54 protein-coding genes (2 of these 54 cut by a window edge) are annotated in these 57,671 nt (G+C 56.2%); 35 read left to right on the plus strand and 19 right to left on the minus strand.

Going from position 1 to position 57,671, the window contains the following annotated elements; all coding sequences use genetic code 11:
• The 4 genes in view from HNR64_RS11140 to HNR64_RS11155 are tightly spaced (at most 53 nt apart) and all read left to right on the plus strand, a layout consistent with a single transcriptional unit that may run on beyond the window.
• Nucleotides 1–742 carry the 3' portion of an NAD(P)H-dependent flavin oxidoreductase gene (locus HNR64_RS11140; protein WP_204996541.1) on the plus strand. Its footprint begins 224 nt before the window's first position, so only the last 742 of its 966 coding nucleotides appear in the window; its start codon lies beyond the left edge, outside the window; it ends in the stop codon at nt 740–742.
• Between the two features lie 53 nt (nt 743–795).
• Nucleotides 796–2,463 carry a class I adenylate-forming enzyme family protein gene (locus HNR64_RS11145; RefSeq protein WP_204996542.1) on the plus strand — a complete coding sequence of 556 codons (1,668 nt, stop codon included), beginning with the start codon at nt 796–798 and terminating at the stop codon, nt 2,461–2,463.
• Between the two features lie 33 nt (nt 2,464–2,496).
• A complete protein-coding gene (locus HNR64_RS11150; protein ID WP_239547784.1) occupies nt 2,497–3,726 on the plus strand; it encodes an acetyl-CoA acetyltransferase in 1,230 nt (409 codons plus the stop codon).
• Complete coding sequence (locus tag HNR64_RS11155; protein ID WP_204996544.1) at nt 3,723–4,925, plus strand: acetyl-CoA C-acyltransferase; 1,203 nt, start codon at nt 3,723–3,725, stop codon at nt 4,923–4,925. Before HNR64_RS11150 ends, HNR64_RS11155 begins: the two co-directional genes overlap by 4 nt.
• A 334-nt stretch (nt 4,926–5,259) precedes the next feature.
• Here the strand turns inward: HNR64_RS11155 and HNR64_RS11160 are convergent, their stop codons facing one another.
• Nucleotides 5,260–5,574, minus strand: a complete 315-nt coding sequence (locus tag HNR64_RS11160) for a hypothetical protein (protein ID WP_272993671.1) — start codon at nt 5,572–5,574, stop codon at nt 5,260–5,262.
• 571 nt (nt 5,575–6,145) lie between these two features.
• Between HNR64_RS11160 and HNR64_RS11165 the strand changes: the two genes are divergently transcribed.
• From HNR64_RS11165 to HNR64_RS11180, 4 genes are all read left to right on the plus strand, one after another.
• Complete coding sequence (locus tag HNR64_RS11165) at nt 6,146–6,484, plus strand: hypothetical protein (RefSeq protein WP_204996545.1); 339 nt, start codon at nt 6,146–6,148, stop codon at nt 6,482–6,484.
• 64 nt (nt 6,485–6,548) lie between these two features.
• Complete coding sequence (locus HNR64_RS11170) at nt 6,549–7,841, plus strand: TolC family protein (RefSeq protein WP_239547785.1); 1,293 nt, start codon at nt 6,549–6,551, stop codon at nt 7,839–7,841.
• Between the two features lie 15 nt (nt 7,842–7,856).
• The gene (locus HNR64_RS11175; RefSeq protein ID WP_204996546.1) at nt 7,857–8,810 is read left to right on the plus strand and encodes an efflux RND transporter periplasmic adaptor subunit; all 954 of its coding nucleotides are present in this window, start codon (nt 7,857–7,859) and stop codon (nt 8,808–8,810) included.
• Nucleotides 8,811–8,822: 12 nt separating this feature from the next.
• Nucleotides 8,823–11,936 carry an efflux RND transporter permease subunit gene (locus HNR64_RS11180; protein ID WP_204996547.1) on the plus strand — a complete coding sequence of 1,038 codons (3,114 nt, stop codon included), beginning with the start codon at nt 8,823–8,825 and terminating at the stop codon, nt 11,934–11,936.
• 159 nt (nt 11,937–12,095) lie between these two features.
• On the opposite strand, the gene lspA is transcribed toward HNR64_RS11180, so the two are convergent.
• Both lspA and HNR64_RS11190 read right to left on the minus strand, forming a co-directional pair.
• On the minus strand, nt 12,096–12,605 hold the full coding sequence (gene lspA / locus HNR64_RS11185) for a signal peptidase II (protein ID WP_204996548.1): 510 nt from the start codon (nt 12,603–12,605) through the stop codon (nt 12,096–12,098).
• A 3-nt stretch (nt 12,606–12,608) separates the two neighbouring features.
• The gene (locus HNR64_RS11190) at nt 12,609–13,505 is read right to left on the minus strand and encodes a cation efflux transmembrane domain-containing protein (protein WP_204996549.1); all 897 of its coding nucleotides are present in this window, start codon (nt 13,503–13,505) and stop codon (nt 12,609–12,611) included.
• A 95-nt stretch (nt 13,506–13,600) separates the two neighbouring features.
• On the opposite strand from HNR64_RS11190, the gene cadR reads away from it, so the two are divergent.
• Nucleotides 13,601–14,026: a Cd(II)/Pb(II)-responsive transcriptional regulator gene (gene cadR, locus HNR64_RS11195; protein ID WP_047012800.1), complete on the plus strand. Its 426-nt coding sequence runs from the start codon at nt 13,601–13,603 to the stop codon at nt 14,024–14,026.
• A 40-nt stretch (nt 14,027–14,066) separates the two neighbouring features.
• Here the strand turns inward: cadR and HNR64_RS11200 are convergent, their stop codons facing one another.
• The gene (locus HNR64_RS11200; RefSeq protein WP_052763559.1) at nt 14,067–14,921 is read right to left on the minus strand and encodes a sterol desaturase family protein; all 855 of its coding nucleotides are present in this window, start codon (nt 14,919–14,921) and stop codon (nt 14,067–14,069) included.
• 76 nt (nt 14,922–14,997) lie between these two features.
• Between HNR64_RS11200 and HNR64_RS11205 the strand changes: the two genes are divergently transcribed.
• On the plus strand, nt 14,998–15,786 hold the full coding sequence (locus HNR64_RS11205) for a helix-turn-helix transcriptional regulator (protein ID WP_204996550.1): 789 nt from the start codon (nt 14,998–15,000) through the stop codon (nt 15,784–15,786).
• Nucleotides 15,787–15,931: 145 nt separating this feature from the next.
• Here HNR64_RS11205 and HNR64_RS11210 read toward each other — a convergent pair whose 3' ends face one another.
• The 8 genes from HNR64_RS11210 to HNR64_RS11240 all read right to left on the minus strand — a co-directional run bounded on the left by HNR64_RS11210 (nt 15,932) and on the right by HNR64_RS11240 (nt 23,692).
• Complete coding sequence (locus HNR64_RS11210) at nt 15,932–16,579, minus strand: cation efflux transmembrane domain-containing protein (RefSeq protein ID WP_204996551.1); 648 nt, start codon at nt 16,577–16,579, stop codon at nt 15,932–15,934.
• A 200-nt stretch (nt 16,580–16,779) separates the two neighbouring features.
• Nucleotides 16,780–17,226, minus strand: coding sequence for a hypothetical protein (locus HNR64_RS17170; RefSeq protein ID WP_239547786.1), 447 nt, complete (start codon nt 17,224–17,226; stop codon nt 16,780–16,782).
• Between the two features lie 5 nt (nt 17,227–17,231).
• Nucleotides 17,232–17,633: an arsenic resistance protein gene (locus tag HNR64_RS17175; protein ID WP_338061847.1), complete on the minus strand. Its 402-nt coding sequence runs from the start codon at nt 17,631–17,633 to the stop codon at nt 17,232–17,234.
• A gap of 406 nt (nt 17,634–18,039) precedes the next feature.
• Nucleotides 18,040–18,573: a protein-disulfide reductase DsbD domain-containing protein gene (locus HNR64_RS11220; RefSeq protein ID WP_052763560.1), complete on the minus strand. Its 534-nt coding sequence runs from the start codon at nt 18,571–18,573 to the stop codon at nt 18,040–18,042.
• 5 nt (nt 18,574–18,578) lie between these two features.
• Nucleotides 18,579–19,751: a protein-disulfide reductase DsbD family protein gene (locus HNR64_RS11225; protein ID WP_204996552.1), complete on the minus strand. Its 1,173-nt coding sequence runs from the start codon at nt 19,749–19,751 to the stop codon at nt 18,579–18,581.
• A 178-nt stretch (nt 19,752–19,929) separates the two neighbouring features.
• On the minus strand, nt 19,930–20,565 hold the full coding sequence (locus HNR64_RS11230; RefSeq protein WP_204996553.1) for a peroxiredoxin: 636 nt from the start codon (nt 20,563–20,565) through the stop codon (nt 19,930–19,932).
• A 996-nt stretch (nt 20,566–21,561) separates the two neighbouring features.
• Nucleotides 21,562–22,539, minus strand: coding sequence for a hypothetical protein (locus tag HNR64_RS11235; protein ID WP_204996554.1), 978 nt, complete (start codon nt 22,537–22,539; stop codon nt 21,562–21,564).
• Nucleotides 22,540–22,855: 316 nt separating this feature from the next.
• On the minus strand, nt 22,856–23,692 hold the full coding sequence (locus HNR64_RS11240; RefSeq protein WP_204996555.1) for a SprT-like domain-containing protein: 837 nt from the start codon (nt 23,690–23,692) through the stop codon (nt 22,856–22,858).
• A 238-nt stretch (nt 23,693–23,930) separates the two neighbouring features.
• On the opposite strand from HNR64_RS11240, the gene HNR64_RS11245 reads away from it, so the two are divergent.
• Nucleotides 23,931–27,044 (plus strand): Tn3 family transposase, encoded by a 3,114-nt coding sequence (locus HNR64_RS11245; RefSeq protein ID WP_204996556.1) that lies wholly within the window; start codon nt 23,931–23,933, stop codon nt 27,042–27,044.
• Here HNR64_RS11245 and HNR64_RS11250 read toward each other — a convergent pair.
• Both HNR64_RS11250 and HNR64_RS11255 read right to left on the minus strand, forming a co-directional pair.
• On the minus strand, nt 27,023–28,414 hold the full coding sequence (locus tag HNR64_RS11250) for a DEAD/DEAH box helicase (protein ID WP_204996557.1): 1,392 nt from the start codon (nt 28,412–28,414) through the stop codon (nt 27,023–27,025). The two genes, HNR64_RS11245 and HNR64_RS11250, sit on opposite strands and share 22 nt — an antisense overlap.
• Nucleotides 28,411–28,899 carry a hypothetical protein gene (locus HNR64_RS11255; protein WP_204996558.1) on the minus strand — a complete coding sequence of 163 codons (489 nt, stop codon included), beginning with the start codon at nt 28,897–28,899 and terminating at the stop codon, nt 28,411–28,413. Before HNR64_RS11255 ends, HNR64_RS11250 begins: the two co-directional genes overlap by 4 nt.
• A gap of 58 nt (nt 28,900–28,957) precedes the next feature.
• Between HNR64_RS11255 and HNR64_RS11260 the strand changes: the two genes are divergently transcribed.
• The 7 genes from HNR64_RS11260 to HNR64_RS17380 all read left to right on the plus strand — a co-directional run bounded on the left by HNR64_RS11260 (nt 28,958) and on the right by HNR64_RS17380 (nt 32,568).
• Nucleotides 28,958–29,209, plus strand: coding sequence for a helix-turn-helix domain-containing protein (locus HNR64_RS11260; RefSeq protein ID WP_204996559.1), 252 nt, complete (start codon nt 28,958–28,960; stop codon nt 29,207–29,209).
• 204 nt (nt 29,210–29,413) lie between these two features.
• Nucleotides 29,414–30,148, plus strand: a complete 735-nt coding sequence (locus HNR64_RS11265; protein WP_204996560.1) for a tyrosine-type recombinase/integrase — start codon at nt 29,414–29,416, stop codon at nt 30,146–30,148.
• Entirely contained in the window at nt 30,111–31,178 is a 1,068-nt protein-coding gene (locus HNR64_RS11270; RefSeq protein ID WP_204996561.1) for an ATP-binding protein, read from the plus strand. Before HNR64_RS11265 ends, HNR64_RS11270 begins: the two co-directional genes overlap by 38 nt.
• A complete protein-coding gene (gene merR / locus HNR64_RS11275; RefSeq protein WP_204996562.1) occupies nt 31,175–31,573 on the plus strand; it encodes a mercury resistance transcriptional regulator MerR in 399 nt (132 codons plus the stop codon). Before HNR64_RS11270 ends, merR begins: the two co-directional genes overlap by 4 nt.
• 76 nt (nt 31,574–31,649) lie before the next feature.
• Nucleotides 31,650–32,021 carry a mercuric transporter MerT family protein gene (locus tag HNR64_RS11280; RefSeq protein ID WP_204996563.1) on the plus strand — a complete coding sequence of 124 codons (372 nt, stop codon included), beginning with the start codon at nt 31,650–31,652 and terminating at the stop codon, nt 32,019–32,021.
• Between the two features lie 14 nt (nt 32,022–32,035).
• Nucleotides 32,036–32,323 (plus strand): mercury resistance system periplasmic binding protein MerP, encoded by a 288-nt coding sequence (gene merP / locus HNR64_RS11285; protein ID WP_204996564.1) that lies wholly within the window; start codon nt 32,036–32,038, stop codon nt 32,321–32,323.
• The gene (locus HNR64_RS17380; protein WP_275587343.1) at nt 32,320–32,568 is read left to right on the plus strand and encodes a GDCCVxC domain-containing (seleno)protein; all 249 of its coding nucleotides are present in this window, start codon (nt 32,320–32,322) and stop codon (nt 32,566–32,568) included. The genes merP and HNR64_RS17380 overlap by 4 nt, the downstream gene beginning before the upstream one ends.
• Nucleotides 32,569–32,596: 28 nt before the next feature.
• Here the strand turns inward: HNR64_RS17380 and HNR64_RS11290 are convergent, their stop codons facing one another.
• The 4 genes from HNR64_RS11290 to HNR64_RS11305 form a co-directional block, all read right to left on the minus strand.
• The gene (locus HNR64_RS11290; RefSeq protein WP_204996565.1) at nt 32,597–33,442 is read right to left on the minus strand and encodes a sterol desaturase family protein; all 846 of its coding nucleotides are present in this window, start codon (nt 33,440–33,442) and stop codon (nt 32,597–32,599) included.
• A gap of 72 nt (nt 33,443–33,514) precedes the next feature.
• Entirely contained in the window at nt 33,515–34,267 is a 753-nt protein-coding gene (locus tag HNR64_RS11295; RefSeq protein ID WP_204996566.1) for a helix-turn-helix domain-containing protein, read from the minus strand.
• A gap of 2 nt (nt 34,268–34,269) precedes the next feature.
• Entirely contained in the window at nt 34,270–35,712 is a 1,443-nt protein-coding gene (locus tag HNR64_RS11300) for a heavy metal sensor histidine kinase (protein ID WP_476749631.1), read from the minus strand.
• On the minus strand, nt 35,663–36,355 hold the full coding sequence (locus HNR64_RS11305) for a heavy metal response regulator transcription factor (protein WP_062383565.1): 693 nt from the start codon (nt 36,353–36,355) through the stop codon (nt 35,663–35,665). The genes HNR64_RS11300 and HNR64_RS11305 overlap by 50 nt, the downstream gene beginning before the upstream one ends.
• A 293-nt stretch (nt 36,356–36,648) precedes the next feature.
• Here HNR64_RS11305 and HNR64_RS11310 point away from each other — a divergent pair, with 293 nt between their 5' ends.
• The 12 genes from HNR64_RS11310 (at nt 36,649) to HNR64_RS11365 (ending at nt 51,714) form a co-directional block, all read left to right on the plus strand.
• Complete coding sequence (locus HNR64_RS11310) at nt 36,649–38,469, plus strand: copper resistance system multicopper oxidase (RefSeq protein ID WP_204996567.1); 1,821 nt, start codon at nt 36,649–36,651, stop codon at nt 38,467–38,469.
• Nucleotides 38,466–39,311, plus strand: coding sequence for a copper resistance protein B (locus tag HNR64_RS11315; protein WP_476749632.1), 846 nt, complete (start codon nt 38,466–38,468; stop codon nt 39,309–39,311). Before HNR64_RS11310 ends, HNR64_RS11315 begins: the two co-directional genes overlap by 4 nt.
• A 41-nt stretch (nt 39,312–39,352) precedes the next feature.
• Complete coding sequence (locus HNR64_RS11320; protein ID WP_204996568.1) at nt 39,353–39,664, plus strand: hypothetical protein; 312 nt, start codon at nt 39,353–39,355, stop codon at nt 39,662–39,664.
• A gap of 32 nt (nt 39,665–39,696) precedes the next feature.
• Nucleotides 39,697–40,281: a c-type cytochrome gene (locus tag HNR64_RS11325; protein WP_062383556.1), complete on the plus strand. Its 585-nt coding sequence runs from the start codon at nt 39,697–39,699 to the stop codon at nt 40,279–40,281.
• A 22-nt stretch (nt 40,282–40,303) separates the two neighbouring features.
• On the plus strand, nt 40,304–42,640 hold the full coding sequence (locus HNR64_RS11330; RefSeq protein WP_204996569.1) for a heavy metal translocating P-type ATPase: 2,337 nt from the start codon (nt 40,304–40,306) through the stop codon (nt 42,638–42,640).
• Entirely contained in the window at nt 42,637–42,876 is a 240-nt protein-coding gene (locus tag HNR64_RS11335) for a DUF2933 domain-containing protein (RefSeq protein WP_062383549.1), read from the plus strand. The genes HNR64_RS11330 and HNR64_RS11335 overlap by 4 nt, the downstream gene beginning before the upstream one ends.
• Nucleotides 42,877–42,939: 63 nt before the next feature.
• Nucleotides 42,940–43,482 (plus strand): DUF411 domain-containing protein, encoded by a 543-nt coding sequence (locus HNR64_RS11340; RefSeq protein WP_062383546.1) that lies wholly within the window; start codon nt 42,940–42,942, stop codon nt 43,480–43,482.
• A complete protein-coding gene (locus HNR64_RS11345) occupies nt 43,479–44,807 on the plus strand; it encodes a TolC family protein (RefSeq protein WP_231856197.1) in 1,329 nt (442 codons plus the stop codon). Before HNR64_RS11340 ends, HNR64_RS11345 begins: the two co-directional genes overlap by 4 nt.
• Before the next feature lie 11 nt (nt 44,808–44,818).
• Nucleotides 44,819–46,444 carry an efflux RND transporter periplasmic adaptor subunit gene (locus HNR64_RS11350; RefSeq protein WP_204996570.1) on the plus strand — a complete coding sequence of 542 codons (1,626 nt, stop codon included), beginning with the start codon at nt 44,819–44,821 and terminating at the stop codon, nt 46,442–46,444.
• Nucleotides 46,437–49,559 carry an efflux RND transporter permease subunit gene (locus tag HNR64_RS11355; protein WP_062383541.1) on the plus strand — a complete coding sequence of 1,041 codons (3,123 nt, stop codon included), beginning with the start codon at nt 46,437–46,439 and terminating at the stop codon, nt 49,557–49,559. Before HNR64_RS11350 ends, HNR64_RS11355 begins: the two co-directional genes overlap by 8 nt.
• Nucleotides 49,560–49,836: 277 nt before the next feature.
• Entirely contained in the window at nt 49,837–51,099 is a 1,263-nt protein-coding gene (locus HNR64_RS11360; protein WP_204996571.1) for a hypothetical protein, read from the plus strand.
• Nucleotides 51,100–51,111: 12 nt separating this feature from the next.
• Nucleotides 51,112–51,714 carry a cytochrome c5 family protein gene (locus HNR64_RS11365; RefSeq protein ID WP_204996572.1) on the plus strand — a complete coding sequence of 201 codons (603 nt, stop codon included), beginning with the start codon at nt 51,112–51,114 and terminating at the stop codon, nt 51,712–51,714.
• 95 nt (nt 51,715–51,809) lie between these two features.
• Here the strand turns inward: HNR64_RS11365 and HNR64_RS11370 are convergent, their stop codons facing one another.
• Nucleotides 51,810–52,817: a tyrosine-type recombinase/integrase gene (locus HNR64_RS11370; RefSeq protein WP_050660064.1), complete on the minus strand. Its 1,008-nt coding sequence runs from the start codon at nt 52,815–52,817 to the stop codon at nt 51,810–51,812.
• A gap of 204 nt (nt 52,818–53,021) precedes the next feature.
• Between HNR64_RS11370 and HNR64_RS11375 the strand changes: the two genes are divergently transcribed.
• From HNR64_RS11375 to HNR64_RS11395, 5 genes are all read left to right on the plus strand, one after another.
• A complete protein-coding gene (locus HNR64_RS11375; protein WP_204996573.1) occupies nt 53,022–54,071 on the plus strand; it encodes a DNA-binding protein in 1,050 nt (349 codons plus the stop codon).
• Between the two features lie 316 nt (nt 54,072–54,387).
• Entirely contained in the window at nt 54,388–54,774 is a 387-nt protein-coding gene (locus HNR64_RS11380; RefSeq protein ID WP_204996574.1) for a BlaI/MecI/CopY family transcriptional regulator, read from the plus strand.
• Nucleotides 54,775–54,797: 23 nt separating this feature from the next.
• On the plus strand, nt 54,798–55,718 hold the full coding sequence (locus tag HNR64_RS11385; protein ID WP_204996575.1) for a M56 family metallopeptidase: 921 nt from the start codon (nt 54,798–54,800) through the stop codon (nt 55,716–55,718).
• Nucleotides 55,719–55,733: 15 nt separating this feature from the next.
• A complete protein-coding gene (locus HNR64_RS11390; protein ID WP_204996576.1) occupies nt 55,734–57,023 on the plus strand; it encodes a TolC family protein in 1,290 nt (429 codons plus the stop codon).
• A protein-coding gene (locus tag HNR64_RS11395; protein WP_204996577.1) for an efflux RND transporter periplasmic adaptor subunit crosses the window boundary here: on the plus strand, nt 57,020–57,671 show its 5' portion. 581 nt of this gene lie beyond the right edge of the window; only the first 652 of its 1,233 coding nucleotides appear in the window; the start codon lies at nt 57,020–57,022; its stop codon lies beyond the right edge, outside the window. Before HNR64_RS11390 ends, HNR64_RS11395 begins: the two co-directional genes overlap by 4 nt.

Here is a 57,671-nt window from a genome sequence, read left to right on the forward strand (position 1 = left end):
GCTGGCCGACAGCCCTGATGCCGCTCCCTGGGCAATGAACCTGGTGATGCATCGCACCAATCCGCGCTGTTACGAGGACTTAGCATTAGCCGTTAAATACCGCGCACCGATTGTGATTACCGCCTTGGGTAGCCCGAAGGATGCCGTGGAGCAGGTACACAGCTACGGCGGAAAAATTTACGCAGATGTCGTTTCGCTGGAGTTTGCCCGCAAGGCAGCGGCATCGGGTGTGGATGGTTTGGCGCTGGTTTGTGCCGGGGCGGGCGGCCACACCGGTCAATTATCGCCTTTTGCCTTTGTTGAAGAGGTGCGTAGCTTTTTTGACGGCGAGATCATTCTCTCTGGCGCGATTAGCAGTGGCCGAGCCCTGCGGGCGGCCGAAGTAATGGGGGCCGATTACGTGTACATGGGCACTCGCTTCATTCCCACCCACGAAAGCCGGGCGCAAGACGCCTATAAACAAATGGTGGTTGAGTCCTCCGGGGCCGACATCATCACCAGTGATGCGATCACCGGGGTGAAAGCCAATTGGCTACGCAAGAGCCTGGAGCAGGGCGGCTACGATCCCGCCAATATGCCCGCCGCTGCAGATATTGATTTTATGAAAGCCGCTGGCGATGCCAAACGCTGGCGCGATATATGGGCAGCGGGGCAGGGCGTTGGCGCGATTCGCGCCCAGCAGTCGATCAGCGAGGTGGTCGACCAGCTGGAAGAAGAATATCGCCAGGCGTCGAGCCAATAGCGCCTGAGGGCGGCTCGTCTTTTCCAATTCAATAATAAAACGAACGGTAAGCCATGATTACATCACCACAACATACCATCGATACGTATCAAGCCAGCGGGCTTTGGGAAGGCCGCGTATTGCATCAATTACTCGACGAGCACAGTGCCAACGTGCCGCAACAAATGGCCGTGGCCGATGCACCGAACCGGCAGGACCTGGTCGGTTCTGAGCCGCTGCGTTTAAGCTATGAATCCCTGCAACATGCCAGCTACAACCTCGCGCTAGCCTTGGTGGAACGCGGTATCGGCGAAGACGATACGGTGATCGTACAACTGCCGAATATTGTCGAACTGGTGGTGTGTTATCTGGCGCTGAGTCGTATTGGTGCGATCATTTCACCGGTGCCGGTGCAATACGGCGACTACGAACTCAAGCACTTTGCCGAATCGCTAAACGCTCGCGCACTAATCAGTATCGCGCAGTTTAAAGGCGAGCCGCTGGGCAGCGAGCGGGGCGCCAATTTACCCACAAACCTCAGCGTATTGTTGTTTGGTAAAGACCTGCATTTGCAGACGCGAGCGGATGAGCGTGCCGCGGCAAAGCTTCGCGCGCTTGAGGCCGTTTCCAGCGATGCCAACCGCATTACCACTGTCTGCTGGACCTCTGGTACCACTGGCATGCCTAAAGGGGTGCCTCGCTCGCACAATATGTGGGTAACCGTTGGCCGCAACTGTATTGAAGCCGGGGATTACCAAAGCGGCGATGTGCTGTTAAATGCCTTTCCAATGGTCAATATGGCCTCTATCAGTGCGTTCCTGTATGCATGGCTGCTGAAGCGTTGCAGTTTGGTACTGCACCATCCCTTTGATCCCGGCGTCTTTCTTCAGCAGATGCAGGACGAGAAGGTGAACTTCACCATTATCCCGCCTGCGGTGCTCAATCAGCTCGCGAAAAACGAGGCCATGTGGCAGCAGTTCGACTTCTCGGCATTGCGCTCTATCGGCTCGGGTTCGGCGCCGTTGGCACCGTGGATGATGGAGAAGTTTGAGCGCGACTACGGGAAATGCATTGTCAATTACTACGGCTCTAATGAGGGTATTAACCTCCTTTCTAAGCCGAAAGATGTTGCCGACCCGGCGGTGCGCGCCTTTATGTTTCCTCGCTTTGGCAGTGCCGGGCTGGAGTGGCCGTCGTCCGCGAGCAAAACCATCTGGACTAAAGTGCTCAACCCGGATACTGGCGAAGAAATTACGGCGTCAGGTGTGGCCGGCGAGCTTGCGGTGAAAGGCCCGACGGTTTTCGACGGTTACTGGCAAACGGATAACAGCGATGTTTTCACCGACGACGGCTACTTTCTAACCGGTGATTTGGTGGAAATTTGCGGCGACCAGCAGCAGTTCTATCGCATTGCCGGGCGCTGTAAAGACATTATTAATCGCGGCGGTATGAAGCTGTCTCCCTCGGAGATCGACGTGTTGCTCGAGGGGTTGCCCGGCGCACAGGAGGCCGCCGTGTGCGCCTATCCAGACAGCATCTTAGGCGAACGTATCTGCGCCTGTGTCGTGCCCAATGCCGCCGAGGCGCCGCCTAGCCTGCAGGATGTTGTCGCCTTTCTTCAGGCCAAGGGCGTTGCCAAAATCAAATTGCCCGAGCGCCTGGAGTTATTAGAAACGCTGCCGCGAAACGCCCTCGGAAAAGTGCAGCGTTTTGCCCTGCAAGAACAGATATCCGCCGAATAACGGCATCGGCCATTCAGCAAAAAGGAGTCCATGATGACGGTATACATACTGGGCGGCAGCCAAACAGATTTCGCGCGTAACTGGGCGCGAGAAGACCTGGACAGCTTTGATATGTTCAAGGCGGTTCTCGACGATGCGCTGGCGGCCACGGGCTTGTCGCCGGAGCAAATCGAGGTAGGGCACGTAGGAAATTTCGTCGGCGATTTATTCACCGGCCAGGGCCTGCTGGGCGGCTTTTTCGCGCAAGCGTACCCCGAGTTAAACGGCATACCCACCAGTCGCCACGAAGCCGCGTGTGCCTCGGGGTCGATGGCAATACTGGGGGCAATGAAAGACATAGAATGCGGCCACTACGATGTAGCCTGTGTATTGGGCATGGAGATCATGCGCAATGTGCCGGGGCAAACCGGCGCTGAATATTTGGGCGCCGCCACATGGAAGGGCTACGAGGCGCAAGAGGCTAACTACCCCTGGCCTTACATGTTTAGCGATATTATCGATGAATATGACCGCCGCCACGGCATTAACACTGATCACCTGCATACGATATCGCGCATCAACTACGGCAACGCTAAGCACAACCCCTTGGCGCAAAGTCGCCACTGGAACTTCGAGCCAGCGTTTTTCAGCTCAAGCGATGCACACAATCCACCGATAGAAGGGCGCGTTCGTAAATCAGACTGCGGCCAAATCACCGATGGCGCCGCCTGCGTCTTCCTGGCAAGTGAATCGGCCGCCAAACGCTATGCCGCGCAGCAGGGCATTTCGCTGAGTGACATTCCCCGCATCAAAGGCTGGGGGCATCGCTCGTCTGCCATCGACCTCCGTAGCAAGCTGCGCCTTAGCGACGGTCAGCCACTGCTTTTCCCTCATGTAAATCAGCTGATTCGCGACGCCCTAAAACGCGCAGACATGACTGACTTGCTGCAACTCGACGGCCTTGAAGTGCACGACTGTTTTTCCATTACCGAGTACATGGTGATCGATCACTGCGGTTTAACGGCGCCCGGCGAAAGCTGGAAAGCAATAGAGGAGGGGCGCATATGCAAAGACGGCGACTTTCCCATTAATGCCAGCGGCGGCTTGATCGGCCTGGGCCATCCCGTGGGCGCGACCGGCGTACGCATGCTGTTGGACTGCTACAAGCAGGTCAGCGGCCAAGCAGGGGAGACGCAAATCACCAATGCCAAAAACATGGCCACCTTCAACCTTGGCGGCAGCGCCACAACCTGTGCCAGCTTTATAGTAGGAATTAACGAATGACACACGCTTATATTTACGACGCTATTCGCACACCGCGCGGCCGCGCCAAAGAAACGGGTAGTCTGCATGCATTGTCGCCACTGGCGCTGCTAAAAACCCTTTACGATGCCCTGGCTGAGCGCAATCCACTGGACAAAAGCCAGGTTGATGATGTGATTCTAGGCTGTGTAACACAGGCGGGTGATCAGGCGGCAAATATCGCCAAAACCTCCCTGTTATATGCTGGCTGGCCCAGCCATGTTCCCGGTATTACTGTAAACCGTTTTTGTTCCTCCGGTTTGGACGCCATCAATTTTGCCGCACTGAAAGTGCAAGGCGGGCAAGCCGGTATGGTCATTGCTGGCGGCGTGGAAATGATGTCCCGCGTGCCGATGTTGTCCGACAAAGCCACCGTTTTTACCGACCCAAAGATGGCGGCTCGCTGCCAAATGTTAATGATGGGCAACGGCGCGGACCTGATTGCTTCCCAGTATCAAATCAATCGCGAAGACGCCGACCAGGTCGCCGTAACCAGTCAGCAGCGCGCCGCCCGCGCGCGTGACAATGGCTGGTTCCGCTCGGTCGTTCCGGTCGTAAATCCAGAGACAGGTGTAAATGTGGTTCACGATGAATGCATCCGCGACAACGCAAACATGGAGTCCCTGGCGCAAATGCCGCCGGCCTTTGCTGAGCTTGGCGCAAAAGGCATCGATGCCTTGCAACTTCAGGGGCATGCCAAACTCACCGAGATCCAGCATATTCACACCGCTGGTAATTCGCCAGCGATGGCCGATGGCGCTGCCTTGGTGTTGGTGGGCGACGAAGCATTGGGCGAAACGCTGGGTAAAGCGCCACGCGCGCGTATCTGCGCCGTCGCCAGTGTTTGCGACGATCCATTAACCGTCATCTCAGGCTGCTGCGCCGCCACGCAAAAGCTTATGCAGGAGCAGGCGTTAACCGCCGACGACATCGACCTGTTCGAACTGCATGAAGCCTTTGCCGCCACGGTGATCAAATGCCAGCGCGACCTCGGTATCAGCGAAGACAAGCTCAACGTCAATGGCGGAGTGATCGCACTCGGTCATCCCATGGGCGCAACCGGCGCCATCATGGCGGGCACCTTAATTGACGAGCTTGAGCGCCGCGGCCTGAAACGCGGTATTGTTGCGGCAAGCGGCGCCGCAGGCACAGGAACGGCAATATTGCTGGAGCGGTGTTAACCGCTCCAGAGAGAATCCAGCCTTAATTTGGGTGTTTCGACATATAGAGCATAAAACTTCCATAGCATCACAACTTATTGATAATTATAATGAATATAACAGATAAACTCAGGCAGCGGCCTCTGTTATGTAACGTTTCTATTCCACTGTACGGCCAGTAGCTATCGATCCAACAAAGCTTGTCAATGAAATCATGGTTACTGTCAGCAATTCCGTATTAATTCCAAGTAAGGCAGATTCCAACTTGGCTCACCAGGGGGATTTCCGCGATGAGGGGTAGGCTAGGGCGGTAAAAGCGTTGCTATTAGCCACTTCTATCCTATCTGATATGAAACTATAGCGATTCCTGAAGTTGTTTAAACCGGCCCTGGATCACCGCCTTTTCCTGAAGAATCACCTTGTTCTCGTCCGTCAGAAACATCACTTTGTCTTGGGCAGTTTTCAATTCGGCTTTGACGGTCTCCATAGCTTGGGACAACACGGCCACTTGCTTATCGACATCTGCTTTCTGAGCGGTGAGCACTGCCATATTTTCCGTCAATTGGTCATTTTTATACTGGTATTCCCGGCACTTCGTCACGGCTTCTTCATGCTCGTGTTTCAGCTTCTGGATATCTTCTATCTTGCCGTTCAAGTCGCTGCGTAGCACCGCATTGGCCTGTTTTAATTCATCAGCATTGCGTTGTAACTGCGCATTAGCGTCAAATAGCTCTGTCGTTCTCGACTCTGCCTGAGCGAGCCGGTGTTGCAGATCCTGAATCTGATCCTTCAGCCCCTGGTTAACTGAACGGGATTGTTCGCGCTCCTGCTGGCGGTCTTCTGCTGTACGCTGCTGGTAATGTTCGAAATGGTCGCGGATATCACGATCCGTTCAATTTGCTGTCTAGTCAGGCGCTCTGCCCGCATCACAATGGCTGGGAAAATACTGGTGGCAGGCGGCCGATTTGCAAATTGACCCGGTAAAAAACCATCCAACCGACCGCTGGGACTTGACGATCTATAATAAATGAATCTGGATATTAGTCGCTAATCAAAGGAAAAACTCCAATGAATAGAGCTTATCCAGCACTCACGGACAACCGTTTCATGGTCTTGGTAAATGTCTTGGCGCTGAACGTAGCCCCCGAATGCGTAGAGGACTTTACAGGCAATTGCTGTGCCGCTAGACTTCCCTTCCTTTTTGTTTGGGCATAACTGGCGTGGTTAGACGCAGATTCATAATGGCAATGATGCTCCTGATGGCTTTGCAGTCGGTGGTGTCTGTTGCTGATATGGGTCAGTTTTACAATCCGGGAGTGGTTCACCATGATGCTGAGCTTTTAACTGAGTCCTCGGATATTGAGCCAGCCGACACGATCGGCAATCAGTCTCCCGCCGCGCCGGACGATTCCGGCGACTCATTCGTGCAATGTGATCTATGCCATGGGCACTGCCATATGCTATCGATGGGTTACCTGCCTGACGCTTTGGGCAATATGCCGGAGAAAAGCCTGACGGGTTACCGGGCCCGCTTTTCCTCTGTCGATCAATCCTCTCCTTTCCGCCCTCCTATCGTTTGATCCTGCGAGCACTTTCCCCAACCCGGGGAATTACTGTCATTTAGACTTGCGTAGGAGTAGTTTCATGTTTTTTGGAATGCCCATTAAAAATGGGCTGCGGGCAATACCGCGTCAATTTTTTAACACCTTGCTGTGTCTTCTCGTGCTAACCCTGGCGGGCACTGTTGCGTACGCCGAGCAGGTACCTCTCACGCTTGCCAATGCCCTCTCGCGGACCGTGGCGCAGAACCCCACCCTGCAGGTTTTCGATTTTCGCCTTCAGGGCCTTGAAGGCCGTCGTTTCACGGCGGATCAAAATCCTGCCCTGGAAGCCGGCCTGGAGGTGGAAAACGTCCTCGGCAGCGGCAACCGGCAGGGGAGCGACGCGGCAGAGTACACCCTGTCCTTGTCATCGGTTCTCGAACTTGGCGGCAAGCGTGAGGCCCGCGTCAGCGTCGTCGACTCGCGATACGCTCTGGTCGAGGCCGAGCGCCGGGCCGAAACCCTGGATGTGCTGGGACAGGTGGCCCAGCGTTTTGTCGCCACCCTGGCCCTGCAGGAAAAACTTGAACTGGCCGCTGACGCTGTGGCGCTGACCGAGGCCACCCACGAGATCGTCACCCGTCGCGCCGACCGGGGCGCGGCGCCCCAGGCCGAAGTCATGCGCGCCAGGGCCGCGCTCACCCGGAGTCGTATCGAGCAGTCCCGCGTGTTAAGCGAATACGAGAGCCGGAAAATAGCTCTGGCTTCGCTCTGGGGTGATACCCGTCCGGACTTCCAGAGTCTGGAGGGCGACCTGTTCCAGTTCGGGTCCTCCGACAGTTTCGAGATCCTGTACCAGCGGGTCAGTGAGAGCCCGGCCATTCAAATCTATGCCAGCGAGCGGCGCGTCCGTGAGGCGGAAGTCCAATTGGCACGGAGCCAGTCCGAGAGCGATATCCGCTGGCAGGTGGGTGTCCGGCAGTTCGAGGAGACGGATGACTCGGCGCTGGTCGGCGGGTTTTCCGTACCGCTGTTTTCCGGACGGCGCAATCGCGGCGAAGTGCAAGCCGCTCTGGCGGCGCGGGATGAAGTCCGGTACCGCCGGGAGGACACCCTGCTTCGCCTCCACTCGCGCCTGTTCGAGGCTTACCGACAGTGGCAGCAAAACATCGAGGCGGTTGAGCAGATTCGCGGCCAAGTGCTTCCCGATCTGAGTGATGCCCTCAGCCAGACCCGCGAGGCCTACCAGAAAGGTCGCTACAGCTATGTGGAGTGGACCGCCGCGCAGCGGGAATTGCTCTCCGCCCGGCAGGCGCTGGTCGACGCCGCCACCATGGCGCTGCTCAACCAGTCGCTGATCGAACAACTGACGGCGCAGCCTCTGGCTGGCCGCTGAACAAGGATTACTACCATGAAAGTCGTTAACTATTTACTCATACTCGCCAGCGTCTATGTGCTGACGGCCGGACCGACTCATGCCGCGGAAGATGATCACAGTGATGATTCGCATGCGCACGGTGACATCGACGAAGAGCGCGGGGAGCACGAGGAGTCGGAAAGCACTCACGTGGAAATCTCCGCCGAGATGGCGGAGCAAGCCGGTATCCGAAGCAAGGCCGCAGGCGCCGGCATCCTGGAGCGCACCATCAGCAGTTATGGCCGCCTTGCTCCCAATCCAGACGGGATTGCCCTGATCAGGGCACGCTTCCCGGGTCAGGTTACGAAAATCAATGCCAGTCTCGGTGACTCAGTCAAGGCTGGCGACCTACTGGCCAGCATCGAATCCAACGACAGCCTCCAACCCTACACTTTGCGTGCGCCTTTCGCCGGTACCGTTATCCAGCGCAACATCAACGTCGGCGAGCTGGCCGGGGAACAGGCACTGTTCACCATCGCCAAGCTCGACCCGCTATGGGTGGAATTGAAAATCTTCCCGGGGCAGCGCCGCGAAATCGCACCAGGACAGCTGGTGCGAATTGACACCGGAGATGCCCAGCACGAGTCCAGGATCAGTCATATCGTGCCGCAGAACAGCGGCTCGCCCTACGTCATTGCCCGGGCAGAAATTGCCAACGCAGAGGAACTGCTTTCACCGGGTCGGCTGGTTTCGGCGAGCATCGTGGTAGAGCGTATCGAAGCGCCGCTGGTGATAGAAAATCGGGCCCTGCAGTTGCTCGACGAATCCCAGGTCGTGTTTGTGCAAGAAGGCAATAGCTTTGAGCCCCGGCCTGTCGAGTTGGGCCGCACGGATGGCCAGTTCACCGAAATACTTTCCGGCCTGAAACCCGGCGAACGCTACGTGGTGGAGAACAGCTATCTCATCAAGGCGGATATCGAAAAATCCAGCGTGTCAGACGACGATTAACAGGAGGCCACTATGATCGACGCTATCGTGCGCCTCTCTGTAGAGCGGCGCTATCTCATGTTATCAATGATTCTGGTGCTGATCGGTGTCGGGGTCTGGAGCTTCCAGCGCCTGCCCATCGATGCGGTACCGGACATCACCAATGTTCAGGTGCAGATCAACACTGAAGCACCGGGTTATTCACCGCTGGAAGCGGAGCAGCGTATCACCTTCCCGGTTGAAACGGCGCTGTATGGCCTGCCCAAGCTGTCCTACACGCGATCACTGTCCCGTTATGGCCTGTCGCAGGTTACCGTGGTGTTCGAGGAAGGTACGGATATCTACTTCGCCCGCAACCTGATCAATGAACGCCTCGGTTCCATTAAAAGCGTTCTGCCGCCCGGAATGGAGCCTGAAATGGGGCCTATCGCCACCGGATTGGGCGAAATCTTCATGTATACGGTGGACGCGATTCCCGGTGCAACACGGGAAAACGGCGAGCCCTGGGATGCCACCGCCCTGCGTGAAGTGCAGGACTGGATCATCAGGCCGCAACTGGCTCAGGTGCCCGGGGTGATCGAGATCAACACCATCGGCGGTTACGAGAAGCAATACCACGTCACTCCGTCCCCTAAAAAGCTGCTGGAAGTCGGCGTCAGCCTCGAGGAACTCGTCGCGGCGCTACGGGCTAACAACGCCAACCGTGGTGCCGGCTATATCGAACGCAACGGCCAGCAGCTGCTGGTGCGCTCACCCGGCCAGTTGAAGACCATCAGCGACATGGAACAGGTGGTGATCGCCAATCGCGATGGCGCACCCGTCACGGTCAAGGACGTCGCCGAGGTAGCCATAGGCAAGGAGCTGCGCACCGGCGCCGCCACCCTCAACGGTAAGGAAACCATCGTCGCCACCGTCATGATGTTGATGGGGGAAAACTCACGCAGTGTGTCTCAGGCTGTTGCCGAGCGGCTGGAGGAAATCCGTCCCTCCCTGCCCGAGGGTGTTCTCCTTGAAACCGCTTACAACCGGACCACCCTGGTGGACAAGGCCGTCGCCACGGTGGAGAAGAATCTGCTCGAGGGAGCGCTGCTGGTCATCGTTGTGTTGTTCCTTCTCCTGGGCAACCTGCGCGCTGCTTTCATCACTGCGGCGGTGATTCCCCTGTCAATGCTGGCGACCATTAGCGGCATGGTCAGAACCGGCGTATCCGCTAACCTGATGAGTCTTGGAGCGCTCGACTTCGGTCTGATTGTCGATGGCGCGGTGATCATCGTCGAGAACTGCATCCGGCGATTGGCCGAGTCTCAGCAGGTTACGGGTGCGCGCCTGCCGCTGAAGGCGCGTCTGCAACTGGTGTACGAAGCCACCACCGAGGTGATCCGGCCCAGCCTGTTCGGGGTGGCGATCATTACCGTGGTTTACATCCCCATCTTCTCCCTCACCGGAGTGGAGGGCAAGATGTTCCATCCCATGGCTGCCACCGTAATCATGGCTCTGCTGTCAGCCATGGTGTTTTCGCTCACCATCGTCCCTGCCGCCATTGCCGTGTTCCTGACCGGACGAATCCGTGAAAAGGAAAGCGTCGCTATCAGTGTTACCAAGCGATTCTATCGGCCCGCGCTGGAGCTGGCTCTGAAGTTTCGCTGGGTGGTACTGGGAGGAGCCAGTGCCTTGCTGCTGACCTGTCTCTGGCTGGCAACAACTCTGGGGTCGGAGTTCATTCCACAGCTCAATGAGGGCGATATGGCCGTGCAGGCCCTGCGCATTCCCGGGACAGGCCTGGAGCAGTCGGTCGCCATGCAGGAGCCGTTGGAGCAGCGCATCAAAGCCTTTCCCGAAGTGGAAAAGGTGTTCGCGCGCATCGGCACGGCGGCGGTGGCCACCGACCCCATGCCGCCCAATATCGCGGATAGCTTCGTGATTCTCAAGCCGCGGTCGCAATGGCCGAACCCGAACAAACCGCGGGATGAGCTGATTGCCGAGATTCAGGCGGCGGTCGAGCAATTGCCCGGCAACAACTACGAGTTTACTCAGCCCATTGAAATGCGCTTCAACGAGCTGATCTCCGGCGTCCGGGCGGATCTCGGCATTAAAGTGTTCGGGGATGACCTGGATCAGTTGTTGACCGCGGCCAACGCCGTGCTCAAGGTGGTCGAGTCTGTGGACGGTGCCGCCGACGCCCGGGTGGAGCAGGTCACGGGGCTGCCCATGCTGTCGGTACACCCCAAGCGTATGGCGCTATCACGCTATGGCCTGACCGTGGATAATCTGCAGGATCTGGTGGCGGCGGGTGTGGGTGGCGAAAATGCCGGCCTGATCTATGAAGGGGACCGGCGCTTCCAGCTGGTGGTGCGCCTGCCCGAGGTCATCCGCCGGGATGTGGACAGCCTGGCGGATCTGCCGGTGCCCCTGCCGGGAGGCGATTATGTGCCCCTGTCAGAAGTCGCGGGACTGGAGCTGGCCCCGGCCCCCAACCAGATCAGCCGGGAGAACGGCAAGCGGCGGGTGGTGGTCACCGCCAATGTCCGGGATCGCGACCTGGGCGGTTTTGTGCAGGAAATCAAAAACAGAGTGCGACAGGAAGTGGATCTGCCCGCCGGCTACTGGTTGGATTACGGCGGCACCTTCGAGCAACTGGAATCCGCCAGCCAACGCCTTGCCATTGTTGTGCCCGTGACCCTGGCGATCATCATTGCTCTGCTGGTAATGGCATTCGGATCGCTGAAAGATGCGCTGATCATCTTCAGCGGCGTCCCCCTGGCCCTAACCGGTGGCGTGCTGCTGCTGTGGCTGCGGGACATGCCGCTATCGATCTCCGCCGGTGTGGGCTTTATCGCCCTGTCGGGGGTGGCGGTACTCAATGGTCTGGTGATGGTGGCGTTTATTCGTGATCTTTGGCACAACCAGGGTGATCTGGTTTCCGCCGTGGTGGAAGGTGCTCTGATTCGTTTGCGTCCGGTCCTGATGACGGCACTGGTCGCCAGCCTCGGCTTCGTGCCCATGGCCCTCAATACGGGTACCGGCGCTGAGGTTCAAAGGCCGCTGGCCACAGTGGTGATAGGCGGGATTATCTCATCGACGCTACTGACGCTGTTTGTACTGCCAATTCTGTACACATTGCTGCACCGCCAGGATGAAAAGGTGTAATTGCATGCGGGTAGCCCGCTCTTGGCCGCCATTTGGCCGGGAGCGGGTCGTTTTCGGGAAACAAATTTCGGCTTTGATTACCGGCCAGGAAATGCAGCCTTACCGACTGGCAAGCACGGTCAAACCGAGCGCATTTTTAAGGCTTTTTCCGCGTAGGTTTCAGGAAGACCCATCCAACTCGGCATTGGGATTTTCTTTTCGCAGCAAGCTTGCGAAAACGAGAAGCAATGCACCGAGGACAATTGCAATATCGGCAAGGTTGAAGGCTGGCCAGTGCCAGTCTCGCCAATAGAAATCGAAGGCATCTACAACATAGCCGCGAAAGATCCGGTCAATCAGATTGCCCATGGCGCCACCGAGGATAAGACTGTAAGCGATGGCGTCTGCCTTATGACCTTTTTCACGGATCAGCTTGATCAGCACGATTGAGACCACCACCGCGATTCCGATAAAAAAATAGCGCTGCCAGCCTCCAGCATTTGCGAACAGACTGAATGCGGCACCGGTGTTCCATAGGTGCACCCAGTTAAAGAACGGGGTCACCGCGATCGACTCGCCATAAGCCATTGTTTGTTGAACCAGCCATTTTACAGTTTGGTCCGATGCTGCTATCAGGCCGGATATGGAAAACAGGACGTACGGCGAGAGGTTGTTGCCAATAATGGGCATGCTTTAACCCTTGAGCGCCAGAATGCGCCTGGCACCGTTAAGCACGACGAGCCCCGCGATGGTACCGATAATCAGATCCGGATAATTGGAGCCGGTCCACGCGACCAGAGCGCCGGCGGTGATGACCCCCAGGTTGATCACCACGTCGTTGGCCGAGAATATCCAGCTGGCCTTCATGTGCGCTCCGCCCTCCCGATGTTTGGCTATCAGCAGCAGACAACTGGTATTGGCAATCAACGCGACGAATGCGATAGCCATCATCACCAGCGATTCAGGCTCACTACCGAACACAAAGCGTCTCACCACCTCTATGAGTACGCCAACAGCCAATATCAGTTGCAGCACACCCGCAAGATGCGCGGCACGTAGCTGCATTTTCACGCTGTGGCCAACCGCATAAAGGGCGAGCCCGTACACGGCCGCATCGGCAAAATTATCCAGGGACTCTCCAATCAGGCCGGTAGACTGGGCGATCAGGCCGGCTGTCATTTCCACCACGAACAGGACTGCATTGATGCCGAGCAACCAGCGCAGGGCCCCGGATTCTTGCTTAGCAGAGGCTGCCGAGAACTCGGCGCCCTTGATGGTCTCGGGGTCGGCAGCGACGCTTTCCTGAAGCGAGGCACCTAGCTCCAAGGTCTTCAGTTTCGCGGTGACGGGCTCGACCGCGCCGTCATGCACGACCTTCAACCGGCGGTTCGACAAGTCGAAGGACAGCGCCCGAATCCCCTCAACGCCGTTCAGGGCCAGGCGAATCATGCGCTCTTCTGATGGGCAGTCCATCTTCGGCACGGCATAAACGCTGACCCATTCCCCCGACGCGTCGGAGGAGGCCTGCATATCGGTATCCGCCGCGGGCTTTACATCGTCGCCACAGGGGCCTCCGCAGTTTTTGCTCATGATATGACTCCACTTGAATGTGATCGGGCTATCATTTAAAACTATATATCTGCTATAAGGTCAATAGAGTAGAGAATCCGTTGCGGAGGAACCCGATGCGTATTGGTCAATTGGCACAGTCGGTAGGGGTCGATACACAGACGATCCGTTTCTATGAACGGCAGGGCTTGTTGCCGCCCCCTGATCGGCAGGAGAACGGTTACCGTATTTATAACGAGAAGCATGGTGAGCGGCTGGCTTTTATTCGTCGCTGCCGGATCCTGGACCTGTCGCTCGCAGAGATTCACGAACTGCAGCGCTATCAGGACGACCCTCATCAGTCCTGTGCCGTCGTCAATGCCTTGCTCGATGATCACATCTCTCATGTGCGCTCGCAGATAGCCGCTCTACAGGCGCTTGAAAAACAGCTCGTTTCATTGAGAGCGAGCTGCAACGATGACCGTGAAGTTGCGGCTTGCGGGGTTCTTGCCGGCATCAGCGAAGGAAGCATGCACCCGCAGCAGGCTGAATCATCGGCTTGATAATGCTGGGGGCTACGCTATGCGCAAAGCCGGCCGCCTCTCACTGGCTGGGGCGGAACGGCTCGGCCAGCTGGGCCCAATAGTTTACAGGGTAAGGCTGTTCGCCCGCGATGCCGATCTGCCGACTCTCCCGGGGCGCCGCGTCGGGCTCATACCGGAAGGTTCCCATCAAACGGTCGTACAGGACTGTGAACAGCCCGAAGTTGACGTCGCCGTCCGCCGAGTTGGCATGGTGGAAGCGATGCACCTCGGCATTGGCGAAGACGTACTTAAACCCGCCCGTGCGGTAATCGGCGTTGCTGTGCTGGCACAACAGCGCAATGACCACCAGGAACGGCAGAGTGATGGCTACCTCGAAGGGGATGCCCAGTAACAGGAGCGGCAGCACGCCCGAGCCAGTCTCAATCGCCTGGTGGACGGGGTGCTTCATCAAACCATTGAAGCCATACAGACGCCTGGGACTGTGGTGCACCGCGTGAAAGCGCCACAAGGGAGCGAAGCGATGACTTGCGTGATGTGCCATTGCGATACCGAGGTCGAGGATCAGCGCGGCGAACACGACCTGCAAGGCGAATGGCCAGGTGTGCGGCCAGAAGTCCCCACCGAGCGCCGTCCAGGTGAGCCACGGCAGTAACCACAGTGCCGCCCGATTGAGGCTCGTGTTGATCAGGGCGTGAAGCCAGTCGCGCGCCACATCGTCGTGGGTGCGGTTCCAGTCGGGCTGGTAGGGAATCACCCGCTCGGCGAGGAAGGAAAAAGCAACGGCGCCGGCAAGCACGGCGAACATCGGCCAGACTCCGACGTTCGCTGACGCCAGCCAGACGACTACGCCGCCGAAGCCAAAAAACAGCACGGGCCACGTCCCGTAGCGAAACAGTACTTTTGTGAAACTCATGGCAGCGCATTCTCCTTTCCGTAATGACAGCCTTTGTGAAGACACGGATAGAATGCGCTTGGCGGGCTCCCGAAGCTTGAATAAACTGGCAGCCATGTACTCACCGACCTTTCATCTGTTCCTCTGGCCCCATCGGCTGCTTTTCCTGGGCCCGGCCTTCGATGCCCAACCCCATCGCCATCACGCGGCGCAACTCGCCCTGGGCCTGCACGACCGCTTGCGGGTCCGTGGCGGGCAGGACCAGCCGTGGCAGGAGGCGGCGGCTTTTTATGTGCCGCCGGATGTACCGCACGAGTTCGACGCCGGCGATACGCCCTGCGCGCTGCTGTACCTGGACCCAGAAGGCCGGGAGTGCGAGGACGCATGCCACCGATTCGGCGGTGGCCGAATCCGGCTGCTCGACAATCACGAGCTACCCCTTGCGACGCTGCAACGCCTTGCCAGCGGTGATGGCAATTCTCCCGATGCCGAACAGGCCTGCCGCGAGCTGCTGGGTCAGGGGGTATCCACGCTGCGGCGCAACCTGGACCCGCGCCTGCAGCGCGCGCTGACGTGGCTGGACGAACATCTCGACGACGAGCTGGGAAATCGCGCGGTGGCTCACGCTGCCGGTGTATCCGAAAGCTGGCTGTCACACCATTTCGGAGATCGGGTCGGCGTGCCCATTCGCCGCTATGTGCTCTGGCGCCGATTGCGCCTGGCCATTGAGGCGGCCTTGGGTGGCGCCTCGCTGACAGACGCCGCGCATGCCGCCGGTTTCTCGGATTCGGCCCACCTGACCCGAACATTCCGCGATACCTTTGGAGTCGCCCCCTCGTTCTTGTTCGGAGACCGTCAGGCAATCCGAGCCCACTTTATAAGCTAACCCAAAACTTCTGCCGACTGGTGAAATTTTCGGGCTAGCACATGACATTGCAAATCGAGGCAAGGCGCGGTTGCAGGGCTGGTGAACGGTACATATCAGCTCGAGTAACACGCTCTTGATATCGCGCGGGCGCGTTTTGGCAATGCTACCTGTTTTCACCGGAGCTGCCTTCGAGTCGCGGCTCGTGCCGCCACGCCCCGACGGCATCGCGCAGTACCTGGTAGGCGGTGTACAGGAACACGGCAGCCACGGCGCAGGCGACGACGATATCCGGCCAGAAGGAATCGAGCGCGATGACCAGTCCCCCGGCGACTATGACCCCCAGGTTGCCGATCACATCGTTGCGTGAGCACAGCCAGACCGAGCGCATATTCACATCTTCGCCCCGGTGCTTCATCAGCAGGGCGAGACAGATCAGGTTGCCGATCAGAGCCACGCCGGCGACCGCCATCATCGCCGGGCCGATGGGCTGCGGTTCCCCCATCAGGCTGGCGACGATGGAGGCCACAATGCCGATGCCGAAGGCCAGCTGAATCAGTCCCTTCGCGAACGCGGCGCCGGCCCTCCAGCGTAGGCTGCGGGCGACAACAAACAGGCTTATGACGTACACCAACGTATCGCCGAGATTGTCGGCGGAGTCTGCGATCAGCGCCTTGGAGTCCACCAATATCCCGGCCGTCAGTTCCCCGGCGAACATCAGGGCATTGATCCACAGAACGGCGTACAGGGTTTTTCGCCGCTCGCCAGCCGCCAGGTTATTCGCGGTTTCGTCGTCACAGCAGCCGCTGCTCATCGTTTTACCTCCTGATCATCCTTGTGGCGGCTTACGAGCGTGGAGGATAACGCTGAAGTCCGCAGTGATTTCAGTCAAGAAGCTTGAGCCAGGTTGAGTTAGCCTGGATGGTCAAGTCCAGTCAATCGCGAATAGCGAAAATGGAAGCTGACGATTCAGGTGTGCCGATTGATACGTTGATAAGATCCTTGCTTGCATTGCTAACCATACTCTCTGATCAAGCGCCGGGGTACCCAGCGCAGATATATCACCATGCCGAACAATTCGATCAGGGACTGGAAAACAATAACGACAGCGGCGGCCCGCCAGGCGTCCGGTAGAGAAAGTGCCAGCGGCAGCATGACGAAGGAATTGCGGGTACCAAGACTGAACGTCAGCGTGCGGCCAACCGGTGGCGCAAGACGGAATATCCGGCTGAGAAGTTTGCCGACGACAGCAGCTGCCGCCAGGTACAGGATGAAGACCACCAGCACCGGCCACAACAGGGTGCCTTTTGCGACCACGAGGCTAACCTGCGATCCGGCAATCAGGAAGACCACCAGTGCCACCAACGGTACGGGCAGCCAACCGAGCTGATCGACAAGGTTCAGGGTCGGCTGGTGTCTTTCAGCCAATCGCTCGGTCAACCATGCCAGAATCAGGGGCACGATAATCAATCCAAAAAAACGGGCAGCAAATAGCTGCCGACGGCCAGCTCGATAGCCAGATCACCCATAAACAGCCAGATATACACGGGTAGTAGAACGAACTGGAAGATCAAAAGCACGGGTGCGGCCGCAATGGCTCGGGCACCATTCCCACCGCCCAGATAGGTAAAGCTGATAAACCAGTCCGTACACGGCACCAGCAGAACCAGCAGCACACCGAGGCGGATGGCGGGATCATCCGGTAGCAGTAGCACCAGGGCGCCAACGATCAGCGGCACCAGAATAAAGTTGCCCGTGAGTAGCGCGATCAGAAAACGGCGGTCGCGAAACGCCGGCGCCAGATGTGTCAGCGGCACCTGCGTGAAGGTGGTATACAGGAGCACACCCAGAACGGGCCACAACAACACCTCTCAATGCCCGGTCAGTCCCGGTGAATCCAGCCGATGGTCATGCCAGCCAGGATGCAGGCAAGATAGAGCCAGACCTGCTGCTTCTCAAGTTTTTCGCGCATTGCGCTCCAATCGTGTTGTTAAGGGTTTGCGCCGCAGTTGTTTTACGGCTTTGCCTGTACAGTGTGCTGCCATCAGCGCTCCGTTAATCACGATCAAGATTATCACAAGCCCAATGACCAGGCCGGGGTGGGGTGATGGCGTCGGGGCGACCAGCAAATCCGCCAGGATGAAGACCTGGTTGGCGGAGACATCGTTTCGGTATCGTTCCCGCCCACGTTGCCGTTAGGTTCAACTCTATTCCTCATGGTTGGTGACAGCTTTGCCTATGGAAATCTTTCTTGTGGAAGCCGTAATCGAGAGATCACGGACTTCCCCTGACGTTGAATCGTGCCTGTAGCGTATCCGGTGGCAAACAGCGTCCCTCGTCGTGGCAGGCCTGCACACGAACCGCGACGTTCAGGGGTTGGTCAGGGATATTGCCAGGCAACGCGGCCCGTAGGCTCGTGCCGTCGTCATAAACGGCCCAGGGTTCGCCGAGGCCGCTGTCGATCCAGCGTCCGGGCGGGTAGTCGATCTGCAGTGGCAGGGGATTGTCTGCGCTGGCGGTGATTTCCGTGGGAATGAGGAAGTCGAGGGAAGCGGGGTTGGCGTTGACGTGCCAGCCTTCGGCAATGTGCAGAGTGACCTGCAGCCCACCTGCGCCGTCGCGCACGGCGCGGATGTCGACAAGGTCGGCTGTCGTGCGTACCTCATCGATGCGCGCTGTGTCACTCTCGGCGTGCGTCGTTTCGGGCTCGCCGGACGGCCATTGCCAGACCAGCAACCCGCCCGCCACCGCCAAAGCGCCGAGGCCGGGCACCAACCAGCCGAAGACCCAGGATTTGTTCATGCGCATACGATTCATTCCTCCGTAGCGTTGTGCAGCGTTGACGCAAGCGTGTCGGCCATAAACAAGTCGGGCAGCCGCTTGACCGGCTGTCCGTTACCGTCGAGTACCACTGCAAACGGCAGACCGGCGCCGCCGAACTCGCGCAGATAACGTTGCAGGCGTTCATCGGGCCGTGTCAGATCGGCGCGCAGAGTGAGCGCGTTTGCCGCGCGAGCAGCCTCGACCACACGCCGGTCGCGGTAAACGGTCTGCTCGAGCACTTTGCAGTTGATGCACCAGTCGGCGGTGAATTCAATCAGCACCGGCTGCCGTGCAGCGCGTGCATCGGCCAGCGCCTGCATGGTCAGCGGCCGCCAGGCCAGGGTATCGGTCCCGGCGCGATCCGGTTGCGGCCAGAGCGCGAGCGCCGTGGCCACCGTGCCGGCCAGGACCAACGCCGGTACCAGGCGCGCCCGGAGATCGGGGCCGTCCCATAGCGTGCGCAGCAGCCAGAAGGTAAGCACGGTGGCCCAGGCCGTCCATAGCAGCGGCCCCAGATTGCCCGGGAGCACGGTAGCCGCGAAGAACACCGCACCGGCCAGCAGGACCAGGCCCAGAAATTGCTGGATGCGAAGCAGCCAGGCGCCGCCGCGGGGTATTCGCGCGATCAGGCCGGGGCGGACCAGCAGGATCAGATAGGGCAGCGCCAGGCCCACACCGACTGCCAGAAAAATCGCCACGATGGCAGCCGGCGACTGGGTCAGGGCGAAGGCCAGTACACCACCCAGAAATGGCCCGGTGCAGGGGGTGGAGAGCACCGCCGCCAACAGACCGGCGAAGTAGGGCTCGGCGTAGCCCGACCCCCGCACCCGGTAGGCCCACTGCGGTGGCTGAAACCCGCGCCCGGCCAGGCTCCAAACACCGAGGCCGGCGAGCACGGCGGCGAGCGTCAACCGGAATGAAGCCGAGTGAAACAGGGCGCCCCAGGTCCAGTTCAACCAGGCAGTGGCCACCGCCAGCGCCCCGAAAAACGTCAGCGTTCCGCCCAGTAGCGCGCTGCCGGCGAGCAGACGCCGGCCGGCACCATCGCCGACCACTCGGCCGATGCTGCGCAGCTTGATCGGCAGTGCCGGCAATACGCAGGGCGTGAGATTGAGCAGCACGCCGGCGGCCGTCGCCAGCAACAGGTACTGCCAGAGGCTCATGGCGGGTACTCCATTCCCCGCCTGTTCAAGGTGATGCAGGTTACGGCGAAAAGGAAAGGTACCGCAGAAACGACTCTCCGCATGTTTTTCATGGTTGCTAAAGTTGCCTGATAAGGGGGCTCTGGCCAAAAATGGGCGCGGTTACCCGCGCCCACGAAAGGCTGGTTACAGACACGCATCAACGGTTCGGCTGTTTGGTCACCCGAAGGTAAGGCTTGAGGGTCTTCCAGCCTTCCGGAAAGTGCACCTTGGCCTCATCATCGGACAGCGACGGCAGGATGATCACGTCGTCCCCGTCGCGCCAGCTCACCGGTGTGGCGACCTTGTAGGCGTCGGTCAATTGAATCGAGTCGATCACCCGCAGGATCTCGTCGAAATTGCGGCCCGCGCTCTTCGGATAGGTCAGCGTCATCCGAACCTTCTTGTTCGGATCGATCAGAAACACCGAACGCACGGTCGAACTGTCATCCTCACCGGGATGCAGCATGTCGTAAAGCTGTGCGACCTTCCTGTTCTCATCCCCGATAATGGGGAAGTTGACCGCGTGGCCCTGGGTCTCCTCGATATCGCCGGACCAGGCTTTGTGATCCTCCACCGAATCCACCGAAACGGCGATCACCTTGCACTGGCGTTTGGCGAATTCGTCCTTCAGCCTGGCGGTCTCGCCCAGTTCGGTGGTGCATACCGGCGTGAAATCGGCCGGGTGGGAGAACAGTACGGCCCACCCGTCGCCGATCCAGTCGTGGAAGTTGATCCGGCCTTCAGTGGTATCCGCCTCGAAGTCGGGGGCGGTATCGCCTAGATGTAAGCTCATGATAGAACCCTCCATACGTACGTTTGGGAAAAGAAAAGAAAATCGGCACCATTGCCGGATCGATCGGGACAAGGAATCTGTCGCTTTGAAAGCGCGTATTGATTCGGTGTCCTTATTTCGGCATAAGACCGCTCAGGGCCTGGCATAAACGTCGCTTCGCAGCGTGTAAATGACTACAGCCATGGCAAAGGCCATCAGCGACAGTAGCGCCATGGCGTGGTGCAGATGCTTTGTCATCAGAATGTAACTCCACGTGGTTTCGATGATTATCCGGTTAGATCGTTCCCGCAGCGATACAACGCACGCGACTGCGGGAATTCCGGATGTCTTAGGCGCGATCAGCGCCCATCGATCAGGCCTGTGCGTGACGTGGAGGGAAGGGATCGGGCCCGGGCAGGAGTCGGCCGTGAAGTACGCCCAACAGAAAATCGGGTACGTCGCGAGTGCGGAGTGTACTCGCAGGGTCAGCACTGTTGATGGCCGCGACAGCGCCACAAGCCGGCATAGAGCAGGGCGCCGTAACGGCTGTTGAGTCTTGCTGGTGGGATGAATCAGTCCGGCAAAGAGCGCAATCGCCAGCTTGATTGACCGACGGCATGGACCACGCCATCGCGGTCGGGCCTGCCACCAGGCCGCCGGATACGAATGCTATCAATAACAATTTGGCAATTTGCAATTTCACGGGTTTACGATAGCCGCTCGCATCCCGAACTTCAATACCGGCTGTTGTCGAGTCAATACCCGGAGGTAGGACCCTGGCCTATAACTCCGCACGCCAACCGCAGCGCGTTGCTGATCACCGACACCGAGGACAGGCTCATCGCCGCGGCGGCGATGTTGCACATGGTGCTTTCGGACAACCGTCGATCCTTGGATGGATCGGCCTATTGAGTATCCTGGTGCACTTGAGCACAGGTTTTCTAGCGGCAATATACCTGCTCCGAACAGTTCTGCTAATTCTTCTGTGTTTGGTGAACGCTGGCTGTTTAGTCTCGTTTAGCCTAAGAAGGTTTGACGCGGAAGATATCGTCGGCTGTCACCCCTAAAATTTTCCATCAAAGTGCTTAGCGGCTCAGGAAGTTCATCAAATGAAGCTGGTGCCTGTGTTAGTTCTTTCAACTGATTGTCGATAGTTGTGCGATCAAAAAAGTGCAGCACCCAAAATAGAAACATCATTTGCTCCCGTTCGTTCTCTTCGACAAGGCCGAGTTGGGCAGCATGCCAAACGATTCCGGTGTTCACCTGTATTTCCCCGAAAATGGTATGGAAATTTGGCGGTGACGAAAAGTATGCGGGGAAATATTGAACTGCAGGTATTGTAAGTTTTTCGGGCAAAGGTGAATTTTTCAGGATAAATCCTTCATATATATGGTGGTAAAATTCTTCCGCTATGAACATAAAGGGACGGAAGCTGGCGAGTCTGGATATCAAATACATGACGGTCCATTTGGCCTCAATGTACGGATGAATCCAATTTTTGATTTCGCAGACCCGGATAAGGATTAATAATGCTGCCAGGGCGTCCATATTATTCAACATGCTGATTCGATAAAGCTGACTACGGTCCGTCCATTTTCGCCATGTCCGATTGCCCGTGACTTTATCGGTCTCTTTTAGACGCTCGATCAATGCCGGATCCAATGTCCCTGTGTACGAATCCAGTTCTCCCAGTGAGGCTTCCGGGTTGGCCAAGACCAGCCAAAGCGGATGCTCAAGGATGCGCCTTGTGCCAGGCAATATCGCTTCAATGGTCTCCACCATTTTCTTACTGCGCTTGAGGCTTATTGGCGCCCCTTTTGCGTACCGGTAGAACTTGCGTGGGTAGTGCACCCAGAATTCTGGATCGGAATATTCCTGAGTACTTAAGAGCTCCCGCTCGATTTTCCCGAATGAGATGTCGCCCATCCGGTGTTTGATGGTCTGTGCATAGAGCCTGCTTGCAATAGAGCGTGCTGTTTCCCTCTGGTTCCCCATATTTTAATGCTCACTATTTTCGATGTTTCACAGAGTTCTGCGAAACGCGATTGAAAATCTTTAACAGATTGATTTATAAGAACTATGTTCAAGGTAACTGTGTACCAAATGCTTCGTAAAGACTACTAACGGTATTCATCGTAGCTGAATTAATCTGTAGGTCACACAGGGTAGGGAGCCGCGTCGACTCCATGACGCTTTAGGAGAGCAGAAATAAATTCGAGGGAAGTTACCAATGGGACGAGCAACAATGTGCTGTAGCACGATGGAATCGCAACATGAGAAGTGGTGACTTAGGTTTGCAATTCCGGCGTTTTCATGCGGATGTAAACAGGCAGTTGCAGTCCTGACAGGCTATGTTGAGCTCGGGCTTCCCCCATACTTTTGTCAAGCAGCTTGGGCACTGATAGGTCGTTTTCCGTTTGGTTTTTGAAAGCGGGGGACTATAAAAAGTGTCGTTAGGCAGAAGCTCACTATAGGTCGCATAGAGGTAGGATTCGGGCTCACGCGCTTCTAGTTGCCTAAGTTGGAAATCCTCGCCTTTTCCGGGGGAGTGCGCCGCTGTCAGGGCCGGCGCGGGGAGCGCTTCCCCAGGCGTGGTGAGTTCACCGTCATCAGTATTGGTCGATTCCGCGTTGCGCGCCTTTAAGCGGTAGATCCAGGGGAGAGTGAAGGACTGTTCTCTCACGAGTGAGTGACATGCCAGCATAAACAGTCCGTTCTCAATCGGATAATCGCTCATATGCTGCCCCACAATGTCACCGCCGGGTTCGCCTGTTGAGGAGGGGTGCAAGCCAACTTCGATCATTTTATAGGCCCATTCTTTGTTGTGGTAACTGCCGCGCCCAGGCGACCCATGGCAATGTTGCCAGCAATGGACCATTTCGTGGACCAAGGTCTGGAGCACCTCGATAACGCGGGATTGCCCCATGTGGGTGGGATTAATCGCGATTTCGTGGCAACGCTCGCCATCCGGAGAGGCCCAGCGCTCAGGGGCAAAATAACCGAGCAGGTCCTTTTGGCGCTGAACCGTAAAAATAACGGGAGGTAAAGCCCCGCTAAAAAGGGTGTCATTGAAGTGGTTATACGCCGTCAAGAGAGCCTGATACAGCGCTTGGGAGGGTGGCGTACGACTGACGTTTATTTCGTTCATAGTACGATTATCCCACAAAACCCAGCGATTTCGGAATGGTGCGATATATCCTGTTTATGCGTTATAAATCAGTAATATGAGCGCGATTTATGAACTAAATGCCCTGACGGATATTAAATCATAAGTGATCATAAAATAACCAAAAACTGTATCGTACGATACAGTTTTTGGTTATTTCTTGACCAGTTAATGCACTTAGGGCGAGTACTGGTGATGAACTTACAAGGAAGCCAAATCGATGTCCACCTTGCTATCGATCGCACCCGCCAAAGAAATAAGGGAGTATGATCGCCCCCCCAAAATAACTGCACCCGACCGTCGTTCTTTTTTTGAGATACCACCTAACGCAAGGCCGTATTACAGAAAGTTACGGACGTCTATTAGCCGGCTCAACTTCCTTCTCCAATACGGCTATTTCCGCGCGCGTTTCCGTTTTTATGAACCGGATGCCTATCCGGCGAAAGACGTCCACTTTCTTATCGGTCATCACCGCTTCCATGACCTAAAGGGCAACTCAAAAGAAGACCTCCAATCCCTGCGCGATGCAATGGTGGGGGCGACCTCGACTCGCCACCGACAGGAAATTATGCGTTTGGAAGGGTATATCGCCTTCGACCTAGAGGCTGAAGAAAGGTTGCGCGAACAGGCTCAGATCTATGCCAACCGGCAGATGAGTAAAACGGACGCCCTAGGTGCACTGGTAACTTTCTGTATTGAGCGGGGAATTGTCTTGCCTCCCATGCAGACACTGGAGGGGTTGATTGGTAGTACCTTTCAGCAGGAGGAAGACCGGCTCATTGCCGTGGTCGCGACGCACCTGAACCCACAACGCAAATCTGCGTTGCTTGATTTACTGGAGGCGGGTAGTCACCGAGCGACGTTGCTCAGTGAATCCAAATCGATTGATCAGGCCGTGAAAGCGAAATCACTGAGCAAAAATGCTCAGCGCCTTGAGGATCTTCAAGAGTTATACCTCGGGAATTTATCGGTGATCGAAGCGCTGGGCCTTACCGACCAGGCCTTAACCCATTACGCCAAATGGGTCATCAAAGCCAGAACGAGCCAATTGGGGCAGTTCCGCAATCCAAATAAAACCTGCTTATACCTATTAGCCTTTGTCAAATTCCAGTTTTTTCAGCGCCAGGATCATGCCATGAAATCTTTCCTGGCGGTGGTCAAAACCGCCCATAACAAGGCACTCAAAATGGCCAGGGAGCGTGTCTTTGATGAGCAGGCCAAACACGCCCCGATTCTCAGCGATATTGTGAGTTCACAGCAACGCTTGATGGACTTCGCCAGTGAGATCCTCCGTATTATGGAAGACGAGAGTATGACACCGATACAGAAGAATGAGCTGGTCCGAAATCTCGCCCTGACGACCCTCGATTTTGAGGATGATGAAGTCAGCGGCAAGGCGAATTTGGCCTCGGAGTATTTACGTCGAGCCCAGGAGCAATACCAATACTATGACACCTTGGAAGAGGGCGCCTTGGCGCTGGATCGTAAGCTCCGGCGTACGGTGAAGTTGTTGACCTTCGAAGAAGAGCACAGCGAATCTCGTTTGTTGGCGGCGGTCCAGGCTTATCAGCAACACAAACCGGTTCCGCTCACATTTTTAACCCGAAAGGAGCAGGCAGCGGTCACCACCACGGACGGCTTGCGCGAGCACCTTGTGGTGGCCTTGCTCTTTGTTCACATGATGAAAGCCATCAAGGGAGGGAAACTCAATCTGGCGTATGGGTTTAACTTCCGCAGTCTGCATAGTTATTTGATTGATGCTCAACGCTGGCAGAGTCAGCGTATGGATCTGCTCAGGCAGGCTGGACTGCTGGAGTATGCGGATTGTGAGACACATCTTGCGCGCCTGAAAACCAAGTTGAACAAGACTTATATCGCTGTGAATGAGCGCATTGCCTTGGGGAACAACGGGTATTTACGACCAAAACCTGGAGGCCGTTTTGGTGTTCAAACGCCGGCACTGGAAACGCCGACACACAAATATATTGCCGAACGCCTGAGAGAGTCGGGAAACGTTTCGATCTTGCAGATTCTGCGTGAGGTCGAACACCATTATCCCTTCCTTGGACAGTTAACCCATCACAGTCAGCGTCATGTCACGCAAGCAGCGAACCCGCAAACTGCCTATGCGGCGCTGATGGCCTTGGGCTGCAATATTGGTCCGCACAAAATGGGCCGGCTATCACTGGGTATCAATGCCAACGAGTTGCTTGAATTCGTCAACTGGCGGATGTCGACCGACAACCTTCGCAAGGCCAATAAATCTCTGACTGATGTCATCGATGAGGTTGCGCTGAGCCGGGTCTATAAGGTGGAGGACGACCGATTGTATTCCAGCAGTGACGGCAAAAAGGTGACGGTCGCGCCCGAATCGTTACATGCCAAGTATTCATTCAAGTATTTCGGCAAAGAAAGTGGCGTGGCGGTCTACAGTTTTGTGGATGAGAAGCAGAGCCTGTTTCACTCAACGGTATTCAGCGCGACCGAACGCGAAGCCGCCTATGTACTCGATGGCCTGGTGCACAACACGGCCGCCTTAAATCGTGTCCACGCCACCGACACGCACGGCTATACCGAAGCCCTGTTTGGACTAACCCATTTTCTGGGTATTTCCTTTGCTCCGCGCATTAAGCGTATCGAAGAGCAGGGGCTCTACGACTTTCAGGGCAAAGCATATTACGAACAGCGAGGCTACCGACTGTTGCCGCGCAACAAAGTCGATGTCACAACGATTCGCGAGCACTGGGATGACATGCTTCGTTTTGTCTGCACCATCCGCCTCGGGGTGAGCACCGCCTCCCAGCTATTCGCCCGTCTCAATTCATACAGCAGTGACCACCCGTTGTATAAGTGCCTGAAGGCTTTCGGGCGCATTCCCAAAAGCCAATACCTCGTAACCTATTATGATGACTTGCGGCTTCGTCAGCGCGTCCAGAAGCAGTTGAATCTCGTTGAACTGTCGAACAAGTTCCACGATGCCGTATTTTGGGATCGTAAGAGCGAGTTCCAGGTGGGCGCTAAGGAAGAACAGGAAAAGTACACGCTGGCACGATCGGTGATCCAGAACGCGATCATTCTCTGGAACTATCTGACCCTGTCCACCCAGCTGGTTGCCCTTCAAAAAGAGGATCCCGGCGCCTACGAGGCCATGGTCGAAGAAATTGGCCGAGGGTCAGTACTGACGTGGCGCCACGTCGACTTTCAGGGTAAATACGATTTTCGTCGACCGCCCAAAATCACCAAACGGTTTCCGCTGAAGCGCATTCAGAAACTGGAGGTAAAACCGCCGGAACGAACCATTGAGGAGCGGCTTCAGGAGTGGGACAGGCCGTGAATCGCCAGAATCTGGCTGTGAAAACGCGTCGACCAGTGAACACAGGTGTCGTACGCGACCGACAGATTAGACGGCGCTGAAGTGCGACTCTCATACCCGCTGGCATCGAGGTCCACCGTAACCTCGGGCAGGTCCGCGCCCTGGTCGGTTGAGGAGCTCACAGCGGTATCCCGGGCTCGGACGGTCACCTGGGCCGGCAGGCGGTCGCGAATTACGGGTGGATTGCCGGGGATGTCCTCGATGAGCCGCTCGGCATACTCGACCAGGGTCGGTTCGGCCGGCATATAGAAATAGGCTTTCTCGCGGCGTATCCCGTTGGCGCGGAGAATGCGGCCCAGCACCTGGCGGAAGTACAGCTCGGTTTTCACCCGGGTCAGGTGGCAGCACACCCGGAGCCGGGGCACGTTCGTGCCCTCGCTGATCATACCGACGCTGACAATCCAGGGCGTCTCGCTGTCCTTGAACTGGCGAATCGTCGTCAGCGGGTCACGTTCCTGGTAGGTAGCCACCGCGGCCTGCACACCGAATTCCCGCAATAGAATCCCTGCAATCTGCTGTGCATGATCGACACTGCTCGCGACGACCAGGCCGCCAGCGCGAGGATCGTGTCGGCGCAGGTTGTCAAGCTTGCGGGTGGCCTGGCGCAGACTGTAGGTGATGAGTGCCTCGGAGCGCAGGATATCCTCATAACGGCAGGCGTCGCTGTCGACCAGCGCTTTGAGGCCGTCAAAGTGCGCCGTATGGCCATCGCGCTGCACCCGGATAGTGTCATTGTCGATCAGGGTCAGTTGGGGGACGCGGCACACACCATCGGCAATCGCCCGATCCAGGCCATAGCGGTAGTCGCAGGTTACGCTGCCGGTCCCGTAGCGGGCCAGCGCAATGGGCCGCTGGTCGGAGCGCCAAGGGGTGCCGGTCAGGGCCAAGGTATACGCTGCCTGTTCCTGGAGATTGGCGATCAGCGGGGCACCCCAGGCATTCGCATCCGCGAGCTCTTGACCGGCGCAGTGATGGATTTCGTCGAAGATGGCGAACACCCGCTCGGTCTGAAACAGCGACCAGAACGACTTCGGCTGCGTCAGCATCGACTGGTAGGTCAGGGTCAAGCCGCGGGCACCGAGACGGCCGTCAAAGCGGGCGCCGGTTTGTGCGGCGAGCGCGGCCTGAATGTCGTCCGCCACAATCACCGACGGCGCAAAGCCGATGACCAAATCCACGAGATCGGCTTCCAGCAAGGTCGCGGCCAACGTGGCGGCGAAATGGGTTTTGCCGGCACCCGGGGTGGCCAGACACAGAAAATGGCGCTGTCCTTGACGGTACTGCGCTTCGGCCTGATGCAGGCACGCCCGTTGCCAGTCGCGCAGTCTCATGCCGCACTGCTGCTTTGCGTGGCGATCAGCGTCTCCAGGGCGCGGATACGCCCCAGCAATTTCAGGCTCCGATCCTTGGCCTCGTTGTATTGGGCTTGCACGCTCGGCTGCAGCGTGGGCAGATCCGTGCAGATTTCATCGTAGGCCTCAGTTTCCCCGATCGTGGACAGCAGCTCTACCCGTTGGCGTTGCAGCTTCTGGCGGAGGACGGTCAAGGTGTCCGACGCTGGCGTTTCCGGCAGCGACGCCGCCAGGCGGTACCGCGGCGGCTGGTCGGGGGCGCCCGGCAGGGCCGTCAGCACACCGGCACGTGCCAGGCGCCGGATATTGCGGTCGATGAACTGCCAGGATGCGCGGCCGGTGCGACCGTGCTCGTGGCTGAGCGCCCGGTACTCGGCCAGCAAGGTGTCGCGGGTAAAGGGCGTGCCGTCACGGGCGGTCAGCAGGCGGAGGAGGGTGGGCTCAATGCGCGGGGAGGACGTCATATAACAACAGCTTGTCTCGAATTTCGCGACATTGTAGCGCGTCTCTACTATCGCGACAATGAGACACTCTCCGTACACACAAGACTACAACGCGCTGCGCGTCTGGCTCAAAGCCCAGCGCGAGGCCAAAGGCTTGACGCTGCGTCAGGCGGGGGAGCGTGTCGGGCGTCACCACAGTGTGATCGGTAAGCTTGAACAAAACCGCCGGCGCATCGATGTCGCCGAATTCGTCGACTATTGCCTGGGTCTGGGGTTCGATCCCCATGAAGGGCTTGAGATCCTTATTCGCGCGCACCAGCGGCGCCGCTAATTCCCCTTGTCACAATCGCTACGTTCGGGCCGGGGGGCGCTTGCCCGGTGTTTTGCGTTTTCGGCTGATTTTTCGTGTTTTGCACCCGTTCCCCCTATTCTGGAACCCTCCTGGTTTTCCCTTTCTTTGCCGAATATTCGGGCTTGCACAGGCCAAAAACGGGGCGTATAACAGGGACGAATGTGCACCAGGAATATTGGTGAAATGGTACGGATTCAGGACAGCGGCGGGGCATTTCCGGCGCCCCGGCCCAAACGGCTCTTCTACCCGAACGAGCCACGCCTCGATACGTTCCCCATCCAGCATGTCCAGATCGACTGGAAGCGCCTTATCGCCAAGCGCGAGATGGTGCTCGACACCGTCGAGGCCATGCCCGCCTATCTCCTCAAACCCGAAATCCTCGGCCTGCTCGACGCCGAAAAACACCCAACCTATCGCCTGATCCTCGACCTGATGTGGACGACGGGGGCCCGCATCTCCGAAGTCTTGGCCCTCACGCCCAGTCATTTTGTGGATGACGGCTACGATTTCATGGTGGTGCTGCGCACCTTAAAGCAACGGCCGGGGCGGCCGACCAACACTCAGCTCGCCCGCAGCCCCAAGCGGGCCATTCCCATCGTGGATCCGATGTTGATTGACCGGGTGCAGAGCTACTTGTACGCGGGGCATTTTCGGAAAGACGAACGCATTTTCACGATGGCGCGCCAGACGGTGAACCGACATATCCATGATCTGGTGGAGAGAGTAGGGGGCGCACCTATAAACATTAGTTGTAAGACCTTTCGGCACAGTTTTGCGATTCACTTGCTACTGCATGGACGGCCGCTGAAGATCGTGAGTCAGCTTCTGGGGCACAAATCGATTGAAAGCACGGAAATCTACACCAATGTGCTCACCGCCGATGGCGGGCATTTTTTGGACGGGGTGGATTTCCACTAATCTGCCACCGAAACGAATTGCGCTCGATGAAGTTCAGCGCCTGCCTGAACTGTTCGTCTCCATTAAGCAGGCTGTGGATGAACAACGCACGGCAGGTCGCTTTCTTCTGACGGGTTCCGCCAATGCCTTGTTATTGCCCCGGCTATCAGATTCCCTGGCCGGCCGAATGGAGTCGGTTCGCCTGACAACGCTTTCCGAATGCGAGATCCATGGACGACCCCCCAGCTTTTTAAGCAAACTACTGAACCAGGAAGCGCCTTCGGCTCAGGACATTCGTGTGCGGGATCATCTACTGCAACGGTTGATTACGGGGTGTTTCCCCGACCCTCTGCAACGTGCCAATGAGCGGCGTAGCACCGCTTGGTATCAACAGTACGTCAGTACATTGATCCAGCGGGATATTCGTGATCTAACCCACATCGATCATCCGGAGCTAATGGCCAAGTTACTCAAACTCACCGCCTTTTATGCGGGGAAACTGGTTAACCTGACCGAACTGGGCGCTAAACTTGGGCTGGATCGACTGACCATTAAAAAATACATGGCGTTGCTGGAGCAGTTGTTTCTGGTGGAACAATTACCGGCCTGGCATTCCAAGGAATATAAACGGTTGGTGAAAACGCCCAAACTGCACTCCATTGATACCGGTATGATGTGTGCGGTTCGTGGCCTGAACCGGGAACGTCTGCTGAAGCAGCCCGGTGATTTCGGCTTGCTGTTGGAATCCTTCGTTTATAACGAATTGCGTAAGCAGGCCGTTTGGATCGAGGAGCCATTGAATTTCTACCACTACCGGGACAAGGACAAGGTGGAGGTCGATGTGATCATCGAGAATGCCATAGGCGACTGTTTCGCGATCGAAGTCAAAGCAGCTGCGACCTTGAGTGCCAAAGATTTTACCGGCTTGAAGCGTTTTCAAAGTGTGGCTGGCGAGCGCTTCAAAATCGGTGTCCTGCTCTACGATGGCGACCATACGACGGCTTTTGGTGACAATCTCTTTGCTGTCCCGCTGGGAGCGCTCTGGTCATGACGGACTACACCATTGGCCAGTTAGCCAAAGCGGCTGAAGTCAACGTCGAAACCATCCGCTACTACGAACGCCGTGGGTTGATCGCACAACCTGCCAAACCGGTGCAGGGATATCGGACCTACCCTAAGGCAACTCTCTCCCGGATTTTATTCATCAAACGCGCTCAGGAACTGGGCTTTACCCTGGAAGAAATCGACAACCTGCTATTACTGGGTGACTCGCATTGCACGGAAGTCCAGGAATTGGCCGAAGGTAAACTGGCCAGTGTGCGGGCAAAAATCAACGATCTTCGCCGTCTGGAGCAAATGCTGGCGGAGATGGTGACCCAGTGCCGTATCAATCCCGAAAACGTAGCTTGTCCGATAGTGGAGTCTTTGCAACCCAATTCAGGGTAATCATCAATTGGAATTGACTCCGTACCTGAGTACGGCATTTATACTAGCTCTATAGATATGATCGCTTGGAGCAGCCATGCCGGCAAATGACAAACTCACCCATCCAAATCTGCCCCTTATCGGTGGAGTAATGGCGGCCATCGGCGCTGGCCTCTGCTGTGTCGGTCCATTTGTGTTACTGACGCTGGGGATCAGCGGTGCCTGGATCGGTAACCTGACATTGCTGGAGCCTTATCGTCCGATCTTTATTGCCATTGTGTTGTTGTTTTTTGGTTGGGCGGGCTGGAAAGTCCATCGCCCGATAGAAGCGTGCGAACCGGGTACCGCTTGCGCCATACCGCAAACGCGCAAGCGGCGACAGATCATTTTCTGGATCACAGGCATCATTGCGCTGGTCCTTGTTACCAGTACCTACTGGATCCCATTGATTGCCTCAGACATTGAATAGCACCAGAGTAAATCATGCACAAAATCACAATAGCCCTTGTACTCGCCATCACCAGTCTGTCCAGCTGGGCCAAACCTCAGACCATCACCCTTGATCTGCCAACCATGAACTGCGCCATGTGTCCGATCACGGTCAAGAAAGCCCTTAAACGGGTTGATGGCGTGGCCAAAGCCGAGGTCAGCTATGAACACAAGCAGGCTGTGGTGACTTTCGAGGATACCCAGACCAGCGCAGAGAAACTAATTGAAGCGACAACCAACGCCGGATATTCATCAACCCTAGTGGAAACGGGAAAGCCATGACTTCAAATGTTATTTTACAGTCGGAATTGACCTGTCCGGAATGTGGCAATAAAAAAACGGAAACTATGCCGACCGACGTCTGCCAATGGTTCTACGAGTGCGAACAGTGTCATACCTTGTTGAAACCCAAAGCGGGTGACTGCTGCGTTTACTGCTCTTACGGTTCAGTTCCTTGCCCACCGATTCAGGCCGATACCAAAACGATGACTCGCTGCTGTGGTAGCCCGATGAATGGATCGGACTGACTTAATCGAACCGGATGATACTGCTCTGTCACTTAAAAGGATGGAGCAACTGACTCGCATAATGCTTTGGATAATCGGGCTCCGAGGAAATGCCAAGATCTTTTATGGCAATTTTTCGGGAAGAGTCAAAATAGGCTGTTCCCAGTATCCTGTCCGTCAAAGTGGTAAACAGCCCAAAGTTCACATCGCCTTCCTTGGCAGTGTTCAGATGATGAAATCGGTGCACACTGTTGATCGCCAGAATGTACTTTAGCGGCCCTGAAAAATACGCCACGTTGGAGTGTTGCAAAAGTAGCTGGAGCACTACCGCCACCACCAGCAACAGCATGATGTCGTGCGGCACACCCATCAAAAGCAGCGGCATGGTTCCCGCTACGGTTTCGATTAACTGGTGCAGTGGATGCTTCATCAGACCATTAAAACCATACAAGCGCTTTGCGCTGTGATGGACGGCGTGCAGTTTCCACAGGTTATGGAATCGGTGACTGGCGAAATGAGCCAGGGTAATACCCATATCGGCAATCAAGATCGCCACGACCAGTTGTAACGGTAGCGGCAGGCTGGATGGCCAAAGGTCTATCAGCGAAAACGCCTGACCAACCAGTGGAAGCATGAAAAGCCCAAGTATATTGAGTGATTCGTTGACGATGGCATGAATAAAGTCTGTGCCTTGATCCTGTTGGGATAGATTGAACGTGGGGTCATAGGGAACAACCTTTTCGCAAATGAACGACAGACCCACAAATCCGGATAGTAATAAAGCCAACCAGGCATCAGCGTATCCTGACCCTACAAGGTATATAGCAATGCCATTACCGGCCAACAGAAAAACCGGCAGATAAAATAGCTTGATTAACCATCGAATTGCACTCATTCCGGAAACCTCTCAAACATCATAGAACGCTCATTTTGCAATGAATAGGCAATGCACAATTGAACGAAAGAGCTATTTTTCCGAAAGTAGCTGTTTAATTGTTGCAGGGTTGACGCCAAACGCTTCCATCGCGGCACGGCAAAAGTGGGCTTGATCGGAAAAACCTGCCGTTATTGCGGCATCCGTGAGCGACCTGCTTTGGGTGAGTTCGAATGCCAGCAGTAGCTTCAGCCACTTCTTGTAGCTCCTGAACGGCAAGCCGGCTTGCTCGCTGAACCAGCGAGAGAATCGGCTCGATGAGAGGTGGGCAAGTTCAGCCAAGCCGGTACGGGAAGGTTCCCGTCCAAGCATTAACTCGGATCGCAACGCTTCCACCACCTGTTGGAACCGATTATCCAGGCCAGATACGTCGCCACAGGTGCAGGCTTTCCGAAAATCCTCAAGCGCAGCTTGCAGATCGTCTGCGCTGCTTAACTGGATGAGTTGCCGCGTGCCGTCAATCTCAATAATGGAAATGTTTTGTGCCATCGTCTGGGGGAGCAGGGTTTTACAGGCATTGTGGGTCGGATCGGCATAGAGGCACAACACCCTGGCAGTTTGTAACTGATGGATTGTACCCGCAGGGATCAATAGACTCGCCCCGGTATAACTCGCATGGCCAACGCGCACCTCAACCGGGTTGCCCAGACCCACAACAATCTGATGCGCCCAATGTTTGTGGGGCTTGTTATCGCCAGCTTCACCCCGAAAGGCGATGAGCCCCGGCACCATGGCCACCTCACCTCGCCACGATTGGGCCTGGCGTGTTTTGCTGGACACGCTCATGCTCAGGCGCTTCGCTCTTCCGGGACGGGCAGAAACAGGGTGAAGCTGGTGGCGTGCCGGTCGGAGCTTGCCTCGACACGACCACCATGGGCCTCAACAATGGAACGAACGATGGCCAATCCGAGTCCGGCACCCTCACTCTGGCGCGATCTGGAAGGATCGGCGCGGTAAAAGCGATCAAACACGCTTGGCAGGTGCTGTGCAGGAATTTCGGAGTCGGGGTTGATCACACTCAGCGATACTGAGTCATTCTCCGCTTTACTCAATCGAACCTTTATCCATTTGCCCGCCGGGGTGTGCCGAATGGCGTTCGACAGCAGGTTGGAGATGGCCCTGCGTAGCATGGCGCGATCACCCATTACCCCCGGTGCCTGACCCTCCAAAGACAGGGTGATATGTTTTTCCTCCGCCAGCGCCCCGAAGAAGTCGAACAGCTCCCTGACCTCGGTGGCCAGATCCAGCGTTACCTGCACCGGTTTGAGCAGGCCGTGGTCGCTCTTGGCCAGCCAGAGCATGTCGTTAACCATCTTGGCCAGGCGTTCTTGCTCTTCCAGATTGGAGTACAGGAGCTCACGATATTCGTCCAGTGTTCTGGCCCTGCCCAACGCCACTTGAGTCTGGGTGATGAGATTGGTCAGCGGGGTTCGTAGTTCGTGGGCAATATCCGCCGAGAAATGCGACAGCCGCGTGAAGCTGTCTTCCAGTCGCTCAATCATCTGATTAAAGGCGGAGGCCAGGTCCCGTAGCTCCAGGGGCATGCTGCGAAAATCAAGTCGCATATGCAATCGGTCGGCCTGAATACTGCGCATCTCGTCCGAGAGACCGCGTAAAGGCGCGTGTCCCTGGTGTACCCCAAACCACGCCGCTAGCAAAGTCACACCGCCAGTAAGCAACATGATAATCCAGAGACTGCGGCGAAACCCTTGCAGAAAATGCAGGTGGAAGTCCATGCCGATCGCCGTGGCAATGCGATATTCCCGGCTGTCGCTGACAAACCGTGTGACGACACCCCGATAGGCATTTCCGTCAAAGTGCCAAGTAGCCAGGTTATCGGCATGGATCCGCTTAACGGGGGAAAAAGCTACTATAGCCTGCGCGAAGTCAGCCCCCGGTGTAGCGAACACCAACTGGCCACGGCCATTCCACACCTGAAAATAAACACCGTGGTGTCCCGACACCGCCTGCGACAACGCCACCGGTAACCGGAGCGGATCATCCACCCTTTGCAGGGTCTGCGCTACCGCCTGGTTGATCACGACCAACTCGTCCGCGTCCTGCTCGGCGAAATGGCGCTCGACGGCACCGAGCACCAGATTGCCGATCAATACCAGGCTGATGCCGATGGCCAACGCGACAAAGACCATGACCCTGGCGGTTAGCGAAAGCGGACGCCGCTCAGTCGCCATCATCTTCAGCTTCCACATCGAGCTTGTAACCCATACCACGCACCGTGTGGATCAGCCTGGGCTCGAAGTCGTCGTCGATTTTGGCGCGCAATCGACGGATGGCCACGTCGATCACGTTGGTGTCGGAATCAAAATTCATGTCCCAGACCTGCGAGGCGATCAGCGAACGCGGCAACACCTCACCCTGACGGCGCACCAGCAGTTCCAGCAGGCAGAATTCCTTGTGGCTGAGATTGATTTTTCGGCCGGCGCGCGTGACCCGGTGCCTGGGTAGATCCAGAACGAGATCGGCCACCTTGAGCTGATCCGACAGAGGCGGTGCCGAGCCCCTTCGCAACAGGGTGCGCACCCGTGCCAGCAACTCGGCAAAGGCGAAGGGTTTTACCAGGTAATCATCGGCGCCCAGCTCCAGCCCCTTGACTCGGTCATCCACGCGGTCGCGCGCGGTAAGGAACAATACCGGTGTCTGACGTCCCGCTTCACGCAGCGACTGCACAATGCGCCAGCCATCCACGTCGGGCAGCATGACATCCAGCACGATCAAGTCGAAGGACTCGGTCATCGCCAGATGGTGGCCATCGAGACCATTGCGCACCAGACTAACCTGAAATCCAGCTTCAGCCAGTCCTTGGCGCAAATAGTCGCCTGTTTTGATTTCGTCCTCGACCACGAGTAGTCGCATCTATGTCTCGCCCTCCACATTTTGTTTCAACCTAACGGGTTATTCCCCATAGCAAGATTACACACAGATTACATTAATGTAATGTTTGGGTCATCTGGCTGACAGGGGGGGCCAGTTAACTTGATTACACTAGGCATTACTTATGTTGATGCAGTCGGCATTCCGGTCGCTGTTGCCGGCCTGTCAGATCGGGCGTGACTCGAAAACGACAGTATCATCAACAAGCACTTCGCCACGGTTGATGTGATCGAAGGCAAGGTTATGAAAAACGATATCGTTGAATTGGAGTATTTATGAAAACGTATAGTGCGACACGCCGTCGCTTCGTACAGGGCCTTGCAGCCGGTGGCGTGCTGGCCGCCACACCGGCCTGGTTGCAGGCGGCTGTAAAAGGTGCGACCGCGCTGGGCTCAGCACCAGTACTCAGCGGCCGAGAAATCGATCTAGTGATCGCCGAAACTCCCGTCAATTTCACTGGCGTCACGCGCATGGCCACCACCATCAACGGTTCCATCCCGGCACCAACGCTACGATTGCGTGAAGGCGATGACGTCACCATTCGCGTCACTAATCGTTTACCTGTCGACACTTCTATTCATTGGCACGGAATACTGCTGCCCTATCAAATGGATGGTGTACCGGGCATCAGTTTCAAAGGCATCGCGCCGGGAGAAACCTTTGTTTACCGTTTCAAGTTACAACAGAGCGGCACCTATTGGTACCATAGCCACTCTGCCTTTCAGGAAATGACGGGGATGTACGGCGCCTTGATCATTGAACCACGTGAAGAAAAACATCGTGCTGACCAGGATTATGTGGTGGAGCTTTCTGACTGGACCGATGAAGACCCGATGCGCGCCCTCAGCAAACTGAAAGTTCAAAGCGATGTCTATAACTTCAATCAGTCCACCTTTTTCGATTTCACTGACGATGTCTCAAAGATGGGATTACAGGCGGCGCTGGAAAAACGCCAGATGTGGAATCAGATGCGGATGAGTCCGACCGATTTAGCCGATTTATCGGCAGCCACCTTTACCTTCCTGATGAACGGTACCACCCCGGCAGGCAACTGGAACGGCTTGTTCCAGCGCGGTGATCGCGTACGGCTGCGGTTTATCAATGCCGCCAGCAACAGCTTTTATGATGTTCGCATTCCTGGTTTGAAGTTAACGGTAATCCAAGCAGATGGCCAGGATGTCGAGCCGGTCACTGTGGATGAATTCCGATTTGGCCCCGGCGAAACCTACGATGTCATGGTCGAGCCTCAGGACGACGCTTATACGATCTTCGCCCAGAGCATGGAACGCAGCGGTTACGCTCGCGGCACCCTGAGTGTGCGGCAAGGTTTAACAGCGCCTGTGCCAGAACCCGATTCGCCCGAGTGGTTAACCATGAAGGATATGATGGGAGCAATGGGTGGTGGCGCCATGGGCCACGACATGATGAAAATGGACTCCATGGGCCAAACCAAGATGGATCATTCCCAAATGTCCGGCGGTATGGCCATGGACCACAGTATGCACGGCATGCAGCAGGGTTCTGACAACCCGCTTGCCAAACCTTCATCTACCATACGCCACGCCCGAACCGAATACGGGGCTTCGGTTGACCAACGGGTGGATACGCCAAGTACCAATCTCGACGACCCCGGTATTGGCCTGCGAAACTTAAGCCAGCGTGGACTGCGCCCACAGGGACACCGCGTGCTGACGCTGGCCGACCTGAAATCCATCGATGGTGTACTGGATGACCGCCGCCCGCCAGCGAGAGAGCTGGAACTACACCTCACCGGCAATATGGAACGCTATAGCTGGTCTTTCGACGGGCTTGAATTCGGCAAAAGCACTCCAGTCTCCTTACGTCATAACGAACGCGTGAGAATCATTTTACAAAACGACACCATGATGACGCACCCCATGCACTTGCACGGCATGTGGAGCGAACTGGAAACAGATCAGGGCGAATTGCGGGTTCGGCGCCATACAATTCCCGTGCAGCCTGCACAACGCATCAGTTTTTTGACAACACCTCACGATCTGGGCCGCTGGGCCTGGCATTGCCATTTGCTGTTTCATATGGACGCGGGCATGTTCCGCGAGGTGGTGGTGTCATGAAACGGATTTTAATGAAACCCTTAACCAACCTAGTTTTAGCTGTCAGCGCATTTCAGGCATCTACAGCCTTGGCGCAGATGGATCACAGCGCTATGCAAATGGAGGCAAGTGCCACAACGGTCGATGGTCGCGATCCTCACGCATATTCCGATGGCTACACGCTGACGGAAGGCCCCTATGCGCTGCCGGGTCCACGGCAACTGAAACTGGCCGATGAGCATCGATTCTGGTCGCTGCTGGGCAATCGCCTCGAATACGACGCCGATAATGACGTCACGACCTTTGACCTGCAGGGCTGGTATGGCACCACCTATGACCGCTTGGTGATCAAGCTCGAAGGCGATGCCGTGGACGGGCGCCTGGCGGAAAGTCAGACTGATCTGCTCTGGGGCCACGCACTCAATGCCTATTTCGACACCCAGCTGGGCGTTCGTCTTGATCAATACGATGAAGGCACGGGCCGCGAGTGGCTCGCGTTCGGTATTCAGGGCCTTGCCCCCTACTGGTTTGAACTGGATCTGACCGCCTACCTGGGCGAGGGCGGACGTACAGCTCTGTCGTTGGAAGCGGAATACGAATTGCTACTCACCCAGCGCCTGATTTTACAGCCTCGGGCTGAACTGACCGCCTATGGCAAAGACGATGCGGTTAACGGACTGGGTAGCGGTTTGTCCGATGTCGCCCTGGGACTGCGATTGCGCTACGAGTTTTCACGCCAGTTCGCGCCCTATGTCGGTATCGAGTGGAACGGCACCTTTGGCGCCACCGCCGATCAGGCGCGGGCCAACGGCGATGCCACCAAGGATACCCGGTACGTCGCCGGGATCCGGTTCTGGTTTTAATCAAACGACTTATGTTTTTAACACAACCTAGGAGTCACATTATGAAACGCCAATCACTCAGCTATTTCGTCGCCCTGCCGGCATTATTGCTTGCCCTGTCAGCCCAGGCCCACGATCCCAAGGAGCACATGAAGGAGGCGCAGGCGCCGGACTGTGCGGCCATGAAAGACATGGATCATTCCAAAATGGACATGAAAGATCCGGTCATGCAGGCCATGATGAAAAAATGCATGAAGGCCATGCACAAGGATGAAGAAGGATCGCATGAAGCGCATGGGGACAAAGGCCAAACCGGTCACGGTAACCATGACGAGAAAGCCGATGAAAAAAAGCCGGCCAAACACCAACACTAAAAATAACGGGTAGCCATTCCTGAGGAGATAACATGACGTCCTTTAAGTTTTTATCCTGCTTTAAATGCCTCGCCGTTGCGGCAGGCGTGGCGGCTGTGACCGGTGTGGGGTTCCTCTATTCGGGTCTCTATCCGATGGGAGCCGATGACCATCACAACGACTTGACTTATTGGGCGCTGGAAACCCTGCGCGAGCGATCCATCGCCCGCGCATCAAACGACATCGAGGTGCCGACCGACCTGAATTCGTCCGAGCGCTTGCTGGCAGGCGGCGCCGACTACAACGACATGTGCACCGGCTGCCATCTCAAACCGGGCAAGACCGAAAGTGATTTTACCCTGGGGCTGTATCCCGCGCCGCCCAATCTAACACTGACGGGTGATAGGCATGGGCATGAGCATGCCGGTGACACTGATAATGATGACGAGGCCATTAAGCGACAATTCTGGATTATTAAACATGGCATCAAGGCTTCCGGGATGCCGGCCTGGGGGCCGGGTCATGACGATCAGCGCATCTGGAACATGGTGGCGTTCCTGCAGCGCCTACCCGAGCTGTCGCCGCAGCAATACCAGATCCTGACCGCGCGCGGCGCGGATGACGCCGGGCACCATTAAGGCTGGCTTCAGGAGGATACCCATGTCGCATGCCAATCACAGACACCAAGCCCGTCAGCGCGGCGAGTCCAACAGCACTGAATTGACCGACCCCGTGTGCGGCATGGCGGTCAAGAAGACATCCTTCCACAAGGTCGAGTTTCAGGGCCGGCTGTACTCCTTTTGCAGCACGCATTGCCGAAGCAAATTCATGGATAACCCACAGCGCTATCTTACAGGGTCCGAACCCCCCGAGGGCGATGCCAACACCGAGTACAGTTGTCCTATGCACCCGGAAGTGAGGCAATTGGGTCCGGGCACCTGCCCGAAGTGCGGCATGGCGCTGGAACCGGTGATGCCCAGCGCCGACGCCGGAGACAATCCGGAACTCGCGGATTTCAGGCGTCGTTTTTGGTACACCTTGCCATTGACCCTGATGGTAACCCTGATCGCCATGTCGGGCGGGGCTTTTGACCACTTTCCGGGAGCGGCGCGACCCTGGGTGGAGCTGGCGCTGGCCACTCCGGTGGTGCTCTGGTCCGGCTGGCCTTTCTTTGTCCGCTGGTTCCAGTCACTCAAGCGGCGTTCGCCCAATATGTGGACTTTGATCGGTACCGGTACCGGCGCGGCTTATCTGTACAGCGTTATTGCAACCGTCGCCCCCGGCATTTTCCCGGCTTCGTTCCGTCTCGATGGCCAAGTGGCGGTGTATTTCGAGGCCGCGGCCGTGATCATTTCGCTGACCTTGCTCGGTCAGGTGCTGGAGCTGAAGGCCCGCTCGGAGACCGGTGCCGCCATTCGCGCTCTGTTGGGTCTGGCGCCCAAGACCGCGCGGCATATCCGCGACGATGGCACCGAGGAAGATATTCCACTGACCCATGTCCATCCTGGTGATCGCTTGCGTGTCAGGCCCGGCGAGAAGGTTCCCGTGGACGGTCAGGTGCTGGAAGGTGAAAGTGCCATCGATGAATCCATGCTCACCGGCGAGCCCATGCCGGTGAGCAAACGACCCGGAGATGCGCTGATCGGCGCCTCGATCAATACCAGCGGCGCGCTGATCATGCGGGCCGAAAAGGTTGGCTCGGCCACCGTGCTCGCCCAGATCGTGCAATTAGTCTCCAATGCCCAGCGTTCCCGTGCTCCCATGCAACGCATGGCGGACGTGGTCGCGGGGTATTTCGTGCTGGTAGTGATGGTGATCGCGCTCGCCACGCTGGTGCTTTGGGGGCTGTTCGGACCCGAGCCGAGCTGGGCGTTCGGGTTGATCAACGCGGTAGCGGTGTTGATCATCGCCTGTCCTTGCGCGCTGGGCCTGGCGACGCCCATGTCGGTCATGGTGGCCACTGGCAACGCCGCTACCCGAGGTGTGCTGTTCAAAGACGCGGCTGCCATCGAACATTTGCGCCAGGTGGATACCCTGATCGTCGACAAAACCGGCACGCTGACCGAGGGGCGTCCCGCTTTCCATGCGGTGATCTCGGCGGGCAGACTCGCACCCAATGAGGTTTTACGCTTGGCGGCCAGCCTGGACCAGGGCAGTGAGCACCCGTTGGCGCAGGCGATTGTGGCCGAGGCGCACAAGCGGGGACTGAATTTGAGTCCTGCGGTTGATTTTGAGTCGGCTTCCGGGATTGGCGTGCGTGGCAAGGTGGAAAACCACCCTGTCGCCCTGGGCAATACCGCCTTGATGGAGGAACAGCAGGTCGAGTGGCGCGTCGTGGCCGATGAGGCGGAAATACTGCGCAGCAGAGGCGCCAGCGTGATCTATCTGGCCGTTGACGGCCTGCTGGCTGGCTTGCTCGCGGTCGCCGACCCCATCAAAGCCTCCACGCCACAAGCCATCAGCGAACTCAGGGCCAGCGGCTTGCGCCTGGTGATGGCCACGGGCGATGGCTTGACCACGGCGAAATCTGTCGCGCGCGAACTGGGCATCGACGAGGTATACGGTGAGGTACGCCCCAAGGATAAGGATGACCTTGTGGCTCGCCTGCAAGCCAAGGGTCACAAGGTGGCCATGGCTGGCGACGGCATCAATGACGCTCCGGCCCTGGCCCGCGCCGATGTCGGGATCGCCATGGGCACGGGCACTGATGTTGCCATGAGTACGGCGCAGTTAACCCTGGTGAAAGGCGACCTGCGTGGCATCGCCATTGCCCGGCAAATCTCGGTCGATACGGTAGGCAACATGCGCCAGAACCTGTTGTTCGCTTTCCTCTACAACGCCATGGGCGTGCCCATCGCCGCCGGCGTTTTGTATCCACTGACGGGGTGGCTGCTGTCACCGCTGATCGCCGCGCTGGCCATGAGCCTGAGTTCGGTGTCGGTGGTAGGCAACGCGCTGCGGCTGCGTCTCACCAGGACTATAGGAGGTGAAGCATGAACAAGCCCAGCGGAAGCTTCTGGCTCAGCACCAGGGGCTTGGCGGCACTCGGGCTGATCGCGGCGGCGAGTTATTTCCTGCTGGTCGAACATCGTGAGCACCTGTTGGCGTTTTTGCCCTATGCAATCCTGCTTGCCTGTCCTTTCATGCACCTATTCATGCATCACGGCCATGGTCATCACGGCGTGCAGTCGCAGGAAAAGGAAAGATACAAGGCGCTTCGCCTGCACGACTGAAGTCTGCTCGTTACCTTGTCATCCATTACTTAATGTTCTATTCAATTGTCTTCGGAGGCAACTATGTATCGAGTTAAATTAACGGGCTTGGTGTTGGGGCTGTTGACGCTGCCCTTGATCGCGGCCTGTAATGATGGGCCTAAAAACCCAAAAACATCTGACCCATCCGCTGGTGCAGTTGAAACGCTTACCGTCTACAAAAGCCCTACCTGTGGCTGCTGTAAAAAATGGATAGGTCACCTTGAAGCCGAGGGCTTTGAGGCCAGTGTCGAACACCCGGCTAATCTGGACGCCATCAAGGATCGCTATCGAATCGCAAACAACCTGCGTTCCTGCCACACAGCGGTGTCGTCACAAGGCTATGCCTTTGAGGGGCACATCCCGGCCCGCTATATTCATCAGTTTCTGGCTAATCCGCCAGCCGACGGGATTGGGCTGACAGTGCCCGCCATGCCCGTTGGCAGTCCGGGTATGGAGGTGGGTGACAAGTTCATGCCATACCGGGTTCTGCTGATGAAAAAAGACGGCAGCACTGAAGTGTTTGCCAGTGTCGAGAGCGCGGCTCAACAGGTTCAGCCACTCCAACAACCGGAAGCGCAGCCATGAAAATATTCGTCACCATGCTTTTTATCCTGCCGCTCGGTATAGGCAGTGTCATAGCCTTTGCGCAATCCCTTCCCGAGACCCTGACGCTGGACGAGGCGATAACCCTCGCCATAGATACCGATCCCTGGCTCACCGGTAGCCAGTACACTCAGCAGGCCCTTACCGACGAAGCGACTGCCGCGGCGACTTTGCCGGATCCCCGAATGAGCCTGATGGCCGGCAATTTCCCTGTTGATTCTTTTGACATCAATCAGGAAGGCATGACTCAGTTGTCGGTGGGGATCAGCCAAATGTTTCCCCGGGGTGACAGTCTGTCGCTCACCCGCCGACAAAAGCAGCAGCTAGCCGAGCAGCATCCCTTACTAAGGCTGGATCGTCGGGCCAAGGTAGGCGCTACGGTCAGCCAGTTGTGGCTGGAGGTCTTCAAGGCGCAGGAGAGTATCCGGCTGATCGAACAGGATCGCGCACTGTTTGAGCAACTGGTGGATGTCGCCGAGGCCAGTTATTCTTCGGCATTGGGCCGGGCGCGCCAGCAGGACGTAATTCGCGCGCAGTTGGAGCTGATTCGTCTTGAAGACAGACTGACGATGCTCAGGCAGCAACAGCAAGCCGCACAAAAGCGTCTGACCGAATGGATCGGTGCGCCTGCCACTGTCCCTCTGGCTCCGGTACTACCGACACAGTCTCTTTCCAGGCCACTGTCGGCACCGACCATTGAGTACGCCAACGAGCATACGCGCTACGAATGGATCCGTCATCATCCCGCGTTGCGGGCGCTGGATCAGCGTATCGATGCCACGCAAACCGGTGTTGATCTGGCCAAGCAGAAATACAAGCCCGAATGGGGCCTGACCGCCCAATACGGCTATCGCGACAACGATCCCATGGGGCGCGACCGGGCGGATCTGCTCTCCATAGGCGTGAACTTCGACCTGCCCATTTTCACCGGTAACCGGCAGGACAAGGAAGTCAGCGCCGCCGTCAATCGAACCGAGGCCATCAAAACCGAAAAGCACTTGCTTGGTCGTCGGCTAATGGCGGAACTGGAAACCGCGAGCGTACAACTGGCACGTCTCGATGAACGCCAGGCGTTATACACCGATCAGCTGTTGCCGCAAATGGCCGAGCAGGCAGAGGCTTCACTTTCGGCCTACAACAACGACGACGGCGACTTCGCCGAAGCCGTGCGTGCCCGCATTGCCGAATTGAATGCCAAGATCGACGCGCTCGCCATTGCCGTGGATCGGCAGAAGACCATCGCCCAAATCAATTACCTGCTCGCCGAGGCGTCGTTCGACGATGCACGGCCGGCGGAACCGTTTTAAAGGAGTTCAACATGAATACATTCACCAAAACCTTGCTGGGCACGGCCGTCGGCGCGCTGCTCGGCGCATCCGGCGTCTGGCTACTCGGCAACCCCGATGAGGGGGATATGACAGCAACCGGCGGTGAACGCAAGCCACTTTACTGGGTGGCGCCCATGGATCCCAACTACAAGCGCGACAAGCCTGGCAAATCGCCCATGGGCATGGATCTGATCCCTGTGTACGAGAAATCCGCCGGAGAGGATGAAGCCGGCACCGTCAAGATATCGCCCGAGGTCGTCAACAATCTCGGCGTGCGCACCGCCACGGTTAGGTCCGGGTCTCTGAATCTGGATGTCAAAACCGTCGGTTACGTGCAATACGATGAGAACCGGCTGGTGCATATCAGCCCGCGCGTGGAAGGCTGGATCGAGAAGCTCCATGTCAAGGCCGCCGGGGATCCGGTCAGACAGGGCGACCCCCTGTACGCCCTCTATTCACCCACCCTGGTCAACGCCCAGGAGGAATTGTTGTTGGCGTTGAAACGCGACAATCCGGTGTTGATCGGTGCTGCCGTGGAACGCTTGTTGGCGCTGCAAGTACCTCAGGCAGATATCGACCGGCTGCTTAAAACCCGCAAGGTCAGCCAGACCATCACCGTTGCCGCGCCGCAGTCCGGGGTACTGGACAATCTCGCGGTGCGTGAGGGCATGTTCGTCAAGCCTGGCTTGAGTCTGATGAGCATCGGCCAGCTAGAACATATCTGGGTGATCGGTGAGGTGTTCGAACGACAGGCAAGCCTGGTCAAGACCGGCGACCAGGTGCGGATGCGGCTCGATTACCTGCCCGGTCGGGATTGGTTGGGCCAGGTGGACTATGTCTATCCGTCTTTGAATGCCAAGACACGTACCGCGCAAATCCGGGTGCATTTCGACAACCCGGACGACTTCCTCAAGCCGGGCATGTTCGCGCAGATGGTCATTGAGACCCAGGCGGGGGCTGAAGCACTGTTAATCCCGCGAGAAGCGCTGATCCGTACCGGCAGCCAGGCGCGCGTGGTGTTGGCGCTGGGTGATGGCAAATTCAAATCGGTGGCCGTTGAGGTCGGGCGTGTGGGCGAACGGCAGGTGGAAATTCAGTCGGGACTCAAAGAAGGGGAACGCATTGTGACCTCTGCTCAGTTCCTGATCGACTCGGAATCCAGCAAGACGTCGGACTTCAAGCGCATGGCCAAGCGCGATCAGCAAGGCGAATCAATGGATGTAAAGGCAGACGCTGATTCCCGCTCAGTCTGGGTGGCCGCACGTATCGACAGCCTGATGCCGGATCACCGCATGGTGACCCTGGAGCACGAGGCCATCCCGGACTGGCAATGGCCCACCATGACCATGGATTTCACCGTCGCTGAGGCTGTGGACATGGATGCGCTCAAACAGGGAATGCGCCTGCATGTGCAGATCACCAATAACAACAGTGGTGGATACCAGATTACCCAAGTGCATATTCCCAATGAGCAAGGCAATGATGCCATGCCTGCAGGAATGGATCACGGTCAGCACGAGGGTATGGATCACGGTGATATGTCGATGCCGGAGCACAGCGAACACCAGGGCATGAACCACGGCGGTCACGATCAAAAGGAGCACAATCATGATTGAATCGATAACCCGTTGGTCCATCGGTAACCGTTTCTTCGTGCTGCTGGCTACTTTGATGCTGGTGGGGATGGGTCTCTATTCGCTGAAAAACACCCCGGTGGACGCCATTCCCGATCTGTCCGATGTACAGGTCATTATTAAGACCAGTTTTCCTGGGCAGGCACCGCAGGTGGTGGAGGACCAGGTCACGTATCCACTGACTACTGCCATGTTGTCGGTACCCGGTGCGGTTACCGTGCGCGGTTATTCCTTTTTTGGCGATTCCTTTGTGTATGTCATTTTCGACGAGGATACCGATGCCTACTGGGCACGTTCCCGGGTGCTGGAGTACCTGTCTCAGGTCGCGCCCACATTACCGCCCAGCGCCCGGCCGCAACTGGGACCGGACGCCACCGGTGTCGGCTGGGTCTACCTCTATGCCTTGGTGGATCGCAGCGGTCAGCATGACATCAGTCAGCTGCGCAGCCTGCAGGACTGGTTCCTGAAATACGAGCTGCAAACCGTGCCGGGTGTTTCCGAAGTCTCGGCGCTCGGTGGCATGGTCAAGCAGTATCAAGTGAAGGTAAACCCGGAGAAACTGCGCGCCTTCGGTATTCCCCTGTCTCTTATCCAGATGGCTATCCAGCGCGGCAACCAGGAAGTGGGCGCCTCGGTGGTGGAAATGGCCGAAGCCGAGTACATGGTGCGCGCCAGCGGTTACATCCAGAGTATCGATGATCTGGCCAACATTCCGTTAGGGTTGGATGTTAACGGTACGCCGCTGTTGCTCAAGGATGTGGCGGATATCGAATTGGGGCCGCAAATGCGCCGTGGCATCGCCGAGTTGAACGGCGAAGGTGAAGTGGTGGGCGGTATTGTGGTGATGCGTTTCGGTGAGAACGCCCAGAAAACCATTGATGGGGTCAAGGCCAAGCTGGAAAAACTCAAGGCGGGTTTGCCCGAGGGCGTGGAGATCGTAACCGTTTATGATCGTTCAGGGCTGATATCTCGCGCCATTGACAGTTTGTGGAAAAGTCTGGCCGAAGAACTCGCTATTGTGGCGTTGATCTGTGCCATTTTCCTGTTTCATGTCAGGTCCTCACTGGTGGCGGTCTTCAGTCTGCCGCTAGGTATACTCACGGCTTTTACCGTGATGTATTGGCAAGGTCTCAATGCCAATATCATGTCATTAGGCGGTATAGCGATTGCGATAGGCGCCATGATTGATGGCGCGATTGTCATGATCGAAAACATGCATAAGCATATGGAACGTACGCCCTTGACGCCAGAGAACCGTTGGAAAATCGTGGCGGCGTCAGCCAGTGAAGTCGGTCCGGCGCTGTTTTTCAGTTTGCTTATTATCACTGTGAGCTTTGTACCAGTATTCACCCTGGAAGCCCAGGAGGGCCGGATGTTCAGCCCGTTGGCCTTTACCAAAACCTATGCCATGGCAGCCAGTGCGGCGCTTGCTATCACGGTGGTGCCGGTTTTGATGGGATATTTCATCAGAGGCAAGGTGGTAGCGGAAAACAAGAATCCCGTTAATCGATTACTGATTGCCGGGTACATGCCCCTGCTGAAAACCGTATTGCGTTTTCCGAAAATCACACTTGCCATGGCGGTTGTGATTTTCCTCGTTGGGATCTGGCCGGTTAACAAGATTGGTAGTGAATTCATCCCCGATCTGGATGAAGGTGATCTCATGTACATGCCCACCACTTATCCGGGGCTATCTATTGGTAAGGCCAGGGAATTGCTTCAACAGACCGACAAGCTGATTGCGACTGTCCCCGAGGTGAAGACTGTTTTCGGCAAAATCGGCCGTGCCGAGACAGCCACGGATCCCGCTCCGCTGACCATGATCGAGACCTTTATTCAGCTCAAGCCCAAAGAGGAATGGCGCGAGGGCATGACCACGGAGAAGCTCAAGAAGGAGCTGGATGCGCTAGTGAAATTCCCCGGTCTAACCAACGCTTGGGTGATGCCGATCAAGACTCGCATCGACATGCTGGCCACCGGTATCAAGACGCCGGTAGGCATCAAGGTGGCGGGCGAGGATCTGCGAGAAATTCAGAAGATTGGGCAGCGACTAGAGCAGATCCTCAAGGATGTACCCGGCACAGCCTCGGTGTATTCCGAAAGGGTGGCCGGTGGGCGTTACATCAAGGTGGATATTCAGCGTGCACAGGCGGCGCGCTATGGCCTCAATATTGCTGATGTGCAGCAGGTAATAGCCACGGCCATTGGGGGAATGAATGTGGCGCAGACCATTGAGGGGCTGGAGCGTTATCCGATCAATCTGCGCTACCCGCAGGACTATCGAGACTCGCCAGAACAGCTGGCGCTGCTGCCCATCGTTACGCCCAGCGGCCAACGCATTGCGCTCGCCGATGTGGCCAATGTCTATGTGGAGGACGGCCCGCCAGCGATCAAGAGCGAGAACGCCAGGCTGAATGGCTGGACCTTTGTAGATATCGATGGGGTGGACGTGGGCAGCTATGTACAAGCGGCCATGGCAACGGTCGAGCAGCAGTTGGATTTACCGGCCGGTTACTCGGTGGCCTGGTCCGGTCAGTACGAATACATGCTGCGCGCCAAAGAGAAACTGACCTATGTGGTTCCTTTGACGCTTGCCATCATTATCATTCTGTTATACATGAATTTTCGTAACTTCACTGAAATAGCCATTATTCTGGGAACACTACCACTGGCGGTAATTGGTTCAATCTGGCTGATGTACCTGCTTGGCTATAATTTTTCTGTCGCGGTTGCGGTTGGTTTTATTGCACTGGCGGGGGTTACGGTGGAAATAGGTATCATCATGTTAACTTATCTTAACCAAGCATATCACCAATTGATAGATACCTGTCGTGAGCGTGGAGTGCAACCATTAAAAGAAGATTTGCTCGAAGCCGTGACACAGGGCGCGGGACTTCGTGTAAGACCCGTAATGATGACTACGGTCTCCACTATCGCTGGATTGCTGCCCATTATGTTCAGTTCCGGAACAGGTGCGGAAGTTGTTAGCCGGATTGCGGCGCCTATGGTGGGCGGAATGGTGAGTGCTGTGATTTTAACGTTGTTGGTATTACCCGTCGTGTATTACCTATGGCGCACCCGCTCGCTGAAAGCATAATATTGCCAAACTAAATGGGGCAGACTTGTCTGCCCCTGCCGGAGCTCTGTGGTTTAAACCAATAAAGCACCAAATGCACAAATAGGTTAATGCTATTTGGTTGATCTGAATCAATCAAAACACCTAAACATTACAGTCATGTCATGTTGGAGTCATCCATCCGTAATCATCACCCCATGACAATAAACAAAGAAGCTTAATAAAACACACCTTAGGCGACAACTAGCTTGACAGCTACCGGTGTAGAAGTTGGGCAAGTCAACGATAGGGGAAAACCATGAACATGAAGAAGTCAAAACTCAAATGCTGCCTTCTGGCTTTAAGTGTTACAGCGGCAATAGTTCCTGCCGCTGTTTACGCAGACAATCAGACCGACAATCTCAGGCAGCAAGTCGACGATCTTCAAAGTCAAGTTGATCGCTTGGAAAACACGGCAGCGGAACGTAATACAGATTCGTCATTTCATATGGCAGGTTATGGATCGGTCGAGTACGCCGACCCGGATTCAGGCAACGCCGCTTTTAACAAGGTATTGGTCGCCCCCATCATCCACTACAATTACCAAGACTGGCTAATGTTCGAAACAGAATTTGAGCTGTCGAACACAGCTGATGGGGGCACTGAGCTGGCGTTGGAATATGCCTCTATCAACCTGTTCCTGAATGACTATGTTGCGCTTGGCGTGGGAAAATTTTTAAGTCCCATAGGTCAATTCCGGCAGAATTTGCACCCTAGCTGGATCAACAAAGCTGTCTCGGCACCCGCTGGCTTCGGGCATGGCGGAGCTGCGCCCCTAACTGAGACCGGCTTGCAATTGCGCGGCGGGTTTCCACTCGGCGAGATGCGCGCCAATTATGCTGTTTATGTTGGTAACGGGCCCACCCTGGCCGCCGCAGTAGAGAGACAAGGAGGGGATTACGAATTGGCCATCGAGGAGGTGGAGACCGAAGGCCGTACCAGTGACCCTGACGGGAAGAAGTCATTTGGTGGCCGCCTTGGGCTACTGCCGTTTCCAGGTTTGGAAATAGGGATTTCCGCCGCCAAAGGTAAAGCCACCGTAACGGAGGCTTTTGCTGGTGGACACGATGGGCCTGAGCTCGATATTGAATCCACAGGCGAATTTGATTATGACGTCATCGGTGCTGATTTTCGCTATGGCTGGAACAACCTGGAACTCAGAGGGGAATACCTCAAAACCGAGATTGGCGAAGGTAGTTCCGGAGTCGAATTTCACAGCGATGATCTTCCAGCAGATTATACAGGCCCCGCGGAGTTTGACGATGTTGAGGTAGGTCAATGGAAAGCCTGGTATCTGCAGGCAGCCTATAAAATCCCCTCGACATCATTTGAAGTCGTCGTTCGCACCAGTGAATTACAGACGCCTCACTCTGGAGAAAACTACTCTCAGCGCACGCTGGGGTTGAATTACCTGTTTGCACCCCATGTTGTCGTTAAGCTCAATTATGAGATAAAAGACTACGACTCATCAGGCGCAGATGATGATAACGCTGTGCGAGTGCAACTGGCTTACGGTTTTTAGGCGAGAATTGATATGAAAATCAGCAAATTTATTACTAGCAAGCTTTTCGGTGTAAGTAGTATGGCTTTGTTACTGTCTGCAACCTTCCTCACACCGGCTCTGGCCGAAGCAAAAGGCGATGCAGCAAAGGGTGCTCAGAAATGGGCCAATAACTGCGCCCGTTGTCACAACATGCGCGACCCTAAGGAGTTTTCAGATGCTTACTGGGACACCACTGTTATGCACATGCGCCTCCGTGCTGGACTGTGGGGGGTGGACGAACGTGATATTCTAGCGTTCCTGCAGGCATCAAACACACCAGCCAAAAAGGTAACAGTAAAGTCTGTATCGGTGGATCTGGCCAACTCCGGTCTATCCGGTGAGGCAGTCTACAAAAGCACCTGTATCGCATGCCATGGCGGCGACGGCAAGGGTGCCTTTCCTGGCACTCCGGACTTCACCAAGTCGAAAGGCCCATTGAGCAAAAATGATGCAGAGTTACTGAGCAACATGATCAATGGATTTCAGAGTCCAGGCTCGCCCATGGCCATGCCACCGCGGGGCGGCAATGTCAGTCTGACCGACGCCGACCTGAAAGCCGTACTTGGTTATATGCGAACCACCTTCGAGAAATAGGGCTTTATCTGTGGGCAGAGTGCTCGGTGTCAGCCGGGCACTCTGCCCCACGTTATATTCTCCAGCCCTTTCCCTTGCTCGCCGCTCCATATTCTTCAGACATTACCAACAAGTGCCTCCAATTTTTCCATCAGAACCAGCGCGGCATTGTTGTTGAACTGCTGTCCTTCCTCAATGTATTCCCAAACCGTCGCATCGCTTTTCCAGCCTCCTTGCTTTTTAATCAGTTCAAAATCGACTCGCTCTCTTGCAGCCGATGTGGAAAGACCACGCCGGAAGCTATGGCTGCTCAAGTCCGATACGAAATCGAACTGACAGGCATTACCCAGCGTCTTGAGTAATTCATTAATGGCACCGGAATTCAACGCTTTGGGTTGAACCTTATCCCAGCGGTTAATGGGGCGAAAAATCGGACCTTCATTGATTTCAACCGATTCTATCCAGTTCCTCATGGCCGTAGCAGGACAGCAGCCTGGTGCCCCGAAGGGCAAGGCCCGTACCAAACCTGTTGCTTGCTGATCGGTCTTGGATCGTGGCAACTTAATGAGAAGCCCTTCAGGCTCCCACACGAGATCACCGATTTGAATGGCCACCAATTCGCTACGACGAAAGGCGCCAAAAAAGCCGGTCAACACCAGCGCGATATCCCGCTGCTTCTTTTTGGTGTCAGGCAGTTGCCGCAAGTGATTCACCATCTGGGCAATGTGCTCCAAACGTAATGCCTTGGCTTTGCGTTTGGGTTGGCCTTGGGTACGACGAACGCCTTCCATGGTTTTGCGGACCAGTGGATCACTTACCGGATCGATGAGCCCTTGGTAATGGTGCCATTGGCTAATGGCGGTCAGGTGCAGATCCAGGGTTCGGGGATTGAGTGATTTGGCTCTGGCCAGCAGATAGTGCACGACAGTATCCCGGTCCGAGGGCAGGCGACCACCCCATTTCTCAAATTGCCGAATGGCCGAACGGTAGGCTTTACGTGTGTTGTCGGACGTCGCTGCCTGGAGGTAGTGCCGCAATGATTCGGACTCCTGGCGTTCAACCAGAGTCGCATCCTTATTACGTAACGACAAGTTGCTAGCCTGTATTGGCGGTTTGTTGTTCATGAATAGGATTTCCTTCGATGTCGCTCAAAAGGCGGCTATGTACCGGCGTTACAACTGGAAAAGTTTCAAGTAACGGTTCTAACCTGTGATAATGGTCATTATCGGTGGTTAATAATAGGAATTCAAGAAAGCTTGGAAAACATAAATATAATGTTATATTACGTAATATGTAATACGTTACTAAATAATCTGAGAGGAATCGCCATGGCCCGCGCTGGAGTCACTTACCACGATGTTGCCAAAGCCGCCGAAGTCATTAAAAACCAGCGCCAAGAACCCACGGTGGATCGGGTGCGAGAACAGCTCGGTACCGGCAGCAAAAGCACCATCGCGCCATTGCTCAAGCGTTGGCGGTCAGACAATGGGGAGGCGGCCGATGTCAGTGGACTGCCAAACGACCTTGTCGAAGTGGTAAAGTCCCTGTATGAGCGGGTGCAGCAGATGGGCGACCATCGGATCGAACAAGCTCGCGACGAATTCAAGGCTTCGAATGATGAACTCCGAAAAGAACTGACCGAGGCCCGCAACACTATCGCGCAGCTTACCGCTCGCCAACAGGATCTGAACAACCAACTATCACGTGTTATTGAGAAAAAAAGCCAGCAAGACAAGTCCCTGGAAGACGCCCGTGTCGGCCTGGCCAAAGCCGAGTCCCAGCGGGATGAAGCTCTTGCACGGACCACTGAATTGAAAGAAAGCGCTGGCGAACTCAAGCAGGAAAACCGGGATATCCGCGATCATTTCGAACATTATCAGCAGCGAACTGCCGAAGACCGCCAGCAGGAGCGCGACCAGTTCCGTATAGTTAACCAGGGGTTGAATGATCAGATTCAGGATCTGCAACACCGGCTCGCCCAGGCTGAGTTGAGAGCGTCCGAGCTATTCGACGTCAACGCGCAGTTACAACGACATGCCGATGAATTAAAACAGGCCAATGCGGCGCTAAATAGCGACTTGAAGGGAAAGATAGAAGATATCCAGAACCTGAAACACGAGCTTGAAGAAATCGTGACGAAGTGCCGGGAATATCAGCATAGAAATGATCAATTGGCGGAAAACGTGGCCGTGCTCACTACTCAGAAAGCAGATACCGATAAACAAGTGGCCGTGTTATCCCACGCATTGGAGACCACCAAAGCCGAACTGAAAACCGCCCAGGATAAAGTGGCATTTCTGACCGACGAGAATAAGGTGATTCTTCAGGAAAAAGCAGTGATTCTAGGGCAGTTTAAACAGCTCCAGGGCTCGCTGTAGTCGACTGGTTGCATTTTGACCATCTGGCTGTTTAATGAAGGAATCGTTGCCAGCCTTTAAACGAGCAAACTTGTCAAATTTGTCGGTTCTTCCACAAGACCCCAAGTAGGCAGGCCAAGGAGAAGCATCGATTCGACAAACGTCAGGCGGAAGAAGAATATTGATATTCCTTTTTATTATCAATGCGTTATAGGTTTTGTGGCTAAATTCAACGCTTTTACCGGCCGAACCTCTAATTTTCCTTTCGAATAAAAAACCGATTGCCGATCGGAGTTATGTAGTGCAGTCTTGTCGCACAAGTATCTGAGGTAATAGCGTGCGATTAGGTGATCTTGAAAAAGCAGTCTTACAATACTTCTGGGGCAACGATGCCGCAGATGTAAAGCAAGTGCATCGGGAGATTGATCCCTCCGCTCAACGTTCAATGAACACTGTTCAGAGTGCGATGGATCGACTGTTCAAGAAGGGCTTACTCAAACGCGAAAAGATTGGCCATGCTTTTGTCTATCGCAGTGCGCAATCCCGTGACGCTTTTGTGGCCAAGCTGATGCGCGCCGTGGCCTCAGATTTTATCAGCAGTGAACAGGATTACTTGGCAGCATTCAGTTCTTTAACCGATGAGCTGGACAGCGCCCAGTTGGATGAGCTGGAACAGCTGATTGAGCGTCGCCGCAGTGAGAATCAAGCCGGAGGTGAGACTTGATCCTTGGGGAGTGGGCGCGTTGGTTGAATGGCGGCTTTATCGCGGCGTCAACGTTGCTGTTCTGCATCGCCTGTCTATCAGTTGTTTTTTTACTGAGTCAATCAAGCCTTAAACGCTGTACGGCGTCCTTTCGGGAAGCATTTCTCTGGGTGTTTATTGCGTTTCCGTGGTTCGCGGCATTGGCTATCAGTGTACTGGTGATGTCCCCGAGCTTTGCTGACGTCAAACCGTCATGGTTACTCAATCTTACCCACTGGCATCATGCCGAAGTATTTGATTTCAGCAGCTGGCACAGCGTACCTCTGACGGTGGCTGCAGTCTTTTCGCTCTGGCTGCTGGTAAGGACATTACGCGCAATAACTAAGCACATCAACAGTCTCGCCTTGTTCGACCAATGGCGTGATGAGGCGCAACAAGACGATGTGGCTGCAACCTTTCCCGCGACTGCTTTTACCTATGGGCTGCTTATGCCTCGGGTGTTTATCAGTCAAGGCTTGAGGGCGCAGCTGACACAGGCCGAGCAACACGTGGTGACTAGCCATGAGCAGTGCCACGTTAACCGTCGAGATCCACTAAAGAAGCTTTTGTTTTCCTGCTTCGCTGCAGCCTTTCCTCAGTGGGTTGGGAGTCAACTCAAGGCGGAATTTTCTTTAAGCCTGGAGCAAGGAGCCGATGCCTGGGCTGTAAAGACAGGCGGAGACCGCGCGCTGGTCGCAAAGACTCTACTCAAGGTATATCGACTGACTCGTGAGAAACCCGCAAGTGGCTATTGCGCATTTTCCAGTAGTGACCTGAAAGACCGCGTTCATTATTTGATGACGCCTGCAAGCAATCGCCGCTCCCATTTCGCCTTGGCGATACTTTTGTTTTCCGCTTTATTCGCGCTCAGCTTGCTGGGGGTAGACAGCTACCACCACAGCTTCGAACAACTTTTCCGCCACTAATTTCTAGGGTTTTTCATGTATCAACTACGTCAAAACATAGCCAAAACTCCGATCATCGGTCGGTTTTTTGTCCTGCTGCTATCCGGTTTGATGTTGCCGTTGGCGGCTCAGGCCAATGAGCCAGGCTTGACCTTAGCCTCGGCGATTGAACGGAGTTTTCAGGCTCACCCTGAGCTGGGGGCGTTTCAATATCGCAGGAAGATAGCCGAGGGGAACGTGATGCAGGCCGGTGTTGGGACGAAGCCAACGCTGGACTTACAAATTGAGGACGGCTTCGGCTCCGGCCAATATGCCGATGCCGAAAACCTGCAAACGACCCTGGGTATCAGCTGGGTATTGGAAGGTGAGCTACTGGATCAGCGTCAGCACAGCGCTCGCCAAGGCAGTACCTTACTGGATATTGACTACCAGATTACCCGGCTCGATGTGGCGGCGGAAACGGGGCGGCGATTCATGGCCCTGTTGGCATTGCAGCAACAAAGCGCGTTGGCCGAGCAGGCGTTGGCGATGGCGCAGCGAACCGTGAAAGAGTTGCGGCAGCGTGAACAGGCAGGTAAGACCTCGGCGGTGGATTCACTCCGCGCGAAAGCTGCCATGGCCCGTTACGCATTGGCGGTCGAAGATTTGGAACATGAAATGCGCAGCCAACGCCGAGAGTTAGCGGCGTTGTGGCAGCGGCGCGGCATGAGCGAAGCCTTACTTGGCGATTTAGCCGCACCGCGAGTGGATATTGATTTCACTGCTTTAAGTACCGCCCTTAACCGCAATCCCTACGTTGAGCGATTGCTGACCCAGAAGAGGATCAGTCAGTCTGAGTTGGCCTTGGCCAAAGCTGAAGCGAAGTCTCGTTGGCGTATCTCTGCAGGTGTGCGCCGCTTTGAAGCCACTGATGACGTGGCGCTGGTTGCCTGGCTGAGCATCCCTCTCGGTGGCCAGAGTAGGTCACAGGGTCGATTTGATAGCTTGCAGGCAGAGGCTGATTTACAAGCTGCGAACGCCAAGGCCCTGCGCCTTGAATTGGAGGCGCGTCTGTATGTGCTGGTTCAGGAGTATCAACACGCACGTCACGTCGCTGAGTCTCTGCGGCAGGACATCCTTCCAAGTCTAAAGTTGGCGCTGAGTGAGGCAGAACGAGGCTACCAACTGGGTCGCCATACTTATCAGGAGTGGGCGGCAGTACAGCGAGAATGGCTGACAGCCCGTGAAGACCTGCTGGATAGCCAACTCTCCGCCCAACTCACCTATCTGGAAATTGAACGCCTGACCGGCGCACCCACTCTTTTAATAAATGAGGTAACTCCATGAAGCGCTTAACTGGACGTGCACTGCTGGTGTCGTGCGTCGCCATCGGCATGATAGCCCCCCTGCAACTCACCTGGGCTGCAGGGGGCAATGAAGCTGAGGCCGTGGCCGAGCCGGAAAAAGGCCCGCACCGGGGAAGAATGCTTCGGGACGGCGATTTTGCTCTGGAATTGTCGATTTTTGAAACCGGCGTGCCACCGGAGTTTCGCGTCTGGTTAACGGACGGGGGTAAGCCGATTGCACCGGAGGCGGTGGATCTTAGCGTCACGCTGACCCGACTGGGTGACAAAAAAGATGTGATTCAATTTCGCCCGCAGGATGATTTTTTACGCGGTGACATGGAAATTTACGAACCTCATTCCTTCGTTGTTACCGTCGTGGCCCGATACGCTGGCAACACCCATAGCTGGGAATACGATAATTTTGAGGGACGTACCCGTATCGCTGATGATGTCGCCGATGCCATGGGTATTGGTACGGCAAAGGCCGGAGGCGCGACCCTGGTACAACGGGTGCCCGCCTTTGGTCGCATTATTGCGGACACTAATGCAGAGCAACGGGTCTTCGCTCGCTTTGACGGTGTCATAACCCGCATTCATGTTGGCTTGGGGCAAGTCGTCAATAAAGGGGACGCGCTGGTCACCATCGAAA

Origin of the sequence: Spongiibacter marinus, from assembly GCF_016906995.1 — a bacterium.
GTDB lineage: Bacteria > Pseudomonadota > Gammaproteobacteria > Pseudomonadales > Spongiibacteraceae > Spongiibacter > Spongiibacter marinus.

Bases quoted from the DNA above. Each gene is read 5' to 3' on its own strand.
- HNR64_RS11145 (WP_204996542.1), top strand. From the start codon at position 796: ATGATTACATCACCACAACATACCATCGATACGTATCAAGCCAGCGGG.
- HNR64_RS11150 (WP_239547784.1), top strand. From the start codon at position 2,497: ATGACGGTATACATACTGGGCGGCAGCCAAACAGATTTCGCGCGTAAC.
- HNR64_RS11155 (WP_204996544.1), top strand. From the start codon at position 3,723: ATGACACACGCTTATATTTACGACGCTATTCGCACACCGCGCGGCCGC.
- HNR64_RS11165 (WP_204996545.1), top strand. From the start codon at position 6,146: ATGGCAATGATGCTCCTGATGGCTTTGCAGTCGGTGGTGTCTGTTGCT.
- HNR64_RS11170 (WP_239547785.1), top strand. From the start codon at position 6,549: ATGTTTTTTGGAATGCCCATTAAAAATGGGCTGCGGGCAATACCGCGT.
- HNR64_RS11175 (WP_204996546.1), top strand. From the start codon at position 7,857: ATGAAAGTCGTTAACTATTTACTCATACTCGCCAGCGTCTATGTGCTG.
- HNR64_RS11180 (WP_204996547.1), top strand. From the start codon at position 8,823: ATGATCGACGCTATCGTGCGCCTCTCTGTAGAGCGGCGCTATCTCATG.
- lspA (WP_204996548.1), bottom strand. From the start codon at position 12,605: ATGCCCATTATTGGCAACAACCTCTCGCCGTACGTCCTGTTTTCCATA.
- HNR64_RS11190 (WP_204996549.1), bottom strand. From the start codon at position 13,505: ATGAGCAAAAACTGCGGAGGCCCCTGTGGCGACGATGTAAAGCCCGCG.
- cadR (WP_047012800.1), top strand. From the start codon at position 13,601: ATGCGTATTGGTCAATTGGCACAGTCGGTAGGGGTCGATACACAGACG.
- HNR64_RS11200 (WP_052763559.1), bottom strand. From the start codon at position 14,921: ATGAGTTTCACAAAAGTACTGTTTCGCTACGGGACGTGGCCCGTGCTG.
- HNR64_RS11210 (WP_204996551.1), bottom strand. From the start codon at position 16,579: ATGAGCAGCGGCTGCTGTGACGACGAAACCGCGAATAACCTGGCGGCT.
- HNR64_RS11220 (WP_052763560.1), bottom strand. From the start codon at position 18,573: ATGCGCATGAACAAATCCTGGGTCTTCGGCTGGTTGGTGCCCGGCCTC.
- HNR64_RS11225 (WP_204996552.1), bottom strand. From the start codon at position 19,751: ATGAGCCTCTGGCAGTACCTGTTGCTGGCGACGGCCGCCGGCGTGCTG.
- HNR64_RS11230 (WP_204996553.1), bottom strand. From the start codon at position 20,565: ATGAGCTTACATCTAGGCGATACCGCCCCCGACTTCGAGGCGGATACC.
- HNR64_RS11235 (WP_204996554.1), bottom strand. From the start codon at position 22,539: ATGGGGAACCAGAGGGAAACAGCACGCTCTATTGCAAGCAGGCTCTAT.
- HNR64_RS11240 (WP_204996555.1), bottom strand. From the start codon at position 23,692: ATGAACGAAATAAACGTCAGTCGTACGCCACCCTCCCAAGCGCTGTAT.
- HNR64_RS11245 (WP_204996556.1), top strand. From the start codon at position 23,931: ATGTCCACCTTGCTATCGATCGCACCCGCCAAAGAAATAAGGGAGTAT.
- HNR64_RS11250 (WP_204996557.1), bottom strand. From the start codon at position 28,414: ATGAGACTGCGCGACTGGCAACGGGCGTGCCTGCATCAGGCCGAAGCG.
- HNR64_RS11255 (WP_204996558.1), bottom strand. From the start codon at position 28,899: ATGACGTCCTCCCCGCGCATTGAGCCCACCCTCCTCCGCCTGCTGACC.
- HNR64_RS11260 (WP_204996559.1), top strand. From the start codon at position 28,958: ATGAGACACTCTCCGTACACACAAGACTACAACGCGCTGCGCGTCTGG.
- HNR64_RS11265 (WP_204996560.1), top strand. From the start codon at position 29,414: ATGGTACGGATTCAGGACAGCGGCGGGGCATTTCCGGCGCCCCGGCCC.
- HNR64_RS11270 (WP_204996561.1), top strand. From the start codon at position 30,111: ATGGCGGGCATTTTTTGGACGGGGTGGATTTCCACTAATCTGCCACCG.
- merR (WP_204996562.1), top strand. From the start codon at position 31,175: ATGACGGACTACACCATTGGCCAGTTAGCCAAAGCGGCTGAAGTCAAC.
- HNR64_RS11280 (WP_204996563.1), top strand. From the start codon at position 31,650: ATGCCGGCAAATGACAAACTCACCCATCCAAATCTGCCCCTTATCGGT.
- merP (WP_204996564.1), top strand. From the start codon at position 32,036: ATGCACAAAATCACAATAGCCCTTGTACTCGCCATCACCAGTCTGTCC.
- HNR64_RS17380 (WP_275587343.1), top strand. From the start codon at position 32,320: ATGACTTCAAATGTTATTTTACAGTCGGAATTGACCTGTCCGGAATGT.
- HNR64_RS11290 (WP_204996565.1), bottom strand. From the start codon at position 33,442: ATGAGTGCAATTCGATGGTTAATCAAGCTATTTTATCTGCCGGTTTTT.
- HNR64_RS11295 (WP_204996566.1), bottom strand. From the start codon at position 34,267: ATGAGCGTGTCCAGCAAAACACGCCAGGCCCAATCGTGGCGAGGTGAG.
- HNR64_RS11305 (WP_062383565.1), bottom strand. From the start codon at position 36,355: ATGCGACTACTCGTGGTCGAGGACGAAATCAAAACAGGCGACTATTTG.
- HNR64_RS11310 (WP_204996567.1), top strand. From the start codon at position 36,649: ATGAAAACGTATAGTGCGACACGCCGTCGCTTCGTACAGGGCCTTGCA.
- HNR64_RS11315 (WP_476749632.1), top strand. From the start codon at position 38,466: ATGAAACGGATTTTAATGAAACCCTTAACCAACCTAGTTTTAGCTGTC.
- HNR64_RS11320 (WP_204996568.1), top strand. From the start codon at position 39,353: ATGAAACGCCAATCACTCAGCTATTTCGTCGCCCTGCCGGCATTATTG.
- HNR64_RS11325 (WP_062383556.1), top strand. From the start codon at position 39,697: ATGACGTCCTTTAAGTTTTTATCCTGCTTTAAATGCCTCGCCGTTGCG.
- HNR64_RS11330 (WP_204996569.1), top strand. From the start codon at position 40,304: ATGTCGCATGCCAATCACAGACACCAAGCCCGTCAGCGCGGCGAGTCC.
- HNR64_RS11335 (WP_062383549.1), top strand. From the start codon at position 42,637: ATGAACAAGCCCAGCGGAAGCTTCTGGCTCAGCACCAGGGGCTTGGCG.
- HNR64_RS11340 (WP_062383546.1), top strand. From the start codon at position 42,940: ATGTATCGAGTTAAATTAACGGGCTTGGTGTTGGGGCTGTTGACGCTG.
- HNR64_RS11345 (WP_231856197.1), top strand. From the start codon at position 43,479: ATGAAAATATTCGTCACCATGCTTTTTATCCTGCCGCTCGGTATAGGC.
- HNR64_RS11350 (WP_204996570.1), top strand. From the start codon at position 44,819: ATGAATACATTCACCAAAACCTTGCTGGGCACGGCCGTCGGCGCGCTG.
- HNR64_RS11355 (WP_062383541.1), top strand. From the start codon at position 46,437: ATGATTGAATCGATAACCCGTTGGTCCATCGGTAACCGTTTCTTCGTG.
- HNR64_RS11360 (WP_204996571.1), top strand. From the start codon at position 49,837: ATGAACATGAAGAAGTCAAAACTCAAATGCTGCCTTCTGGCTTTAAGT.
- HNR64_RS11365 (WP_204996572.1), top strand. From the start codon at position 51,112: ATGAAAATCAGCAAATTTATTACTAGCAAGCTTTTCGGTGTAAGTAGT.
- HNR64_RS11370 (WP_050660064.1), bottom strand. From the start codon at position 52,817: ATGAACAACAAACCGCCAATACAGGCTAGCAACTTGTCGTTACGTAAT.
- HNR64_RS11375 (WP_204996573.1), top strand. From the start codon at position 53,022: ATGGCCCGCGCTGGAGTCACTTACCACGATGTTGCCAAAGCCGCCGAA.
- HNR64_RS11390 (WP_204996576.1), top strand. From the start codon at position 55,734: ATGTATCAACTACGTCAAAACATAGCCAAAACTCCGATCATCGGTCGG.